This is a genomic window from Pseudoxanthomonas sp. JC1303 (genome assembly GCF_058448525.1).
In genome coordinates this window covers 3118318-3173979 of the sequence record NZ_CP185958.1, presented here as the reverse complement: position 1 = coordinate 3173979, position 55662 = coordinate 3118318, and the positions used below count along the sequence as shown (strand labels likewise).

General features: G+C 67.3%; 54 protein-coding genes, 10 tRNA genes and 1 other RNA gene (2 of these 65 cut by a window edge). 24 read left to right on the top strand and 41 right to left on the bottom strand.

From position 1 onward, the window contains the following. The 11 genes from tmk to ACORQU_RS14190 form a co-directional block, all read right to left on the bottom strand. A protein-coding gene (gene tmk, locus ACORQU_RS14240; protein WP_491641752.1) for a dTMP kinase crosses the window boundary here: on the bottom strand, positions 1 to 500 show its 5' portion. The gene continues 145 nt to the left of window position 1, outside the view; the window shows 500 of its 645 coding nt (coding positions 1-500); it begins with the start codon at positions 498 to 500; its stop codon lies beyond the left edge, outside the window. Then, positions 497 to 1630, bottom strand: coding sequence for an endolytic transglycosylase MltG (mltG, locus tag ACORQU_RS14235; RefSeq protein ID WP_491641751.1), 1134 nt, complete (start codon positions 1628 to 1630; stop codon positions 497 to 499). The genes tmk and mltG overlap by 4 nt, the downstream gene beginning before the upstream one ends. Before the next feature lie 55 nt (positions 1631 to 1685). Further along, a complete protein-coding gene (locus tag ACORQU_RS14230; protein ID WP_491641750.1) occupies positions 1686 to 3056 on the bottom strand; it encodes an aminodeoxychorismate synthase component I in 1371 nt (456 codons plus the stop codon). A gap of 81 nt (positions 3057 to 3137) precedes the next feature. Then, on the bottom strand, positions 3138 to 4376 hold the full coding sequence (gene fabF / locus ACORQU_RS14225) for a beta-ketoacyl-ACP synthase II (RefSeq protein WP_491641749.1): 1239 nt from the start codon (positions 4374 to 4376) through the stop codon (positions 3138 to 3140). Between the two features lie 129 nt (positions 4377 to 4505). Then, positions 4506 to 4745, bottom strand: coding sequence for an acyl carrier protein (gene acpP, locus ACORQU_RS14220; RefSeq protein ID WP_014161144.1), 240 nt, complete (start codon positions 4743 to 4745; stop codon positions 4506 to 4508). A 113-nt stretch (positions 4746 to 4858) separates the two neighbouring features. Then, complete coding sequence (fabG, locus tag ACORQU_RS14215) at positions 4859 to 5608, bottom strand: 3-oxoacyl-ACP reductase FabG (protein ID WP_491641747.1); 750 nt, start codon at positions 5606 to 5608, stop codon at positions 4859 to 4861. Further along, on the bottom strand, positions 5605 to 6552 hold the full coding sequence (gene fabD / locus ACORQU_RS14210) for an ACP S-malonyltransferase (RefSeq protein WP_491641746.1): 948 nt from the start codon (positions 6550 to 6552) through the stop codon (positions 5605 to 5607). Before fabD ends, fabG begins: the two co-directional genes overlap by 4 nt. 100 nt (positions 6553 to 6652) lie before the next feature. Further along, positions 6653 to 7444 (bottom strand): BUD32 family EKC/KEOPS complex subunit, encoded by a 792-nt coding sequence (locus tag ACORQU_RS14205; RefSeq protein WP_491641744.1) that lies wholly within the window; start codon positions 7442 to 7444, stop codon positions 6653 to 6655. Positions 7445 to 7749: 305 nt separating this feature from the next. Then, positions 7750 to 8745 carry a beta-ketoacyl-ACP synthase III gene (locus ACORQU_RS14200; protein WP_491641743.1) on the bottom strand — a complete coding sequence of 332 codons (996 nt, stop codon included), beginning with the start codon at positions 8743 to 8745 and terminating at the stop codon, positions 7750 to 7752. Positions 8746 to 8823: 78 nt separating this feature from the next. Further along, the gene (gene rpmF, locus ACORQU_RS14195) at positions 8824 to 9018 is read right to left on the bottom strand and encodes a 50S ribosomal protein L32 (protein WP_130520075.1); all 195 of its coding nucleotides are present in this window, start codon (positions 9016 to 9018) and stop codon (positions 8824 to 8826) included. Between the two features lie 45 nt (positions 9019 to 9063). Beyond that, positions 9064 to 9570, bottom strand: a complete 507-nt coding sequence (locus ACORQU_RS14190; RefSeq protein ID WP_271648727.1) for a YceD family protein — start codon at positions 9568 to 9570, stop codon at positions 9064 to 9066. A 113-nt stretch (positions 9571 to 9683) separates the two neighbouring features. On the opposite strand from ACORQU_RS14190, the gene ACORQU_RS14185 reads away from it, so the two are divergent. Next, positions 9684 to 10256: a Maf family protein gene (locus ACORQU_RS14185; protein ID WP_491641742.1), complete on the top strand. Its 573-nt coding sequence runs from the start codon at positions 9684 to 9686 to the stop codon at positions 10254 to 10256. Positions 10257 to 10777: 521 nt separating this feature from the next. On the opposite strand, the gene ACORQU_RS14180 is transcribed toward ACORQU_RS14185, so the two are convergent. Next, complete coding sequence (locus tag ACORQU_RS14180) at positions 10778 to 11758, bottom strand: glycosyltransferase (protein ID WP_491641740.1); 981 nt, start codon at positions 11756 to 11758, stop codon at positions 10778 to 10780. 50 nt (positions 11759 to 11808) lie between these two features. After that, positions 11809 to 13677, bottom strand: coding sequence for an ArnT family glycosyltransferase (locus tag ACORQU_RS14175; RefSeq protein ID WP_491641739.1), 1869 nt, complete (start codon positions 13675 to 13677; stop codon positions 11809 to 11811). Between the two features lie 46 nt (positions 13678 to 13723). Between ACORQU_RS14175 and ACORQU_RS14170 the strand changes: the two genes are divergently transcribed. From ACORQU_RS14170 to ACORQU_RS14155, 4 genes are read left to right on the top strand one after another with little or no spacing between them, the layout of a single operon-like run. Further along, on the top strand, positions 13724 to 14677 hold the full coding sequence (locus tag ACORQU_RS14170; protein WP_491641738.1) for an AAA family ATPase: 954 nt from the start codon (positions 13724 to 13726) through the stop codon (positions 14675 to 14677). 12 nt (positions 14678 to 14689) lie between these two features. Further along, positions 14690 to 15640 (top strand): DUF58 domain-containing protein, encoded by a 951-nt coding sequence (locus tag ACORQU_RS14165; RefSeq protein ID WP_271648728.1) that lies wholly within the window; start codon positions 14690 to 14692, stop codon positions 15638 to 15640. A 3-nt stretch (positions 15641 to 15643) separates the two neighbouring features. Further along, positions 15644 to 17614, top strand: coding sequence for a transglutaminase TgpA family protein (locus tag ACORQU_RS14160; RefSeq protein WP_491641737.1), 1971 nt, complete (start codon positions 15644 to 15646; stop codon positions 17612 to 17614). A gap of 17 nt (positions 17615 to 17631) precedes the next feature. Next, positions 17632 to 18168 (top strand): Slp family lipoprotein, encoded by a 537-nt coding sequence (locus ACORQU_RS14155; RefSeq protein ID WP_271646621.1) that lies wholly within the window; start codon positions 17632 to 17634, stop codon positions 18166 to 18168. 72 nt (positions 18169 to 18240) lie between these two features. Here the strand turns inward: ACORQU_RS14155 and ACORQU_RS14150 are convergent, their stop codons facing one another. The 4 genes from ACORQU_RS14150 to dnaX all read right to left on the bottom strand — a co-directional run bounded on the left by ACORQU_RS14150 (position 18241) and on the right by dnaX (position 21497). Next, on the bottom strand, positions 18241 to 18597 hold the full coding sequence (locus ACORQU_RS14150; protein WP_491641736.1) for a histidine triad nucleotide-binding protein: 357 nt from the start codon (positions 18595 to 18597) through the stop codon (positions 18241 to 18243). Between the two features lie 58 nt (positions 18598 to 18655). Then, a complete protein-coding gene (recR, locus tag ACORQU_RS14145; protein ID WP_491641735.1) occupies positions 18656 to 19252 on the bottom strand; it encodes a recombination mediator RecR in 597 nt (198 codons plus the stop codon). Positions 19253 to 19313: 61 nt separating this feature from the next. Continuing rightward, a complete protein-coding gene (locus tag ACORQU_RS14140) occupies positions 19314 to 19634 on the bottom strand; it encodes a YbaB/EbfC family nucleoid-associated protein (protein ID WP_271646626.1) in 321 nt (106 codons plus the stop codon). Between the two features lie 6 nt (positions 19635 to 19640). After that, the gene (gene dnaX, locus ACORQU_RS14135; RefSeq protein ID WP_491641734.1) at positions 19641 to 21497 is read right to left on the bottom strand and encodes a DNA polymerase III subunit gamma/tau; all 1857 of its coding nucleotides are present in this window, start codon (positions 21495 to 21497) and stop codon (positions 19641 to 19643) included. Between the two features lie 142 nt (positions 21498 to 21639). Between dnaX and ACORQU_RS14130 the strand changes: the two genes are divergently transcribed. After that, positions 21640 to 21732 (top strand) — tRNA-Ser (locus ACORQU_RS14130). A gap of 76 nt (positions 21733 to 21808) precedes the next feature. Beyond that, positions 21809 to 21905: signal recognition particle sRNA small type (gene ffs / locus ACORQU_RS14125), an RNA gene on the top strand. A 303-nt stretch (positions 21906 to 22208) separates the two neighbouring features. Here the strand turns inward: ffs and ACORQU_RS14120 are convergent. Genes ACORQU_RS14120 through ACORQU_RS14095 form a run of 6 tightly spaced genes read right to left on the bottom strand, consistent with a single transcriptional unit; the run spans position 22209 to position 25921 of the window. Continuing rightward, the gene (locus ACORQU_RS14120) at positions 22209 to 22643 is read right to left on the bottom strand and encodes a molybdenum cofactor biosynthesis protein MoaE (protein WP_491641733.1); all 435 of its coding nucleotides are present in this window, start codon (positions 22641 to 22643) and stop codon (positions 22209 to 22211) included. Positions 22644 to 22645: 2 nt separating this feature from the next. Continuing rightward, positions 22646 to 22888, bottom strand: a complete 243-nt coding sequence (locus tag ACORQU_RS14115) for a MoaD/ThiS family protein (protein ID WP_491641732.1) — start codon at positions 22886 to 22888, stop codon at positions 22646 to 22648. Next, positions 22885 to 23388, bottom strand: a complete 504-nt coding sequence (moaC, locus tag ACORQU_RS14110) for a cyclic pyranopterin monophosphate synthase MoaC (RefSeq protein ID WP_491641731.1) — start codon at positions 23386 to 23388, stop codon at positions 22885 to 22887. The genes ACORQU_RS14115 and moaC overlap by 4 nt, the downstream gene beginning before the upstream one ends. Further along, positions 23389 to 24414 carry a GTP 3',8-cyclase MoaA gene (gene moaA, locus ACORQU_RS14105; RefSeq protein WP_491641730.1) on the bottom strand — a complete coding sequence of 342 codons (1026 nt, stop codon included), beginning with the start codon at positions 24412 to 24414 and terminating at the stop codon, positions 23389 to 23391. A 1-nt stretch (position 24415) separates the two neighbouring features. Beyond that, positions 24416 to 25171 carry an MBL fold metallo-hydrolase gene (locus ACORQU_RS14100; protein ID WP_491641729.1) on the bottom strand — a complete coding sequence of 252 codons (756 nt, stop codon included), beginning with the start codon at positions 25169 to 25171 and terminating at the stop codon, positions 24416 to 24418. Further along, complete coding sequence (locus ACORQU_RS14095; RefSeq protein WP_491641728.1) at positions 25172 to 25921, bottom strand: 3-deoxy-D-manno-octulosonic acid kinase; 750 nt, start codon at positions 25919 to 25921, stop codon at positions 25172 to 25174. It lies immediately after the preceding gene. Positions 25922 to 25939: 18 nt separating this feature from the next. Between ACORQU_RS14095 and ACORQU_RS14090 the strand changes: the two genes are divergently transcribed. Further along, a complete protein-coding gene (locus tag ACORQU_RS14090) occupies positions 25940 to 26983 on the top strand; it encodes a glycosyltransferase family 9 protein (RefSeq protein WP_491641727.1) in 1044 nt (347 codons plus the stop codon). A 55-nt stretch (positions 26984 to 27038) separates the two neighbouring features. On the opposite strand, the gene ACORQU_RS14085 is transcribed toward ACORQU_RS14090, so the two are convergent. Further along, on the bottom strand, positions 27039 to 27449 hold the full coding sequence (locus ACORQU_RS14085; RefSeq protein ID WP_271646637.1) for a DUF6165 family protein: 411 nt from the start codon (positions 27447 to 27449) through the stop codon (positions 27039 to 27041). 114 nt (positions 27450 to 27563) lie between these two features. Beyond that, a tRNA-Ser gene (locus ACORQU_RS14080) sits at positions 27564 to 27653 on the bottom strand. Positions 27654 to 27913: 260 nt separating this feature from the next. Here ACORQU_RS14080 and ACORQU_RS14075 point away from each other — a divergent pair. After that, positions 27914 to 28618 (top strand): PP2C family protein-serine/threonine phosphatase, encoded by a 705-nt coding sequence (locus ACORQU_RS14075; protein WP_271646638.1) that lies wholly within the window; start codon positions 27914 to 27916, stop codon positions 28616 to 28618. 204 nt (positions 28619 to 28822) lie between these two features. On the opposite strand, the gene dnaQ is transcribed toward ACORQU_RS14075, so the two are convergent. The 4 genes from dnaQ to ACORQU_RS14055 all read right to left on the bottom strand — a co-directional run bounded on the left by dnaQ (position 28823) and on the right by ACORQU_RS14055 (position 31273). Then, positions 28823 to 29569: a DNA polymerase III subunit epsilon gene (gene dnaQ / locus ACORQU_RS14070; RefSeq protein WP_491641726.1), complete on the bottom strand. Its 747-nt coding sequence runs from the start codon at positions 29567 to 29569 to the stop codon at positions 28823 to 28825. A 3-nt stretch (positions 29570 to 29572) separates the two neighbouring features. Then, positions 29573 to 30124 carry a GNAT family N-acetyltransferase gene (locus ACORQU_RS14065; protein WP_491641725.1) on the bottom strand — a complete coding sequence of 184 codons (552 nt, stop codon included), beginning with the start codon at positions 30122 to 30124 and terminating at the stop codon, positions 29573 to 29575. After that, positions 30121 to 30570 carry a ribonuclease HI gene (rnhA, locus tag ACORQU_RS14060; RefSeq protein ID WP_491641724.1) on the bottom strand — a complete coding sequence of 150 codons (450 nt, stop codon included), beginning with the start codon at positions 30568 to 30570 and terminating at the stop codon, positions 30121 to 30123. Before rnhA ends, ACORQU_RS14065 begins: the two co-directional genes overlap by 4 nt. Before the next feature lie 61 nt (positions 30571 to 30631). Then, on the bottom strand, positions 30632 to 31273 hold the full coding sequence (locus tag ACORQU_RS14055) for a class I SAM-dependent methyltransferase (RefSeq protein ID WP_491641723.1): 642 nt from the start codon (positions 31271 to 31273) through the stop codon (positions 30632 to 30634). Positions 31274 to 31319: 46 nt separating this feature from the next. Here ACORQU_RS14055 and gloB point away from each other — a divergent pair, with 46 nt between their 5' ends. Both gloB and ACORQU_RS14045 read left to right on the top strand, forming a co-directional pair. Next, positions 31320 to 32096: a hydroxyacylglutathione hydrolase gene (gene gloB / locus ACORQU_RS14050; protein ID WP_491641722.1), complete on the top strand. Its 777-nt coding sequence runs from the start codon at positions 31320 to 31322 to the stop codon at positions 32094 to 32096. Then, positions 32093 to 33262: a lytic transglycosylase domain-containing protein gene (locus tag ACORQU_RS14045; RefSeq protein ID WP_491641721.1), complete on the top strand. Its 1170-nt coding sequence runs from the start codon at positions 32093 to 32095 to the stop codon at positions 33260 to 33262. Before gloB ends, ACORQU_RS14045 begins: the two co-directional genes overlap by 4 nt. A gap of 108 nt (positions 33263 to 33370) precedes the next feature. Here the strand turns inward: ACORQU_RS14045 and ACORQU_RS14040 are convergent, their stop codons facing one another. The 9 genes from ACORQU_RS14040 to tig form a co-directional block, all read right to left on the bottom strand. Continuing rightward, a complete protein-coding gene (locus ACORQU_RS14040; RefSeq protein ID WP_491641720.1) occupies positions 33371 to 35341 on the bottom strand; it encodes a SurA N-terminal domain-containing protein in 1971 nt (656 codons plus the stop codon). 121 nt (positions 35342 to 35462) lie between these two features. Further along, positions 35463 to 35539: transfer RNA gene (locus tag ACORQU_RS14035), tRNA-Asp, on the bottom strand. Between the two features lie 84 nt (positions 35540 to 35623). Beyond that, a tRNA-Asp gene (locus ACORQU_RS14030) sits at positions 35624 to 35700 on the bottom strand. A 27-nt stretch (positions 35701 to 35727) separates the two neighbouring features. Then, positions 35728 to 35802, bottom strand: a tRNA-Val gene (locus ACORQU_RS14025). A gap of 11 nt (positions 35803 to 35813) precedes the next feature. Next, positions 35814 to 36164: an HU family DNA-binding protein gene (locus ACORQU_RS14020; RefSeq protein ID WP_491645136.1), complete on the bottom strand. Its 351-nt coding sequence runs from the start codon at positions 36162 to 36164 to the stop codon at positions 35814 to 35816. A gap of 133 nt (positions 36165 to 36297) precedes the next feature. After that, positions 36298 to 38742, bottom strand: a complete 2445-nt coding sequence (lon, locus tag ACORQU_RS14015) for an endopeptidase La (protein ID WP_491641719.1) — start codon at positions 38740 to 38742, stop codon at positions 36298 to 36300. A gap of 144 nt (positions 38743 to 38886) precedes the next feature. After that, complete coding sequence (gene clpX / locus ACORQU_RS14010; protein ID WP_271646650.1) at positions 38887 to 40173, bottom strand: ATP-dependent Clp protease ATP-binding subunit ClpX; 1287 nt, start codon at positions 40171 to 40173, stop codon at positions 38887 to 38889. A 243-nt stretch (positions 40174 to 40416) separates the two neighbouring features. Then, positions 40417 to 41043, bottom strand: a complete 627-nt coding sequence (gene clpP, locus ACORQU_RS14005) for an ATP-dependent Clp endopeptidase proteolytic subunit ClpP (RefSeq protein ID WP_271646651.1) — start codon at positions 41041 to 41043, stop codon at positions 40417 to 40419. Between the two features lie 121 nt (positions 41044 to 41164). After that, positions 41165 to 42457: a trigger factor gene (tig, locus tag ACORQU_RS14000; RefSeq protein WP_491641718.1), complete on the bottom strand. Its 1293-nt coding sequence runs from the start codon at positions 42455 to 42457 to the stop codon at positions 41165 to 41167. Positions 42458 to 42706: 249 nt separating this feature from the next. Between tig and ACORQU_RS13995 the strand changes: the two genes are divergently transcribed. The 7 genes from ACORQU_RS13995 to ACORQU_RS13965 all read left to right on the top strand — a co-directional run bounded on the left by ACORQU_RS13995 (position 42707) and on the right by ACORQU_RS13965 (position 44698). Further along, a tRNA-Pro gene (locus tag ACORQU_RS13995) sits at positions 42707 to 42783 on the top strand. A gap of 47 nt (positions 42784 to 42830) precedes the next feature. Then, positions 42831 to 42907, top strand: a tRNA-Arg gene (locus ACORQU_RS13990). A gap of 37 nt (positions 42908 to 42944) precedes the next feature. Beyond that, positions 42945 to 43021, top strand: a tRNA-His gene (locus ACORQU_RS13985). Between the two features lie 74 nt (positions 43022 to 43095). After that, positions 43096 to 43171 (top strand) — tRNA-Lys (locus ACORQU_RS13980). A gap of 191 nt (positions 43172 to 43362) precedes the next feature. Continuing rightward, positions 43363 to 43680: a carboxypeptidase-like regulatory domain-containing protein gene (locus tag ACORQU_RS13975; protein WP_491641717.1), complete on the top strand. Its 318-nt coding sequence runs from the start codon at positions 43363 to 43365 to the stop codon at positions 43678 to 43680. 124 nt (positions 43681 to 43804) lie between these two features. Next, positions 43805 to 43890 (top strand) — tRNA-Leu (locus tag ACORQU_RS13970). A gap of 34 nt (positions 43891 to 43924) precedes the next feature. After that, on the top strand, positions 43925 to 44698 hold the full coding sequence (locus ACORQU_RS13965; protein WP_271648471.1) for a Bax inhibitor-1/YccA family protein: 774 nt from the start codon (positions 43925 to 43927) through the stop codon (positions 44696 to 44698). Between the two features lie 159 nt (positions 44699 to 44857). On the opposite strand, the gene ACORQU_RS13960 is transcribed toward ACORQU_RS13965, so the two are convergent. From ACORQU_RS13960 to grxC, 3 genes are all read right to left on the bottom strand, one after another. Next, on the bottom strand, positions 44858 to 45865 hold the full coding sequence (locus ACORQU_RS13960) for an isocitrate dehydrogenase (RefSeq protein ID WP_491641716.1): 1008 nt from the start codon (positions 45863 to 45865) through the stop codon (positions 44858 to 44860). 238 nt (positions 45866 to 46103) lie between these two features. Then, entirely contained in the window at positions 46104 to 46490 is a 387-nt protein-coding gene (locus ACORQU_RS13955) for a carboxymuconolactone decarboxylase family protein (protein WP_491641715.1), read from the bottom strand. Between the two features lie 25 nt (positions 46491 to 46515). Beyond that, on the bottom strand, positions 46516 to 46779 hold the full coding sequence (grxC, locus tag ACORQU_RS13950; RefSeq protein ID WP_271646657.1) for a glutaredoxin 3: 264 nt from the start codon (positions 46777 to 46779) through the stop codon (positions 46516 to 46518). A gap of 167 nt (positions 46780 to 46946) precedes the next feature. Between grxC and ACORQU_RS13945 the strand changes: the two genes are divergently transcribed. The 6 genes from ACORQU_RS13945 to ACORQU_RS13920 all read left to right on the top strand — a co-directional run. Then, the gene (locus ACORQU_RS13945; RefSeq protein ID WP_491641713.1) at positions 46947 to 48590 is read left to right on the top strand and encodes a M48 family metalloprotease; all 1644 of its coding nucleotides are present in this window, start codon (positions 46947 to 46949) and stop codon (positions 48588 to 48590) included. Positions 48591 to 48683: 93 nt separating this feature from the next. Continuing rightward, positions 48684 to 49373: a phosphate regulon transcriptional regulator PhoB gene (gene phoB / locus ACORQU_RS13940; RefSeq protein WP_271646660.1), complete on the top strand. Its 690-nt coding sequence runs from the start codon at positions 48684 to 48686 to the stop codon at positions 49371 to 49373. Positions 49374 to 49501: 128 nt separating this feature from the next. Beyond that, a complete protein-coding gene (gene phoR / locus ACORQU_RS13935; RefSeq protein WP_491641712.1) occupies positions 49502 to 50836 on the top strand; it encodes a phosphate regulon sensor histidine kinase PhoR in 1335 nt (444 codons plus the stop codon). Then, complete coding sequence (gene ppk1 / locus ACORQU_RS13930; RefSeq protein ID WP_491641711.1) at positions 50833 to 52914, top strand: polyphosphate kinase 1; 2082 nt, start codon at positions 50833 to 50835, stop codon at positions 52912 to 52914. Before phoR ends, ppk1 begins: the two co-directional genes overlap by 4 nt. A 71-nt stretch (positions 52915 to 52985) precedes the next feature. Next, complete coding sequence (ppx, locus tag ACORQU_RS13925) at positions 52986 to 54518, top strand: exopolyphosphatase (RefSeq protein ID WP_491641710.1); 1533 nt, start codon at positions 52986 to 52988, stop codon at positions 54516 to 54518. Between the two features lie 171 nt (positions 54519 to 54689). Further along, positions 54690 to 55662, top strand: partial view of a sensor domain-containing phosphodiesterase gene (locus ACORQU_RS13920; protein ID WP_491641709.1) — the 5' portion only. Its footprint extends 281 nt past the window's final position; the window shows 973 of its 1254 coding nt (coding positions 1-973); it begins with the start codon at positions 54690 to 54692; its stop codon lies beyond the right edge, outside the window.

Sequence of the window (55662 nt, the reverse complement as noted above, 5' to 3'; positions counted from 1 at the left end):
AAATCGTCCTGTTCGCTTTCGATGCGATCCGGCCACAGGTCGCGGCCCGCGGTGCGGGCGCGCCCTTCGCGCACGTCCAGATCCAGCAGCAGGGTCAGCGCCGGCGCCGCATGCACCACACGCCGTTCGAGCTCTTCCACCAGGCTGCGGTCCAGGCCGCGCCCGTGGACCTGATAGGCGTAGCTGGAGTCGGTGAAGCGATCGCTGACCACGAACGCCCCGCGAGCCAGGGCCGGTGCGATCACCCGCTGCACGTGCTGGGCGCGCGCGGCGAACATCAGCAGCAGTTCGGCTTCAGGCGCCAGCGCCTCCACGCCAGGTTCGAGCAGGATGCCGCGCATGCGCTCGGCCAGCGGCGTGCCCCCCGGCTCACGGGTCAGGACAACCTCGTGCCCGGCCGCCTGCAAGGTGTCTCGAATGGCGCCCAGGGCGCTGGTCTTGCCCGCGCCCTCCCCGCCTTCCAGGCTCAGGAAGTGCGGATGTTCGACCGGCAGGCTCATCGCCTGCTCGCCTTGTCGTCCTGGCCCGTCGGCGTCTGCGCCGCCTGGCCTGCGGCGGCCTCCTCCTCGGGCAGCGGCGGACGACGCATGCGATTGAGGTAGGCGCGCACGGCGGCGTTGTGCTCGGCCAGGGTGGCCGAGAACACATGCCGCCCACTGCCGTCCCCGAGGGCGACGAAGTACAGCGCATCGCCCGGCGCCGGGTGCATGGCCGCATCAAGCGCCGCGCGACCGGGCATCGCGATGGGCGTGGGGGTCAGCCCCGTGCGCGTATAGGTGTTGTAGGGCGTGTCGGTGGTCAGGTCGCGCCGGCGGATGTTGCCATCATAGGCGCTGCCCAGGCCGTAGATCACGCTGGGGTCGGTCTGCAGCTTCATGCCCAGCGCCAGGCGCCGGGCGAACACGCCGGCGATCTCGGGCCGCTCCTCGGCGATGCCGGTTTCCTTCTCAATGATCGAGGCCAGGGTCAGCGCCTGGTAGGGCGTGGTCAACGGCAGGTCGTCCGCGCGCGTGGCCCAGACCTTGGCCAGGGCCTTGTCCATGTCGTCGTAGGCGCGCCGCAGCACGTCCAGGTCCGTGTCACCGCGCGAGTACACGTAGGTTTCCGGCAGGAAGCGTCCCTCCGGATGCTCGCCGGGATGACCCAGCTTGGCCATCAGTGCGGCATCGTCGAGCTGGGTGGCCTCATGCACCAACGGCGTGGCCGCCTCCAACGCCGCGCGCAGCTGGCGCATGTTCCAGCCTTCGACGATGGTGAAGCGGTACTGGATGATGCGACCGGCGCGCATGTTCTGCAGCAGCGAGCGCGGGGTGGTCACGCCGGGCTCCAGCGCGTACTCGCCCACCTTGAGCTTGCCCGCCGCGTCGAGCTGGCGAGCCAGCAGCTGCCACTCCAGATCACGGCCGGCCGTGACGCCTTCGCCGCGCAGGCGAGTGAGGACATTGTGGAACGAGTCCCCCCTGCGCACCTGCACGGACTGCTCCGGATGCAAGCCTGGCAGCGGTTGCGACTGGAACGCTTGGTAGCGCTGCCAGCCCCACAGTGCGGCGGCCGCAACGGCAAGCCCGAGGAGCACGACGATGAGGACGATGGCGCGGCAACCGCGCCTGCAACCTGATGCCACGGTCATGAAGCCGGCCAAGGGAAGGCCGCGCAGGATACCAGCCGCACGCGAAGCAGGCCGTTCAGACCGCCGGCGCCGCCCCGAGCGCGAGCAGCATGCCGCGGGCCTTGGCCCGGGTCTCGGCCAGCTCGGCCTGCGGATCGGAGTCGATGACGATCCCCGCGCCGGTGCGGAAGCGCAACGTGGTGCGCTCGGCCTCGTCCACCATCTGCGCGCTGCGGATCAGGATGTTGAGGTCCAGGTCGCCATCGCGTCCCAGCCAGCCGAACGCGCCGGTGTAGGCGCCGCGCGACACCTGCTCCAGTTCGGCGATGATCTGCATGCAGCGCACCTTGGGACAGCCGGTGATGGTGCCGCCGGGAAAGGTCGCGGCGATCACCTGCCCTGGCGTGACCTCGGCGCGCAGCTGGCCGCGCACATTGCTGACGATGTGGTGCACGTGCGCATAGCTCTCCACCGTCATCAGCTCGTCGACCTCGACGCTGCCCGGCGTGCACACGCGGCCCAGGTCATTGCGCTCCAGGTCGATCAGCATCACGTGCTCGGCGCGCTCCTTGGGATGGCCGACCAGCTCGCGGATGCGGGCGGCATCATCGTCCCCGGCGAAGCGCGGCCGCGTGCCGGCGATCGGCCGGGTCTCGACCACGCCGCCGCGCACCGACACCAACCGCTCCGGCGAGGCGCTGACCACTGCGTGGCCGTCGTGCTGGAACAGCCCGGCGAACGGGGCCGGATTGCACTGCCGCAGGCGCGCATACAGCGCCGCTGGCTCCAGCCTCGGGGCAAACGTGGCCTGCCAGCCACGCGAGAGGTTCACCTGGAACACATCGCCCGCCGCCAGGTAGTCGAGGATGCGCCGCACCCCCTCGATGAAGTGCTCGGGCGCGTCCTCGATCAGCGCCTCCGGCACGTGCCAGGCCGGCGCCTGGAGGGCAAGCGCCAGGGCCAGATCCGTTTCGATGGCCTGCAGCAGCGTCTCGCAGCCCGGCTCGGCCACCGCCACGCACTCCCCGGTGGCGCGATCGCGCAGCACCGCGGCCGGACAACGCCGTGCCAACGCGACCGGCCGTTCGCCCGGGCCCTGGGGCAGCGTCAGCACCGGCTCGACCTGGCCAGCCAGCTCGTAATCCAGCATCAGCGCCCAGCCGCCAAGGAAGGGCCAACGCGGTTCCTCGCGCAGCGTGCGCAATGGCTGCCAGGCGGCATCGAGCAGCGAGAGGAAATCCCCCTCCAGCCGCTCCCCGGCCAGGGTGCGGGTCAGCCCATCCGCATCCAGGCGCAGGCCTTCGCCATTGCCCATCAGCAGCAGGTCCCAGCGACCGTGCGCGGTGCCCGACGCCACCGACTCCATCAACAGCGGGTAACGCGCCGGCGCCACGCGCTGCAGCGACAGCAGGTCCACCTCGTTGGGCAGCGCACGGCTCAGAAGCATGACGGTCTCATGTGTTTCAAAACGCACATCGGGAGCGGCGCCATGCCGCTCCCGATGTCTTCAACGTCGCCGACGCCGCGCTCAGACGCGCTTGAACACCAGCGTGCCGTTGGTGCCACCGAAGCCGAAGCCGTTGGACATGACCACGTCGACCTGCTGCTCGCGCGCCACGTTGGGCACATAGTCCAGATCGCAGCCTTCCCCCGGATTGTCCAGGTTGATGGTCGGCGGAATCACACCCTCGTGCAGCGCCATCACCGAGAAGATGGCCTCCACGCCACCGGCCGCGCCGAGCAGGTGCCCGGTCATGGACTTGGTGGAGCTGACCATCATCTTGTAGGCGTGATCGCCCATGGCGCGCTTCATCGCCAGGGTTTCGGCCACATCGCCCAGCGGCGTGGAGGTGCCGTGCGCATTGAGATATTGAACCTGCTCCGGATTCACGCCGGCGTCCTTCATCGCCATGCTCATGCAGCGCGCCGGACCGTCGCCGTTCTCGCTGGGCGCGGTCATGTGCCAGGCGTCCTGGCTGGCGCCGAAACCGGCCAGCTCGCAGTAGATGCGCGCGCCGCGGGCCTTGGCGTGTTCGTACTCTTCGATCACCAGGATGCCGGCGCCATCGCCCATGACGAAACCGTCGCGCTCGGCGTCCCACGGGCGCGAGGCCCGGGTCGGGTCGTCATTGCGGGTGGACATGGCCTTCATCGAGCAGAAGCCCGCCATCGAGGTCGGCGAGGAACCGCGCTCGGCACCGCCGCAGACCATTACATCGGCATCGCCGTACTGGATGGTGCGCATGGCCATGCCGATGGAGTGGTTGGCGGTGGCGCACGCGGACACGGCCGAGAAGCCAGGCCCCTTGAGGCCCTTCATGATGCTCAGGTGGCCGGGCAGCATGTTGATGATGGTGCTGGGGATGTAGAACGGCGAAACCTTGCGCACGCCGCCGTCGAGCAATTTCTCGGTCTGTTGCTCGATGCCCAGGATGCCGCCGATGCCCGAACCGATCATCGCGCCCACGCGCTCGGCGTTGGCCTCGGTGACTTCCAGGCCCGAATCGTCCAAGGCCATCAGCGAGGCCGCGACACCGTAATGGATGAAGGCATCCATCTTCTTGGCGTCCTTGGGGTGGATGAACTGGCTCAGGTCCAGCTCACGCACTTCACCGCAGATCCGGGTGGGATAGGTCGAGGCATCGAACGAGGTCAGCGGGCCGATGCCCGAACGACCGTTCTTGATGCCATCCCAACTGCTGGCCAGGTCATTGCCCAGGGGCGAGACCATGCCCATGCCGGTGACCACGACACGACGTCGGCTCATAACGTTCTACTCCGCAATGCTGCAGGCCGGCCAATGCCGGCGTTGACGGGGATGCTGCGGCGCGCCTGCGCCGGATGCGCGCGGGGCCGCAATCGCGGCCCCGGCGTCACTCACTTGCATCAGGGCGTATCAGGCCTTGACGTGCGCCTTGACGTAATCAATGGCCTGCTGGACGGAGGTGATCTTCTCGGCCTCTTCGTCCGGAATTTCGCACTCGAATTCTTCTTCAAGCGCCATGACCAGCTCGACGGTGTCCAGCGAGTCGGCGCCCAGATCGTCCACGAACGATGCGCTGGTGGTGACTTCTTCTTCTTTGACGCCAAGCTGTTCGACAACAATCTTCTTGACGCGTTCTTCAATGCTGCTCATGGATTCGCTCCAACCGGAGATGGGTAAACACGGGATAGTGTAAGGGAAAGCGGGGCCTGCTGGCACGGCGCCGCAAGCCCCTTCGAATCAGCCACTTAGGACCGAATTTTATGTCACGGCATGTACATGCCGCCGTTGACGTGCAAGGTCTCGCCAGTGATGTACTTGGCGGCCGGGCCCGCCAGGAAGGCCACCGCGTTGGCGATGTCGGCCGGCTCACCCAACTGGCCCAGCGCGATCTGGCCCAGCAATGCCTGCCTGGTCTCTTCGGGCAGCGCCTTGGTCATGTCGGTATCGATGAAGCCCGGAGCGACCACGTTGACGGTGACGCCGCGCGAACCGATTTCCTTGGCCAGCGACTTGGAGAAGGCAATGATGCCAGCCTTGGCCGCCGAGTAGTTGGTCTGGCCCGGGTTGCCGGTCACACCGACGACCGAGGCGATATTGATGATGCGACCCTTGCGCGCCTTCATCATGCCGCGCATCACCGCCTTGGACGTGCGGAAGACGCTGGACAGGTTGGTGTCCAGGATCGCATCCCAGTCCTCTTCCTTCATCCGCATCAGCAGGTTGTCGCGGGTGATCCCAGCGTTGTTGACCAGGATCGAGATCGGACCGAATTCCTTCGCGGTCGCGTCGATCAGCGCATCAACGGCAGCGGCGTCGGTGACGTCCAGCGTGCGGCCATGGCCGCCGATGGGCTCCATGCGCTGGGCGATGGCCTGCGCACCGTTGTCGCTGGTCGCCGTGCCGATGACGGTGGCGCCCTGCGCGGCGAGGGTGTCGGCAATGGCCGCGCCGATGCCGCGGCTGGCGCCGGTGACCAGAGCGATTTCACCGGACAGGGGAAGTGCTGCATTCATGCGGTTTTCCAGGTTTCCAGCGCCGAGGCGAACTCGGCGGGCGTGGACAGCGTACGCGCGTCGACCGACTTGTCGATGCGCTTGATCAGGCCGGCCAGCACCTTGCCGGGACCACATTCGGCGATACGCGTGGCACCGCCAGCGGACAGTGCCTGCACGCAGTCGGTCCAACGCACCGGCAGGTAGAGCTGGCGCACCAGGGCATCGGCAATCGCGTCGATCGAATCGTGCACCTTGGCGTCGACGTTCTGCACCACAGGCAACGCCGGCAGGTGCCAGGACAGCCCCTTGATGGTGTCGGCCAGGCGATTGGCGGCCTCGCGCATTAGCGGGGTATGCGAAGGCACGCTGACCGCCAGCTTCACGGTCTTGCGCACGCCGCGCGCGTTGAGTTCGGCGATGGCGGCATCGACTGCCTCAGCGTCGCCGCCGATCACGATCTGGCCTGGGGAGTTGTAGTTCGCCGGGACGACAACCTTGGTGCCTGACACCTGCTCGCAGACCTCCAACACCATCGCGTCCTCGGCGCCGAGCACGGCGGCCATCGCACCGACGCCGGCCGGAGCGGCTTCCTGCATCAACTGCCCGCGGATGCGCACCAGATGCGCGCCATCCTTCAACGACAGCGCACCGGCCGCGACCAGCGCGGTGTATTCGCCCAGGCTGTGCCCGGCCAGCTGTGCTGGCGTCGGGCCGCCCTGCTTGCGCCACAGGCGCCAGACGGCGACGCCCGCCGCCAGCAGCGCCGGCTGGGTGTATTCGGTGCGATTGAGCATCTCTTCGGGGCCGCCCTGCGACAGGGCCCACAGGTCCGCGCCAGCGCCGTCGGAGGCTTCGTTGAAGGTATCGCGCACCTGAGGGTGCAACTCGGCCAATTCGGCGAGCATGCCGATGGATTGCGATCCCTGGCCCGGGAAAACGAAGGCAAGTGTGGTGTCTGTCACGCGCAAAGACGCCCTGCTGCAAAAAACGAGGGGCGATGATACGGGTGAAAGGGGTAAGGCGTCTGTACTGCGGCGTATGCCGCCCCTTCACACCGTGGCATCAACCCACCAACAGGCGCAGCACATCCAGGTCGCCATCGCTGAACCAGTCGAAGGCCAGGGTCGCGATCACCAGCACACCCAGGGTGCTGGCGCCATGCAACACCAGCACGGCGTGGGCGAGACGACGCGCCTTGCGTCCCAGGCGATTGCAGACCGCGGCCAGGCGCTGGAGCCGCGTGGTGACCTGATGGGTCTGCGCTTGCACGTCACGACCGCCGCGGGTCATGGCCTCACGCATCAGCCCCTCCAGCACGGCGGGCCGACGCTCGTAGTAGCGGGCCACGCCATAGCCGAACATCAGCCAGTCACGCGCCTGAGCCTGGGCCAGACTCATGACTTCCAGCGGATCTTCCTCGAAATCAATGAAGCCGATCTGCTCGCCATCGAAGGTCATGTTGCGTGGCAATGGCTGGCCGAAGTACGCGCCTTCTGCATGCGCCTTGGCGATCGCAGCGAGCGCCAATCGCGTCAATCGGTCGCGCTGCGCATCGTCCTGCGCATCGCGCAGCCAAGCCGCCAGCGAGCGGCCATTGTCGGTGAGCACCAACGAAGTGCGCCCCCGCCCGATCACCTCGGGCACGTGCACATGCTGTGCCGCCAGCTCGTTCAGGCGACGCGCTTCGACATCCAGGGCGGCGGTGCCGACGCGATGCGGCGGCGGTCGCAGCGGCGCCATGCCGAGCTTGCTGGCCAACAGATCCAGGGCGCCGAGCGACAGCATGCGACTGCCGCCATTGCCATAACGTTTCAGCCAGGCCTGACGGCCGTCGATCAGAATGGGTTCAACCATGGGGGCACTCCGTCACAGCATGACAACCCTGTCATGTCGGAAAGATGTTAACCCTCGAGGGTTAACGCCATCGGAACGCACAGCACCGCGCAGGCGTCGCGAACGCGCACGGCCCAGCGCAAGGCGCGCGCAAGCGCACCCGGCATGGCCGGGGGCATTGAGAGGGGAACAGTGCGGCAGGGCGGTGGGCCAGGCTCAATAAAGCATCGATCCGCGCACGAGTGACCCGTGCGCCTTCACCAAGGCACACCACGAAGAGCAAGAAGGAACAAGGAACGCCCCGCGCCGCGGCGCGGTCCCGCCGCTCAGAAGCGCAACAGCACCGAACCCCAGGTGAAGCCGCCGCCGAACGCCTCCAGCAGCACCAGCTGACCGCGCTGGATGCGTCCATCACGCACCGCTTCGTCCAGGGCCAGCGGGACCGAGGCCGACGAGGTGTTGCCGTGCCGGTCCACCGTGACCACGACTTGGTCCATGGACATGTCCAGCCGTTTGGCAGTGGCTTCGATGATGCGCAGGTTGGCCTGATGCGGCACCAGCCAGTGCAGGTCGTGCTTGTCCAACTGGTTGGCGGCCAGGGCCTGGTCGACGACCGCGTCGAGCGCCTTGACGGCGTACTTGAACACGTCGTTGCCCTTCATCAGGATCCGCGATCCGGCATTGGGCGCGTCCGGCTGGAAGCCAGCGGAAATGCCGACCGGATTCCACAGCAGTTCCTTCTTGCTGCCATCGGCATGCAGGTGGGTGCTGAGGATGCCGGTCTCGGTATCTGCCTTGAGCACGACCGCGCCCGCGCCGTCGCCGAACAACACGCAGGTGGTGCGGTCGGTCCAGTCGGTAATACGGGTCAGGGTCTCCGCGCCCAGCACCAGCACGGTCTTCGCGTCCCCGGTCCGGATGAACTTGTCCGCGACCGTCAACGCGTAGATGAAGCCCGAGCAGGCCGCGTTGACGTCCATCGCCATGCAGCCTTCCGCCCCCAGCTTGGACTGGATCAGGCAGGCGGTCGACGGAAAAATGATGTCCGGCGTCGTGGTGCCCACGACGATCAGGTCCAGCTCGTCAGCGGTCACACCCGCAGCTTCCATCGCCAGCAACGCCGCCTGGTGCCCCAGGGTGCCGCTGGTCTCGCCTTCGCCGGCGATGTGGCGCTCACGAATACCGGTGCGGGTGCGGATCCACTCGTCGCTGGTGTCGACGATCTTGGACAGATCGTCGTTGGTCATCACTTTTTTCGGCAGGCAGCTTCCGGTGCCTGCGATACGCGAGTAGATACGACCGTTCGTCACCGGCTGGCTCATCGTGATTCCCGTTGCGCGACCCGCGAAAACGGGCCAGAAAAATGAGAGGTCAGGCACGCATCAAGCGCGCCGCCAGGCTCATTCTTCGTCGACAACCGCCGACTTGGTCGCGATGACCTTCTTGCCGCGGTAGTAGCCGTCAGCGGTCACGTGATGGCGGATGTGGGTCTCGCCCGTGGTCGGGTCGGTGGCCAGCTGCTTGGCGGTGAGGGCATCGTGCGCACGGCGCTGGCCGCGGCGGGACGGGGTGACGCGGGATTTCTGAACAGCCATGGTCTTGCTCCAAACAAGTCTCGTATTCCAACCGCCAAAGCGCGGTCAGTTCTTCTTGAGCGATGCCAGCGCCGCGAACGGGCTGGCCTTCGCCAGTTCTTCCTGCTGCGGGGAGACATCAAGCTCCACCGCGGGCAACTCCGGATTCATCGGGACTGCCGGAACGGCCAGCACCAGCTCATCCTCCACCAGATCCAAGGTCCGCAGCATGCCGTCCTCGGGCACCAGCAGGGCCTCGAACTCGGCCGGCAGCGCGGCCTCGTCGGCCTCGTCCCGGATCAAGCCAAGCCGCTGGACCATCGAAACGGGGAGCAGGAACCGCTCCAGGCTGCGCTGGCATTCCAGCGGCAGCGCCGTCTCGATCCTCAACTCCACGTAAGGCACCTGCAGCGCGTCGCGATCAAACTGAAGCGCAAACGCCACCTCGCCCTCGGCATCGGTCAACAGCCCGTCCAGCCGGCGTAGTGCCGCCAGGGGCACCTTGCCTTCGAAACTGCGTCGCGCCGCAACCATGCGCCAAGCATCCAGGATTTCGGGCACGTGCGCGGACATAAGCCGCAAAATGTTAGAGATCTGCTGGCAGCGTGTCAAATCCAGGCGACTGACATTGTCGCATCCCGGTGCCGGTCGCACACTGCCCGGCCCGCACGACCGCCACCCGCCTCATGCCCCACCTGATCCTGGCCTCCACCTCGACCTACCGTGCCGAGCTGCTGCAGCGACTGCGCGTCCCGTTCCAGGCCAGACGCCCCCTGGTCGACGAAACGCCCCTGCCGGGCGAGCCTCCGCAGAGCCTGGCCGTGCGTCTGGCGCGCACCAAGGCCCAGACCGTCGCGGAACAATGTCAGGGAGCCTGGGTGATCGGCTCGGACCAGACCGCCGACTTGGACGGCGCCCCTGTCGGCAAACCAGGCGGGCGGGCAGCGGCGCTGGCGCAATTGGAGGCCATGTCCGGACGTGCGGTGGAATTCCACACCAGCGTGTGCCTGACCGACGGCACCCGATGGCAGGAAGCCACCGATGTGACCCGCGTCGTCCTGCGTTCGCTCCCGGCGGAGCAGATCGCGCGCTACGTCGATGCGGAAACGCCTTACGACTGCGCGGGCAGCTTCAAATGCGAGGGCCTGGGCATCAGCCTGTTCGAGGCGATCGAAACCCGTGATCCCACCGCCCTGGTCGGGCTCCCGCTGATCGCCACCGCGCGGCTGCTGCGCGATGCCGGCTTCCGCATCCCCTAACCACCCGCTGCCGGCGTCACTCGACATCCACCGCTCGGGAAACCATGCTCGATCGATCCAAGCCGCCACGACCACGCAGGAGTCTCGATCGAGCGCAAGCCCATTGTCCGAAAGGTCCGTAGCGGCGTGCATAGCCATTTCTGCGTCTCGCCGCATGGCGGGCGTTGTGGGTCACCACCTCCAGCCGGCACGTCCCAGCCGGATTCTCCGACCCCATCAGGCTTGTCGGCCACCGGTGCAGCAAGCGACACCCCAGCACACCCTCCAGTCCCATGCGCTCAGCCCCACGATTCAGCTGATCGGCGTGCAGACGCGAGCCGATTACTCGCAACAGCCAACACACGTAGAGGTGCGGGCGGCCACGCAGGGCTGACAGCGCTAAGCGCTACGGAGCAATGGATCGTGATCTATCAGCACGGGCTCCCCCCGACCGCACTCCAGCCCGTTTCAATCAAGGCCTGGCACTTGATTGCTGCCCCTGCGACACCGACCGTCCGTAACGCGTCGCCCTTCCCTGCTGCTTACGTAACCGCGCTACGCGGCTTTTCCATGGGAACACTCAGGTAGGCCAGATGCTTGGCCTCGATGCGCCCTCGCGTCACCGTATCAAGGATGAGACCGCAGGCCAGGAGCAAAAAGCCTAGCAACATCAGTGCCACAGACAGGATCGCCGTCGGGAAACGCGGGACAAGGCCCGTTTCTAGATAGGTGAACAGCAACGGCAAGGCGATCAGGATTGAAGTGAGCGCACACCCGAGGAAACCGATCGAAAAGAACAGCAGGGGACGCTCGGCCTTGAACAGGCGGACGATGGTCGCCAGGATCCGCGCGCCATCGCGCCAAGTGTTGAGTTTGCTCACCGAACCCTCCGGACGGGCACCGTAGCGGGTAAGTACTTCGGCCACCGGCATGCGCAACTGTAGGGCGTGCACGGCGAGTTCGGTTTCGGTCTCGAACCCGGCCGCATGCGCCCCGAACGACTTGACGTAGCGTCGCGAGAACACGCGGTACCCCGACAGCAGGTCTGCGAAGCTGCGTCCGAACAGCTGCCCCACGCAGCCGGTCAGCAAGCGGTTGCCGGTGCGGTGACCAGCACGGTAGGCCTCTTGCACTTGGCTCTGTCTCGCTCCCACCACCATGTCCAGCCCGTCGCGCAACAAGGTGTCGACCAGCATCGGCGCGGCGGCTGGATCGTACGTGCCGTCACCGTCGACCAGGACATAGACGTCGGCCTCGACATCGGCGAACAGCCGCCGCACCACGTTGCCCTTCCCCTGCAGGTGCACGGCACGCATCTGAGCGCCCGCAGCGCGGGCCACCTCGGCAGTCCCGTCACTGGAATTATTGTCGAAGACATGAAGCTGCGCGCCGGGAAGCGCCGCAGCGAACCCGCGCACGACCTCACCGACCGTTCCCGCTTCGTCGTGGCAGGGGATCAGGACTGCAATGCGCAGGCCGTGCGGGCGCATCGCCGCGCTGACCTCCATGGTCGAGACTTCCATCTGGTGCGGGATGACTGTGTGGCAGCGGGACGCAAGCTAACCCGCCGCGGCTACTTGATGTCAACCGGCTGTTCCGACCAGTCCTCGACGCTGTCGTCCTGGCCATGCAGGCGCAGCCCCATCCAATGCCGACCGGGGCGCAGCCCGCTGACATCGACCTGCGCGCGGAATCCCACGTCGGGATGATGCGGATCGGTCGAGATCTTCCAGTACACCGCCACCCCCGGATCGGGCAGACCATAGCGCGCCTGTGCCACCACCTTGCCGTCGATGAGGACCTCCACGCCCTTCAGCCCGACGCCGTCCTTGAACGCCCAGCCTTGCACCGTGAATGCGCCCGACACGCTTGCACCGCTGACCGGATGATCGATCCAGGCCATCGCGGGCGTCGTGCATACCGGCCCGCGCCCTTCCTGGTCGCGTCGCGAGTGCGCCGCATCGCGTTTGGGCAGATAGAACAACAGAAAGCGCTGGCGCCCATGATCGACATTGATCACGCGCGGAGGCGGCAACGGCCCCACCCGCTCGCATAGCGCGTGGTAACGCGCCAGCAGAAGCTTGTATTGCACTTCGCTGGCACCAACCACCAGCAGTTGCGCAGTGGGGCTGCTGCCATCGCGATGCAGGTTCCACAGGCGCAACTGCGGGGCACGCCCATGCTTGACGTTGAGCGGATGGTCCAGCACCGGGATCGCATCGTCGCCCAGCGCGAACCCGAGTTCCGCGCCCAGTTTGAAGTTGTCGGCCAGCATGCCCGTCTGCCCGGGATGGCGGGCCAGCTCCTCGCGCACCGCCACGGCCAGCTGGTCCCAGCCGGCAAAGTTGTAGGGATAGAACTTGTTGGCCGCCAGGTCTTCCCGCCAGCGCGGCACCGAAGCCACCAGGTAATAGCCCAGCACCACCGCCAGGCCGGCCCCGCACAGCGCCCAGGTCGCCTGGCGTAGCCGGCGCGGCCATTCCTGCAGCAAGGTGGGCACCGCCAGCAGCAGCGGCAGATATCCAGGCAGCGTCCAGTGGAAACTGACGCGCTCGACATCGGCAAAGAACCCCAGCGCGAAGAAGCCAAGGGTCGACACGCCACCGAGCAGGCCAAAGTAACGCCATTGCGACGGCATCTGCCCGTGGTCGGCGAACGCGCGACGCAGCACCTGGAGCAGCGCAAAGAACAGCAGCGGCGTCACCAATGCGGCCTGTACCACCACGAACAGCACGCCAGTCGCCTGGAACGTCCAGGGATGTCGGTCCACCAGTTGGAAGCGCAGGCCCGCATCGGCATTCTCGATGTTCCAGGCGATCAGCGGCATCCAGGCGGCCACACCCATCGCCAGCGCCACCCAGACGCGCACGTCCAGCAGCACGCGCCGGCCGCGTGGCATCAGCAGCAAGGCAATGAAACCCACACCGACCACACCGGCGAAGCGGTAATGGCTCAACGCCCCGATCACCAGACCCAGGGCCAATTCCGCTGCCGCGGCCGCCTCCACCTCGCGCAGCAGGCGGGCTCCGGCATCCAGGCACAGCACGGTGGCAAAGGCCATCGGCACATCGGGCACCGCCATGATGCCCAGGCTGCCCGACAGCGGCATCAGCAGGACCAGCGCGCCGGCACGCCAGCCCGCCGCGCGTCCGAACCAGCGCCCGCCAATACCCGCCAGCAGCCACGGCAAAAGAGCGGCCAGCAGCAGGAAGGGCATGCGGATGGCCAACACATGCTGGCCTCCGATTGCCGTTCCCAGGCGCACCATCCAAGCGGTCAGGCCCGGCAGGTCGGAATAGGCCGCCGCCAGGTGCCGACCCTCCTGCCAGTAGAAGGCCTCGTCGACGAACAACGGCAGGCGCGCCGCGATCAGGATCTTGATCACGGTCAGGCACAGCCACAGCGTCAGGAACGTGCGCTGCGCGCGCGCTTCGTCATTCATGGAGCCAGTACACTCAAATCGCAGACAACGTGAGGTGGGAGATACGATGCAGGACAGCCCGGCAACGCACCCGATGCTACCCGATGCCCTGGTGCAGGCCCTGCAGCAGGCACAGGCGCAAGTGAATGGACTGGTGTTGGGCAAGCGCCTGCAGGTGCGCCTGGCGTTCGTCGCCCTGCTGGCCGATGGCCATCTGCTCATCGAGGATCTGCCCGGATTGGGCAAGACGACGCTGGCCCATGCCATGGCCGCCACGCTCGGCCTCGGGTTCCAGCGCGTGCAGTTCACCTCCGACCTGTTGCCCGGCGATGTGCTGGGCGTGTCGATCTATGACGCGCAGACGCGTCAGTTCCAGTTCCATCCCGGCCCGGTGTTCACCAACATCCTGCTGGCCGACGAGATCAATCGCGCGCCCCCGCGCACCCAGAGCGCCCTGCTCGAGGCGATGGCCGAACACCAGGTCACATTGGATGGCACCACGCACACGTTGGACGAACCCTTTTTCGTGATCGCCACGCAGAACCCGATGGACCTGTCGGGCACCTACCCACTGCCCGATTCGCAACTGGACCGCTTCCTGCTGCGCATGGGGCTGGGTTATCCCGATGCCAAGGACGAGCGCGCCCTGCTCGCCGGCAGCGACCGGCGCGAGCTCATCGCCAGCACGCGCCCGCTGCTGGGCGTGGAGCAGGTGCTCGCCCTGCGCCAAGCCGTCGGCGGCGTTCATGCTAGCGAGACGCTGATCGACTACGTCCAGGCCCTGCTCTCCCGCAGCCGGCGCCAGCCAGGGGTGCGCGTGGGACTGTCGCCGCGCGCGGGGCTGGCCCTGCTGCGCGGCGCGCGTGCGCATGCGCTGCTGCTCGGCCGTGACCACGTGTTGCCCGAGGACGTGCAGACGCTGTTCCCGGCGGTGGCCGCACACAGGCTCGTCCCCGATACCGAGGGCAGTTCTTCCACCGAGTTGTCCCACGCCATCCTCCACGCGGTGTCGGTGGACTGATCAGTGAGTGCGATCCGCACGACCGGGCTGCGCCAGCGACTGGCCTTGCTGGCGCGGCCGCGCCAGGCCGAGACCTTGCCGGTCACGCTGGATCGACGCCGGGTCTATGTGCTGCCGACTCCGTTTGGTCTGTTCGCCGGCCTGCTGGTGGCCACGATGCTGCTCGGCGCGTTGAACTACAACAACAACCCCGCTCTGCTGCTCGCCCTGCTGCTGGCGGCCACGCTGATGGCCAGCCTTTTGGCAGCGCACCTGCAGCTTTCGGGGCTGCGCGTGGAGGCGGTGCGGGCCGAGCCGGTCCACGCCGGCGCCCCCCTGCTGGTTCAAGTCGCCCTTTCCGAAGCGGACCGCCGCGCCCGCGTCGGGCTGCGGCTGGGGTCCGGGGGCGAAGAGGTGCTGGTCCCCAGCCTGCTGGACAGTACGGTGGTGGCCGGCCTCGCCCACCCCACCGAGGTGCGCGGCTGGCTACACCTGCCGCGCCTGCGGGCGTCCACCACCCAGCCATTGGGCGTGGCACGGGCCTGGTCCTGGATCTGGCCGGCGACCCCGCTGCTGGTCTATCCGGCGGTCGAGGCCGATGGCCCGCCGTTGCCCGCCCCGGCCGGCGCGGCGCGGCGCACCCGCGTGCAGGCCGCGGGTGAGGAACTCCACCACCTGCGCGCCTATCGCCCCGGCGATGCACCGCGCACCATCGCGTGGAAGCCTTCCGCGCGACGCGACACGCTCCTGGTCCGTGAGTACGAGCATCCGGTCGGGGTGGAGGTCTCGCTGGACTGGGCGTCCCTGGCCGCCCTGCCCTACGAGGCAAGGATTCGCCGGCTCGCGCACTGGGTCGAACTGGCGGAACGTCAGGCCTGCCGCTATCGCCTGCGCCTGCCGGGGCAGGCACCGCTCGGCCCCGCCCTGGGTGCCGAGCATCGCCATCAGTGCCTGCGGGCCCTGGCCCTGATGCCGGCCGGCTGACACGTGCTCGCCCGCCGCTCCACTTCACCCCGTCTGGATCCGCGCAGCCGCCTGTGGGCGCTGGCCTCAGCGGGATTTGGCCTTCTGCCCCTGCTCTTGCAGCTGCCGGGCAGCACCGCCATCGCCGTGGGGAGCGTCGGCCTGCTCAGCGCAGGCATCGCCTGGCGCCGGCCGATCCCATTGCTGCTGCGCCTGGTCCTGGCGCTGACGGCACTGGGCGCGGTGCTGTGGTCGGCCGGGCCGCACTTCGGACGCGATACCGGGTGTGCCTTGCTTGCGGCGATGCTGGCGATCAAACCCACCGAAACCACCAGTCTGCGCGATGGGCGCAGCCTGGTCGGCTTCGCGTTGTTCGCGCCCTTCGCCGCTTTCCTGCTCGACCAAGGCCCGATGACGATGGCGCTGGGCCTGGCCTCGGTGCTGTGCGCGCTGGTGGCCATGCAACGCCTGGCAGCCCTGGAGTCGGGGCTGACAGTGTTGGGCGCGAGCACCCTTCATCGCGCCCGCCCCTGGCAGATCGGACGCTTGGTCCTGATGGGCGTTCCGCTGGTGCTGCTGACGTTCTGGCTGTTCCCGCGCCTGTCCAACCCGCTGTGGGGCCTGCCCGAACGCGCGGTCGGCCGCCCCGGCCTGGCCGACACGATGAAGCCCGGCGAATGGATCGACCTGCTCGCCGATGACACCCCAGCGGCGCGGGTGCGCTTCTTCGGCCCCACGCCCCCGTCTTCGCAGATGTACTGGCGCGGGCCAGTGCTGACCGATTTCGATGGACGGACTTGGCAGGCCTCGGGCCCATCGCGCAATCGCGCGCCCGTGGAGGTCACCCGTCGCGGGCCGCGATACGACTACCAGCTCGACTACGAACCCACGGACCGGCGCCAGCTGGTCGCCCTGGACCTGCCGCTTTCGGCCCCCGATGGCGCGCGCCTGGCGGGCGATTACGAACTGATCTCCGCACGCCCGCTGTCCGGTCTCACCCGCTGGCGGCTGCAATCCTCGGCGCCGGCACGGTTTGCCGCCGATGCCGGTCCCGCGGAGCTGCGGCAGGCCTTGCGGCTGCCGCCGGGCTTCAATCCACGCACCGTCGCGCTGGGGCGCCAGTGGCGTGACGCGGCGGGCCGCGACGATGCGGCGATCGTGCGCCGGGCGATGGACTGGATCCGGCAGGACTTCGCCTACACGCTCGACATTCCCTTGCCCGGGCGCGACATGGCCGACGAATTCCTGTTCCAGACCCGGCAGGGCTTCTGCGAGCAGTTCAGTTCGTCGTTCGTGATCCTGATGCGCGCGGCGGGCGTTCCGGCGCGCGTGGTCACTGGTTATGTCGGCGGCGTGCGCAACTCCTTGGGCGGCGGCTACTGGATCATCCGTCGCCAGGACGCCCATGCCTGGGCCGAAGTCTGGCTGCCCGGGCGTGGCTGGGTGCGCGTGGATCCCACCGCCGCGGTGGCACCCGAGCGCATCTACGACACGATCGACGACCGGGCCCAGGCCGGCGACGGTGACGCTGGCGGCTTTGCCGGCCTGAGCCGCTTTTCCGAGGTCAGCGACTGGCTGCGCCGCAACTGGAACGACCTGGTCCTGAGCTTCGATGCGCAGCGCCAGCGCGACCTGCTGCGGCCGTTGGGTTTCGGGCGACTGGACGAGGGCAAGCTCGGCCTGCTGTTCGCCCTTGCCGGCGGCGGCACCTTGCTAGGCATGGCCTGGCTGCTGGCACGTGGCGAACGCGAGCGCGACCCGCTGCTGCGTCAGTGGCATCGCCTGGGCCGCCGCTACCGGCGCTACGGCCTGGAACCCCTGGCATCCGAGCCGGCGATGGCCTGGGCGCGGCGCGTTGCAGATGCGCGACGTGACCGGCCTGACACAAACGAGAACCTCATCTCACTCAGCCGGCGTTTCGCGGAATCGCGTTACGCTCTGAGTCATGCGGACGTCCGGGCGCTGATACGCGATCTGCGCCGGCACCGTCCGTGAACCACAGCGAGGTCTGTATGAATACGACTGCTTCCGTCCGCTTGCTGGCTGCTGGAGCCCTGGCGATTTTTCTCGGTGCCTGTGCCACCGTTCCCAAGCCGCTGCAGGGCGAATTCCCCGGCGTCACTCCCCGCGACACCGTCGCCGGCGCGCAGGCCGGGGCCCAGGTCCGCTGGGGCGGTCGCATCGTGGAGACCAGGCCGCGCGCGGACAGCACCTGCTTTGAAATGATCTCCGCCCCCCTGGGTGCCACGGGTCGTCCCTTGAGCAGCTCCCCGGATGCCACCGATGGTCGCTTCATCGCGTGCCGCGCCGGCTTCTATGACCCGGCGATCTTCGCCAAGGGCCGCGAAGTGACCTTCATCGGCCGCGTGGACGGGTTCGAGAACACCCGCATCGGCGAGTACGACTATCGCCTGCCGCGCGTGACCGCCGACGTGGTCTACCTGTGGCCGGAAGTGAAAGAGGTGCAGGTGCGCCCGTATCCGGGCCCGTACTACGACCCGTTCTGGGGTCCGGGCTGGGGCTGGGGCCCACGTTGGGGCTGGTGGTAAGCCCAGCGGCATCGACCTGAAAGCGAAGGGCCGGCATTGCCGGCCCTTCTGCCGTATGCGGGAAGCGGCGACTCAGCCACCAGGTGCGCCGAAGCGCCCCAGCGTGGCGCCTGCCAGCAGGTGCAGGTGGATGTGGTAGACGGTCTGCCCGGCGTCCTCGCGGCAGTTCATCACCACCCGATAGCCGTTCTCGGCAAAGCCTTCGGTTCGCGCGTATTCGGCGGCGGCCAGCACCAGCCGGCCCACCAGCGCGGCCTGGTCGGTCTTGAGATCGTCCAGCGTCGGCACGTGGACGGTCTTGGGAATGAACAGCACGTGCACCGGCGCCTGCGGTGCGATGTCCTTGAAGCCCAGCACCTCGTCGTCCTCGTAGACGATGGTCGCCGGGATCTCGCGCCGGATGATCTTGCCGAAGAGGGTGTCGTTCATGGCCTGCCGTCTTGCTGCGAAAGCCCAAGCTTAGCCGCCCCCGGCCGGACGCACACGTTCAGAGGACTTCGCTGCGCGAGCCGAAGGCGTGCGACAGCGTGCCGCGGTCGACGTATTCCAGCTCGCCTCCCAACGGCACGCCGTGGGCCAGCCGCATCGGCTTGACTCCCGCCTGCCGCGCCAACTGCGCCAGGTAGTGCGAGGTCGCCTCGCCTTCCACGGTGGGATTGGTGGCGATGATCAGCTCGGTGACCTCGCCCTCGCCCAGCCGGCTCGCGAGCTGCTCCAGGCCCAACTCGCGTGGACCGATGCCATCGAGCGGCGACAGCCGTCCCTGCAGGATGAAGTACAGGCCGCGATAGCCGGTGGCCTGCTCGATCGCCAGGCGGTCGGCGGGCGTCTCCACCGCGCACAGCTGATGCCGGTCGCGGCTGGCGCTGGCGCAGATCGCGCACAGCGCGCCTTCGGTGAAGTCCCGGCACTGCGCGCAATGGCCGATGTGCTCCATCGCCTGGCCCAGCACGCTCGCCAGGCGCCGGCCGCCGGCGCGATCACGCTCCAGCAGCTGGTAGGCCATGCGCTGGGCACTCTTGTTGCCCACGCCGGGCAGCACCCGCAACGCGTCGATCAGTTGTTCCAGCAGGGAGGCGCTCATGCGGGCGTGGCGTACTGCGCGGACCCGCGGACACTGCCGGGGCCTGCGCGGAGCGGCGACTTCAGAACGGCAGCTTCATGCCCGGCGGCAGCTGCATGCCGGCCGTGGCCGACCCCATCCGGTTCTTGGACTCGGCGTCGATCTTGTTGGACGCATCGTTGAAGGCGGCGGCCACCAGATCCTCCAGCATCTCCGCGTCGGAGAGCAGCGAAGGATCGATGCGCACCTTGCGGCACTCCTTGGCGCCGGTGAGGGTCACGCTGACCATGTTGCCGCCGGCGTTGCCGGTGACTTCCAGCTTGGCCAGTTCTTCCTGCGCCTTCTGCAGGTTTTCCTGCATCTTCTGCGCCTGCTGCATGAGTTGGGCAATGTTTCCGCGCATGTGTGCTTACTCGTCGAAAGGTCGGATGGAATCGGGCACCACCCGCGCGCCCTGCTGCTGGATCAGGCGCTGGACGTCGGGATGGTTCATGAACTGCTCCTCGGCCGAGGAGCGACGCTCGTCCTGACGGCGCGCATCGCGCTGGGCCAGGGTCTCGCCGTGGTCGGCGGTTTCGAACACGATCTTCGGGGCCTGGCCCAATGCCGCGCCCAGCGCCTCGGACAGGTCGCCGACCGAACGTTCGGTCCGCAGGTATTCGAACCCCGGTGCGAGCGACAGACGCAGCACCGCGTCCCCGTAGCCACCGAAGGCCGCATTGGCCGCCAGCTGCTTGGAGGGGCCGCTCAACTGCGCCGAGGCCACCAGCGCCAGCCACTGGTCGGCATCGGCGATGTCGGTGGCGGCGTTGGTCACGGTCGAGGGCACGACCGGCATGACCGGCGCTGGCGCCGGGGCGACAGCTTCGTGGCGGCGGACGTCGATCGCAGCGGCCGGCGCCGCGGGCGCGGCGACTTTCACCGCCTGCTCGGGGACCTCCCAGGGCGGGACGTCATCGGCGGCGACCGCAGCTTGCGGCTGGGTCGGCTCCGGCGCACGCGCCGCCACCGCGGGAGGCGCTGGAGGCGCTGCTGGAGGCGCAACCTCGGCCTCGCGCTCGGGCAGGCGTGGTGCGGTCGCCGCCTCCGGAGCCACCGGCGCGGCGGCAGCCGCGACCTGGCCAGTGGCGGAAGGCGTCGGCGCGGGACGGGCCGTCGCCGCCGTGGCGGGGGCGACATCGCCCGCACCGGCCGGGCGGAAGGCCAGCATCCGCAGCAGGCTCATCTCGAAGCCCGCCCGCGGGCTCGGCGCCAGATACAGGTCGCGCCGGCCATTGAGCGCCATCTGGTACCACAGCTGCACGACCTCAGGACGCAGGCGTTCGGCGAAGGCGGCTGCATCCACGCCCTCGGCCTCAAGGGTCACGCCCGGCACCAATTGCCGCACCTGGACACGGTGCAGGGCCTCGGCAAAGGCCTCCAGCACGCCACTCCAGTCCGGGGAGAAATCGGCCAGCGTGGCGATCGTGGACATCAGGCGCGCGCCGTCGCCCGCGGACAGCGCATCCAGCAGCGCGCCGACCTGGGTGCGGTCGACCGTGCCCAGCATGGCGCGCACGCCGGCGTCGGCCAGCTCGCCTCCGGTATAGGCAATGGCCTGATCCAGCAGCGACAGGCCATCGCGCAGCGAACCGTCCGCAGCCTTGGCGATCTGGTGCACCGCGCCCTGCTCGCAAGGGATCTGCTCGGCGCCCAGGATCTTGGTGATCTGCCCGCCGATCTGTTCCTCGTCCAGGCGCTTGAGGTTGAACTGCAGGCAGCGGCTGAGCACGGTGACCGGCAACTTCTGCGGGTCGGTCGTGGCCAGCAGGAACTTCACGTGCTCCGGCGGCTCCTCCAGCGTCTTGAGCAGCGCGTTGAACGCCGCCTTGGACAACATGTGGACCTCGTCGATCAGGTAGACCTTGAACTTGCCGCGCGAGGGCATGTACTGGGCGTTCTCGATCACCTCGCGCACGTCGTCCACGCCGGTGTTGGACGCCGCGTCGATCTCCAGCAGGTCGATGTAGCGCCCGGCGTCGATGTCCAGGCAGGCGGCGCACTCACCGCACGGATCGGCGCTGGTGCCGCGCTCACAGTTCAGCGACTTGGCGAAGATGCGCGCAATGGTGGTCTTGCCCACCCCACGGGTGCCGGTAAACAGGAACGCGTGATGGATGCGGCCGGTGTCCAGAGCATTGGACAGGGCGCGGACCACGTGCTCCTGCCCGACCAGTTCGGCAAAACGCTTGGGGCGCCACTTGCGGGCCAGGACGAGGTAGGACATGGCCGCTATTGTGCCATGCGCCTGTCGCACGCCCTGCGCGTTGGGGCCGCTTGAACGCCGCTCGCATCTGGCGCTCGCATTAAATCCATCCGACAGCTAGAATCTGCGCCCCTGAGCGCGGCCACGGCCATGTTCAGGTCCCGGAGAGGTGTCCGAGTGGTTGAAGGAGCACGCCTGGAAAGTGTGTAAGCGTCTAAACCGCGCTTCGGGGGTTCGAATCCCCCTCTCTCCGCCAGATTCAGGTCATCGCCCATGCGATGACGCAACACACCCGGGCCGCGCCTCGTGCGCGGCCCGCGTCCATGGTGGCCCCGTCGGCCCCTCGCGACGCTAGGTCGAAAATCCCGCCAGGGCCGGAAGGCAGCAACGGTATCGACTGACGCGGGCGCCGAGGTCAGCCGGCGGGGCCGCCACCTTTTTGGGGTACGCCATGCGTTCGCATTTCGTCTGCATGCGGTCGCCCGTAGCGCGGAGCTCGCTCCGCTGGGCTTTCCCGACGACCTGAGCGGAGCGCCGCCGAGCAAGCTCGGCGCTACAAGCGCATGATGGCCATGCGGCGAGGCCTCTACCTTTCGAGGGGATGCCGCGCGCCCGAGTCGCGCTTTCCGTGCTCTTGCTCGTAGCGCGGAACTTGCTCGACTTCCGCTGGGCCCTTGCGGCGACCTGATAGAAGAGCAGCCGAGCAAGCTCGGCGCTACAAGAACCCGAGGGTCAGGCGGCGCCGTCCGGCACTGCGGGATGCAGCCACGCATCCACGCCACTGGCGTAGCGCTCCCGCTTCCAGATCGGGACCCGCGCCTTGGTTTCGTCGATGATCCAGCGACAGGCCGCGAACGCGCCTTCGCGATGTCCTGCCGACACGCCGACCCACACGGCCATTTCGCCGATGGCCAGCTCGCCGATGCGATGCACGCAGCGTGCGTCGACGATGTCGAACTTCGCCAGCGCCTCGTCGAGGATCTTCTCGCCCTCGGTCGTGGCCAGCTCCACATAGGACTGGTAATGCAGGCCGGAGACGGGCTGGCCCTCGTTATGGTCCCGCACCCAGCCTTCGAAGCTGGCGAACGCGCCGGCGCACGCATCCAGCAGCTGCGCACGCAGCGGGGCTGGCTCGATCTGCTGGTCGGTGATGGCGAAGCGGGACATCGTCAGCCTCCACTGACCGGCGGGATGAAGGCGACCTGCGCGCCTTCGGCGGGCGCATCGTCCCAGCGGGCGAACGCGCCGTCCAGGGCCACGCGCAGGTGCGCGGTGTCCCAGGCAAAGCCATGGCGTCGCTTCACCTCGGCATACAGCCCCGCCAGGTCGGTGGCAGCTGTCTGCACCGATTCGCGCTCCACGCCCGCCGCCTGGCGCAGGCTGGCGAAATACAGCACGTCCAGCGTCGTCATGCCTGGACTCCGAAATCGCGCTTGCCGCCGTGTTTGCCCAGCAGCTGGGCCGGGCCCAGCACGATGGCGTGAGACAGCGCCTTGCACATGTCGTAGACCGTCAGGGCCGCCACGGTCGCGCCGGTCATGGCTTCCATCTCCACGCCGGTGCGATGGGTGGTGCGCACAGTGCATTCGATCCGCAAGACGTCCGCTCCACTCCAGTCGATGGACAGCTTGCAGCCGTCGATCGGCAAGGGGTGGCAGAAGGGGATCAGCTCGTGGGTGCGCTTGACCGCCATGGTGCCTGCGATCACCGCCGTGTCGACGATCCCGCCCTTGGCACTGCGCAAGGCATCGCGGCGCAACTGCTCAGCCACGTCCGGAGGAAACACGACCTGGCATTCAGCCGTGGCCTGGCGCGCGGTGACGGCCTTGGCCGAGACATCGACCATGGCCGGCTGGCCGGTGGCATCCAGATGGGTGAGGCCATCGGCCACACGCGGTGCTTCACTACTCACTCAACCCCCGATCAGAAACATTTCCACGCGCTTGCGCCGCGGCTGCGCGGCCTGGCCGCGGATCTCGCTGTAGCGGTCGGCGCGCCGGGACCACAAGCCCGCGACATGCTCGGCCAGCCCATCTTCTCCCTGCGCCAGCGCGGGACGCAGGTCGGTGCTGGCGCCGGAGAACAGGCAGGTATAGAGCTGCCCATCGGCCGAGACGCGTGCGCGATGGCAGTCACCGCAGAACGGCGCGGTCACGGAGGACACGAAACCGATCTCGCCGCCACCGTCGTCGAAGGCATGGCGCTCGGCCACTTCGCCGCGATAGTGCGCGTCGAGCGGGTGCAGCGGCCAGCGCGCATGGACGCGATCGCGCAGTTCGGCCGAAGGCACGACCTGGCCCGCACGCCAGTCGTTGCAGGTGCCCACGTCCATGAACTCGATGAAGCGCAGCACGTGGCCGCTGCCCCGGAAGTAATCGACCAGGGGCAGCACCTGGTCCTCGTTGACGCCGCGTTGCACCACGCAATTGAGCTTCAGGCTGGAAAAACCCGCCGCCACAGCCGCTTCGATCCCTTCCAGCACCGCCCCGATCTGCCCACGGCCGCCGGACATCTGCGCGAACCGTGCCGGCTCCAGCGCGTCCAGGCTTACGGTGATGCGGCGCAGGCCGGCCTCGTGCAGCGCGCGTGCATGCCGCGCCAGCAGCGAGCCGTTGGTGGTCAGGGCCAGGTCTTCGATGCCCGGCACCTGCGCCAGGCGGGCGATGAGCGCGGGCAGGTCCTTGCGCAGCAGGGGCTCGCCACCGGTGATGCGCAGCTTGTTGACGCCCACCTTGGCAAAGCCGCGCACCAGCGTTTCGATCTCATTGAAACTCATGCGCGTGGCACTGTCGAACCCGTAGTCATCCGGCACCCGCTCGGCCGGCATGCAGTAGCCACAGCGGAAGTTGCAGGCCTCGATGACCGACAGCCGCAGGTCGCGCAGCGGCCGGCCGCGCTGGTCCAGCGGCAGTTCGAGCGGGCGCAGGCGGGCGTTCATGTCAGATCGAGATGCGGGCGGTCCTTGGATCTCGCAAGGCTAGCACCTGCCCCGGCAACGCCACGTGGTGACCACGTCCGGCCAGCGCCTGCGCATCGGCGGCACTGGCGTGGTGGTACAGCACGCATCTCGCCAACAGGCTCGGCGGATATTCACGCTCCAGGTCATCGATGCCGCTGTGCGAGGGATTGCCGTGCAGGGCGCAGTCATGGGCGATGAGCTCATCGGCATCGGCATAACGGGCGAGGACTTCCGGGATGGGGCGCGTATCCCCGGTCCAGACCACCGAGCCCGGCAGGCGCAGGCCGAAAGCCGTCTGCGGCCAGTGATGACGCACCGGGAACACCTCCAGCCGCACCCCGTCATGCCAGAACGCCTCCCCCACCGGCACCAGCCGAAAGGCATCCCAGAAGTTCGCCCCTCCCTCGGCCAGGACATTCGGATATTCCGCCACGCGCTGGTGGAGCAGCGGCACGATCGGCGCCGGGACGTAGAGCAGCACGTGGCCGCGCCGCTGCGGATTGAAATAGGCGCTGCCAAACAGCCGCTCGAAGCCTCCCACGTGATCCAGGTGGGTGTGGGTGACGAATACCGCCGAAGGCGCATGGCCGTAGTGGCCGATGAAGGCCTCCAGGCCCTCGCTGCCGCAGTCGATCGTCAGCCACGGGGCGCCGTCGCGTTCCAGGGTCGCCATCGCAGACCCCAGTTCCACCGCCGACGCATTGCCGACGCCCTGGAACCGCAGTGTCCAGGCCATCTAGAAACCCTGCTCCCAGGCACGGTCGTAGGCCCGGCGCAGGCGGGCGAAGTCGTAGCCCGCCTCCTCCGCGCTGCGCTCGCCGCGCAGCTTGATCAGGGACCGGCGCAGTCGCGACAGGTTGGCCTCGCGCCAGCGCGTGGCGGGAATGCGCAGCACGCCACGGTCGAAGTCGATCAACCAGCCCCGCCCCTGCGGATCGAACAGGATGTTGTGCGCATTGAGGTCGGCATGGTCCAGCCCGGCGCGATGAAAGCGCGCGATCAGCCGCCCGGCCTCCTCGAGCGGGGCGTCGCTGCCCGCCACCTGGAACCGGTCGGCCAGCGAGCGCACTTCCGGCAGGCGCTCCATCAGCAGCGCGGCACGATAGGTCATGCCATCGCGCAAGTAGCTGGCCACGTAGGGCCGCGGCACCGGCAAGCCCTTGGCATGCAGCTCGCGGGTCAGGCGGAACTCGGCGAAACTGCGGGTGCGATTGGCGCCCCGCCACAGGTAGCGGTCCGTACTGAGGCTGGCGGCCATGCCCCCGCGCAGATAGAGACGCAGCAGGCTCGGTCCGAAGGGCGCGTCGATGAACCAGGCGCCGCCGCGCCCACCACTTTCCACCGGGCGTGCCCGCTCACCCCAGTAGGCTGGGTCCAACCATTGGGCGTCGGCTTGCCGCAGCCGCTGGCGGTCGAACAGAATTGCCCCGTAGCCGCGCTCTTCGCGGTACGGCACCAGAACTTCCGTCGCGTCAAAAGCGGCCATCGCGCGAGTCTATCAACATTGTCCAACGCTCCTGAGTCCTTGTGCCTGCTGCGCCTGTCCGCGCTGGGCGATGTCACCCATGTCGTGCCGCTGGTGCGGACCCTGCAGCGCGCCTGGCCGCAGCTCGAACTGGACTGGATCATCGACGGCGGTGGCCGCAAGCTGCTCGAAGGGCTGCCAGACGTGCGCTTCCACGTGTACGACAAGAAGACCGGGCTGGCCGGCATGCGCGCGCTGCGCGGCAGCTTGCCCGGACGCTTCGACGCCCTGCTGCAGATGCAGGTCGCCTTCCGGGCCAACGTGTTGTCGGCCTTCGTGCCGGCGCGTCGGCGCATCGGCTACGACCGCGGCCGTTCCAAGGACCTGCATGGACTTTTCATCAACGAGCGCATCGCCGACCGCCCCGGCATCCATGTGCTCGATGCCATCGGCAGTTTCTGCGAACCGCTGGGCCTGAAGCAGGACGCGGTGACCTGGGACCTGCCGGTGCCGGACGAGGCCTGGGACTGGGCGGCGGCCCAGTGGCCACAGGACGACCAGCCCGTGCTGATGATCTCGCCCTGCTCCAGCCACGTCCGGCGCAACTGGTATGCCGACCGCTATGCCGCGCTGGCCGACCACGCCATCGCCCAGGGCTGGCGCGTGGTGCTGTGCGGTGGCCGCAGCGCCCTGGAGGGCGAGACGGCCGACGCCATCGCCGCGCAGATGCGCGGCCCGGTGCTGGACCTGGTGGGCAAGGACACCCTCAAGCAGCTGCCCGCATTGCTGGCCCGCGCCAATCTGGTGGTCACCCCCGACTCCGGGCCGATGCACATCGCCAATGCCATGGGGACCAAGGTGCTGGGGCTGCACGCGGCCAGCAACCCGCGCCGCAGCGGCCCGTATTCGGACGTGCGCTATTGCGTGGACCGCTACGACGACGCAGCGCGCAAGTTCCTGGGCAAACCGGCCAGCGCGCTCAAGTGGGGGACCAAGATCGAATTCGACGAGGTGATGCAGCTGGTCACGACCGAGGACGCGATCGCCGCCTTCGAGCGCTATCGCGCCGACGCGCAGCGCTGAGACCAGGAACAACGCCGGGCGCCGCTGTCCCGCTCAACAGCGACTGGCTTGGTGCCTAGGGTGCGGCAGCGCCGGAGGCATAATCCTCGTAGGACTTCTCCTCCACGTAGGCCGAACCCAGCGCCACGTTGATGTCCTTCTTGATCCGCGCGCGAGTGTCATTCTCGAAGTACACGCTGCGCGCCAGGCGGATGAACTCCTCGTCGAAGGCCTGGGCCTTCTCCTTGACGCGGATGTCGTCCTCGATCACCCACAGGCGCTCGTTGACGGCCTTCAGGTCGGCACGCAGCTTGGCCACGTCCTGGACGGCGGCCGGATGGGCCATCCATGTCTTCTCCAGGGCGGACAGCTCCTTGCGCACGTTAGCCAGCTTGTCCGGGTCGCGCATGCGCTCGGACTTGATCTGCAGGATGGAGATCTTGTCGAGCAGCTCGCCGTAGGAAACGGGGGTCAGGATCTCGGACATGGGCGCACCGCAAACGGAAAGAGAAGTGGCAAGTCTAACGGCCACCGCCGCGCACGCACGGCCCGGGCAGACGCTGAAAAGCAGAACGGCCCCGTGGGGCCGTTCTGTGGAACATGGCGGAGAGGGTGGGATTCGAACCCACGGTACGCTTGCACGTACGCCTGATTTCGAGTCAGGTACATTCGACCACTCTGCCACCTCTCCGGGTGGTGCACCGCCGCCTTGGCGCCGGTCCCGGCGGTCGTTCCGGGGTTGCGCATGATACGGGGCCGCTCTCCTGCGGACAAGCACCGCGCCGCCGGGCCTGCTCCGCTCACCCGGGCAGCCGGTCCCGATCGGGCCGGGCATCGCGTCACGCGCGCCTGCCACGCTCGTTCGAAAGCCCCCGCTGTGCTTGTGGCCTGTCCTGTTCGCCGCGATCATGTCGTTCTGGTTTGTGACAGACAGGGCGACAAAAGGTCCTCATGATCGAGTTCGGACACCTCAGCCATGTCGGCCTGCGGCGCGCCCTCAACGAAGACACCTATTACGGCGACACCGAGCTGGGGCTCTGGCTGGTCGCCGACGGAATGGGCGGGCACGCCTGCGGCGAGGTGGCCAGCGCCCTGGCCCGCGAAACCATCGTGCGCGAGATTCGCCAAGGCAAGTCGCTCGGGCAGGCCATCCGCGTGGCCGATGAGGAAATCATCCGGACCTCGCGGCGCCGCAACGACTCCCTGCCCATGGGCACCACCGTGGTCGCTGCGCGGGTCCATGGCAACCGCTTCGAGGTGGCCTGGGTCGGCGACAGCCGCGCCTACCTGTGGCGCGATGGTCAGTTGGCCCAGCTCAGCCAGGACCACAGCTACGTGCAGGAGCTGATTGCCCAGGGCGCCCTGACCAGCGAGCAGGCGCGCTCCCACCCGCACCGCAACGTGGTCACCCAGGCCCTGGGCGTCACCGATCCGGCCCAGCTCAACGTGGAAACCCTCACCGGCGAGCTGCGCCCAGGCATGCAGCTGCTGCTGTGCAGCGACGGCCTGACCGAGGAGGTGGACGACCGCGGCATCGCCGACACCCTGCGCCAGGACGACTGCAGTGCGCAGGAGTGCGTCGATACGCTGATTGCGGCCGCGCTCGATGGCGGCGGCTCGGACAACGTCACCGCCATCCTGGTGCGCTGCAGCTGAGCCGGACTCCGCGACATGCCTGACGCATGGCCCCTTGAGTCAGGGGGCGGCCGCAAAGCGGCGGGGGTCTGGATGCCGGTGAGACGGGGCCCGGGTTCTGGCAAAGCCAAATCGCGGGGCGCCCGCGCGAATGCGCTGGCGCGTTAGCGGACAACGTCACCGCGATCCTGGTCCGCTGCAGCTGAGCCCAGCGGGCCTGGAGGATCAGGCCGGCTGCAACGTCTGCGCCACTGCGGGGGCTTCCACCATGTCCCACAGGCAGGTGCCGCCCCCCTTGGACCGCAGCTTCTCGAGCCGGGCGGCGTGGGCTTCAAGTTCGGCCGGTGTGGGCATGACCCGGGCGCGCAGGCCGACATTGCTGGCATCGAAGGCATGGCGCACCGGCTCGGCACGCGCCTGTCCGTCCTGCGGCAGGCCGAAGCCGATCTCCTCCTGCCCAGACGTCAGCGCGATATAGACATCGGCCAGGATCTGGGCGTCGAGCAGGCCGCCATGCAGGTGCCGGTGGGTGTTGTCCACGCCCAGCCGCTTGCATAGCGCGTCCAGCGAATTGCGCTGCCCCGGGAACTGCTCGCGCGCCATGGCCAGGGTATCGATGACCGTGCAGTGATCGGTCATGCGGCCATGCTGCGGGCCGGCCAGCGCCAGCTCGTTGTCCAGGAAGCCCACGTCGAAGGCCGCGTTGTGGATGATCACTTCCGCGCCGCGGATGTAGTCCAGGAACTCCTCGACCACTTCGGTGAAGTCCGGCTTGTCGGCCAGGAACTCCAGGGTCAGTCCCGTGACCTCCTGCGCACCGGGCTCGAACGCGCAGTCCGGCTTGAGGTACTTGTGGAAATTGCGACCGCTGGGCCGGCGCTCGATCAGCTCCACGCAGCCGATTTCCACGACCCGGTTGCCCTTCTTCCATTCCAGGCCGGTGGTCTCGGTATCCAGGATGATCTGGCGCATGGGCTAGCGCTCCTCGTGCAGCGTGATGGAAAACTGCCGCAGGACGTGGTCCACGCCCGGCAGCTGCGTCATTGTCTCAAAGGTGAAGCCCAGCCGGTCCAGGACCGCCAGCGAGGCGGTATTGCCTGGCGACACCAGCGCCAGCACGCGCGGCAGCCGCAGCACCTGGCGCGCATGGTCCAGCACCGCGCGCCCGGCTTCTGTCGCGTAGCCCTGCCCGCGCGCTCCGGGCAGAAAGGCGTAACCCAGGTCCGGCGCCGGTAAGCCCTCGCGCGTGACCAGGCCGATCTGGCCGATATCGCGATCGCTGGCGGCCTCGACCACCCGGCACAGGCCCAGTCCGTTGCTGGCGCGATAGGCCATGGGACCAAGCTGCAAGGCACGATGGGCGGCGTCCAGGTCGCGCACGCCGCTGTCACGCACGTGGGCGATGAACGCCGGATCGTTCATCACCGCCAGCATCAGCGCGGCATCACGGGCGCTGCCGCTCGGGTAGTGCAGCGCCAGGCGCGCAGTCCGCAGCGCCAGGGTGTCCTCGTCGCCGGACGCGCTCACGCGGCAGCGCCATCGCGCACAGCGATGGCGGCATCGCGTGCCAGCACGTCGACACGCTCGTTGTCGGCATTGCCCGAGTGACCCTTCACCCAGCGCCAGTCGATCTGGTGGCGCTGGGTGGCGGCCTGCAGACGTTCCCAAAGCTCGCGATTCTTGACCGCGCCGCCGCCGGCCGTCTTCCAGTTCTTGCGGATCCAGCCGGGCATCCATTCGGTGATGCCCTGGCGCACGTATTGGGAGTCGGTGATCAAGGTCACCTGACAGGGCTCGGTCAGGGCTTCCAGCGCCATGATCGCCGCCATCAGCTCCATGCGGTTGTTGGTCGTGTGCGCCTCGCCACCGGAGAGCTCGCGCTCGATCTTGCCGTAGCGCAGCAGCGCGCCCCAGCCGCCGGGCCCCGGATTGCCGAGGCAGGAGCCGTCGGAGTTGATGGTGATCTGCTTCATGCGTGTTCCGATGCGGAGCGCCAGGCGCTGTTTGAAAAAAAGGGAGCCAGTTGCGCCCGGCTCATGCCGGCACCGCGCCCCCCTGCCAGCGCGGCGGGCGGCTCGGCCTGAGGATCAGGTCCGGACCGCGCTTGTCGGCCTGCAGCAGGCAGATCGCACGCATCATGGACGGCGCGCTCCCGCTCCCGCTGCCGCGCCAGGCGGGCCCCAGCCACTGCGGCGGGTGCTGGCTGCAATCCAGCCCGGCGTCCTCCAGGTTGCGCCGCCAGCGCCCGGGGCCACGGATCGACAGGCCCGTGCGGCGCCAGCGCAGCCGGTAGGGACTGACCGGGTTGAGTGCGAACATCCACAGGCGGCCGCCAGGCTCGAGCACGCGGGCGCATTCGGCCAACACCCCGCGAACCCCATTTTCGGGCACATGCTGCAGCACCACCGCGCTGAAGCTATCCGAGGCCAGCGGGAGCGAAGGTCCACATCGCAGCGGGCCGTCGAACCCACCGGGCCTGGCCCGCAGCGTCACATCGGCGGCCACCACCGAGACGCCGGCGCCGCCGCCCGGATGCAACCACAGCGTCGGCGCGGCCGCCTTGGCGGCCAGGATCGCGGCGATCCGCTGCTGTTCGGCCGCCAGCAGGCGTTGGCCATCGGCGGTCCCGAACCATGCCAGGGGCTCGGGTTGACGTTGGGAGGCGGCGGCAGGCATGGTCGGGGATTGTAGAGGACGCTCCCGCGTCTGCCGACCGAAGCCCATGCCTGCACTCACCGCGCTCACCGCCTTTTCCGACAACTACATCTGGGTTCTGGAGGGAGAGGAAGGCGACGCGGTCATCGTGGACCCGGGTGAGGCCGCGCCGGTGCTGGCCGCCGCCCAGCAGGGCCTGCGGCCGGCCGCCATCCTGGTGACCCACCACCATGACGATCACTGCGGTGGTGTCGGCGCGCTGCTGGCCCAGTGGCCTGATCTGCCGGTGATTGCCGCAGACGATGAACGCATCACCACTGCGACCCATCGGGTGGGCGACGGGGAAATCGTCACGGCGGCCGGGATGGCATTTCGCGCCATCTTCGTTCCCGGGCACACGCGGAGCCACGTGGCCTTCCACCGCCAGGAGACAGGTGGCGAACTGTTTTCGGGTGACACCTTGTTCAGCCTCGGCTGCGGGCGGCTGTTCGAGGGGACGCCGGCGCAGATGCTGGCGTCACTGGATGCCCTGGCCGCGCTGCCGGATGACACCCCCGTGTGCTGCGGGCACGAATACACCCAGTCGAACGCAGCCTTCGCCTTGGCGGTCGAGCCCGGTAACGCCGCCCTGCACGCCCGCGCACGCGAGGTCGATGCACTGCGTGCGCAGGGGCGGCCCACACTTCCGGTGACTCTGGCCACCGAGCGCGCGACCAACCCGTTCCTGCGGGTGGATGTTCCCGAGGTCAGGCACGCGGTCGACGCATGGCTGGGCCAGGCTGCGGACAGCCGCGTGGAGACCTTTGCCGGCCTGCGCCGATGGAAGGACGGCTTTCGCGCATGAGGCGTGCGGTGCTCGCCCTCTGCCTGCTGGCGGCGGCTGGTGGCAGCTGCGCCGCGTGGGCGCAATCGACCGATCACCCTACCCCGTCGGGTAATGCGCCGGCCGACACGCTGGACGGCACGCTGATCTACCAGCAGTTCCGGGACGGCCTGGCCGAGCCGGACTGCACGCCCCAGGCCAGTGATGCCCAGTGGCAACGGCATTTCAGCCGTGCCCCGGCACGACTGGCCGACGAAAGCGACGATATCCTGCCGTTGTTCGGTTACGTGGTCGGCGCGATGCGCGATGCGGACCTGCCGACCGAGTTCGCCCTGATCCCGTTCGTGGAAAGCGGCTATCACCCTGGTGCCAGCAGCGGCAACGGCCCGTCGGGTCTGTGGCAGTTCGTCTCGCTGACCGCGCGCAACCATGGCGTGCGCGTGCGCAAGGGGTATGACGGGAGACTGTCTCCGGTGGATTCGACCCAGGCGGCGGTGCGCTATCTCAAGACCCTGCACGGGATGTTCGGGGGCAACTGGCGCCTGGCCGTGATGGCCTACAACGCGGGCGAGAATCGGGTCCTGCAATCTCTGCGCAAGGCCGGGGTGAACGCCAGCACGGCACGCCCAGCCAAGCTGCCCGGCCTGTCCCGGGTCACCTACACCTACGTGCAGAAGCTGCATGCCCTGGCCTGCAGCCTGGAGCAGGCCGGCACGGACCCCGCGTGGGTCGCGTCCCTGCACCGACCGGTGCCGCGCCTGCAGCCGCTGCAGCTTCCCTCCGATTTCGGCACGCTGGCCCATTGGGCACAACGCGAAGGTCATGACGCCGGTCAGCTGGCCGGCCTGAACCCGGCACTGTCGCGGCTGCACGGTTTCACCGGTGAGTCGCTATGGGTGCTGGCCCCAGCCGCGGACGGCGTCGCGCCCACGATCACGGCCAGCGACCTGGTGGGCGCCGAATCCGACGCCGGCCTGCAAGCCGACCAGCAGGCCCCTTTCCTCGCACGCCGTGCGCAGGCCCCGACCGCGACGCGCTCGCACACCGTGGCACGTGGCGATTCGGTGTGGTCCATCGCCCATCGCTACGGCCTGCGTCCCCAGCAGTTGCTCCAGTGGAACGGACTCAACGCCAAGTCGGTCATCAAGCCGGGCATGGTCCTGCAGCTGGCGGCGCCGTCGCCCTGATCGCAAGGCGTCGGGCCTGCCTCCACGGTGCCGGCCATCCGAGCCCTTGAACAAAAAAAGGCCGCGCTGGAAAGCGCGGCCTTTTCTCATGGCGCATGGACCACCGCCTCAGAGCCGGTCTTCGTGAACCTCGACCTTGAAACGCTTGCGTGCATCCTTCACGTAATCCACCACTTCGGCGCCTGCGAAGGCCTGTGCCACCTGCTGGCGGAACTGGTCGCGCTGCGCCTCGGGCAACTTGGAGGGGTCGCCGGGGGTGACCTTGTCCACGGTGAACATCACGTAGCGGCCATCCTCCATCTTCGTCTTGCCGGCCGACACCTTGCCATCGGCCGGTGCCGGGAGGGCAAAGACGGCCTCGTTACCGGCCCGCGAGGGAATCGGCGCACCACGCGGCAGGCCCGGGATCTGACCGGACTGGTAGTTGGCCTCGTCGGCGATGGCCTTGAGCGATTCACCCTTCTTGATCTTGGCCAGCACCGCATCGGCCTGCTTCTCCGCGGCCTTGGCGGCACGATCCGCACGCACCGCCGCAACCACCTGATCGTGGACCTGCTCAAGCGGACGATCCTGCGCCGCGCTGTGCCCGGTCACGCGCACCACCACGCTGTGCTGGTCATCCAGCTTGATCAGCTGGCTGGCGGTGCCATCGGCGATCATCTGCTCATTGAAGACTTGGCGCAGCACCAGCGGATTGGCCAGCACGCCGGGCGCATCGGCCGCACTGAACGGCCCGGCCTTCTGCACCTGCAGGTCGGCCGCCTTGGCCGCCGGGGCCAGCGTGTCGGGGTTGTCCAGTGTCGCGGTCACCAGCTTGCCGGCCACCTCGTTGTACTGCCGCGCCAATGCTTCGGTCTTGGCCTCGTTGGCCAACTGATCGCGCACCTCCTCGAACGGCTTGCCGGCCTCGCCCTTGATCTCCCGCAGCTTGATGACGTGGTAGCCGAAGTCGGTCTTGATCGGCCCGACCACCTCACCCGGCTTGGCGATGGAAAACAGCGCGTCCTCAAACGGCCCGACCATCATCCCGCGGCTCACCCAGCCCAGGTCGCCGCCGTTCTCCGCAGAACCGGTGTCCTGCGAATTGGCCTTGGCCAGCGCGGCGAAATCCGCACCCGGCGCCTTGGCTTCCTGGGCGAGCTTGGCGGCCTTTTCCTCAGCGGCCTTCTGCGTGGCCGCATCGGCCCCGGCCGGCACCGAAATCAGGATGTGCGAGGCCAGACGCTGCTCGGAAGAGAAGCGGGTCTTCTCGGCCTCGTAGCGCTTGCGCAACTCGGCCTCGTCCACCGGGGCCGGCGGCGGCAGCTTGCTTGCATCGACTTCGACGTACTCGACGCTGGCCTGCTCGGGCTTGCGGAAATCACCTCGGTGGCTGGTGTACCACTGCTTGGCCTGCTCCTCGCTCACCGGCGCGTTATCCGGCTCCGGTGCGGGCAGCGTGGCCAGGGTCACATCGCGCGTTTCGCCCAGCAGGCCAAACAGCTGCTCGACCTCCTTGTCGGTCACGAAGGCGGACTGCGCCAAGGCCTGCGGCACCAGCGCGATGGCCATGTCCTGACGCACCTGCTGCTGGTAGGTCGTGGGCGTCAGGCCCTGCTGCGCCAGCAGCGATTTATAGGTTGCGCCGTTGAACTTGCCATCGATCTGGAAGTTCGGATCGGTGGCGATCGCCTCGCGCAGCGCCTGGTCGCTCACCGACACACCGGCGCGCATCGCGGCCATTTCGACCACTTTGCGGTCCACCAGGTCGTCGAGCACCTTGCGCTTGTTGTCGGCCGAATCGAACTCGCGTGCATCGAAGGCTTCGCCCAGTTGCGCCTGCTGGCGCTGACGCGCATTGCGCAGCGCCATCTGGTAGTCCTGCGCACTGACCTGTTCGTGCTGCCACGCCATCGAAACCGGCCACCACGCTGGCGCGGATGTCCACCAGGTCGGCGGCGCCTTGACGGTGGCCACCGCGTTATCCGCGCCCCCGCCCATGTACTGGTTCACGCCCACGAAAGCGAACGGGACGATCAACAGGCCCATCACCACGGTGGCGATCCAGCCCGAAGTCTTTTCGCGAAGTGTCTGCAGCATCGAGTCGTTACGTCTGGTTCGGCAAGCCGCGCAGTTTAGCGTGGTTCCACGCCCAGTTCGACGTTACGGCGAGGCAAAAGAAAACGCCCGCCGGCTGAGCCGACGGGCGTTTTGGAACAACTGGCGGAGCGGACGGGACTCGAACCCGCGACCTCCGGCGTGACAGGCCAGCATTCTAACCAGCTGAACTACCGCTCCGCACTTTGAAACACGTTGCAAACCTTGTGCTTTCTCTTTTAGGGAAAGCAAAGCCCCCAATCGCTCGGGGGCTTTTGGAACATCTGGCGGAGCGGACGGGACTCGAACCCGCGACCTCCGGCGTGACAGGCCAGCATTCTAACCAGCTGAACTACCGCTCCGCACTAAACCTCATTGCCGTGGTGCTTTGGTGGGTGCTGAGGGTTTCGAACCCCCGACCCTCTCCGTGTAAAGGAGACGCTCTACCGCTGAGCTAAGCACCCTAGCGAGCTGACTAGTTTACTGCGTCCTTCAGGGCTTTACCAGCCTTGAATGCAGGATTCTTCGAAGCGGCGATCTCGATGTTCTCACCGGTCTTCGGGTTGCGGCCCGTACGAGCGGCGCGGCCACGCACCTGGAAGGTGCCGAAGCCCACGATGGTGACCGAGTCACCGCCCTTCAGGGCGTCGGTGATGCTGGCCACGACGGCGTCGACGGCGCGGGTGGAATCAGCCTTGCTCAGCTCACAACGGCTGGCAACGGCCTCGATCAATTCGGCTTTGTTCATTGGATAACTCCCTTTGCGGCATACAACCGCTGAATGAGTGACCGGCCCGGGGCTTGCGCCACTGCGGGCCGGTTGGATCCCGCGTCGAGTGCCAACTCAAGGGCGCTCGCGGGGTGCGGCTTTTATACCAGCCGCCCCCCGCTATCGCAACCAAAAAACCCAATAACGGCGCGGGTTTCAGCGGGTTTTGGGGTTCATGAACCGCAGCAGGTCAATGCTTGACATCACGTGCCGGAGTGGGCTTGGGTGGCTGCGGCACATCGACCTGCTTGCCGCCATCGCTGCCACCGACCGGCGCCACCGGTCGCTCCAGGGCCAGGTCGAGCACCTCATCGATCCACTTCACCGGCACGATCTTCATGCCCTTGGTCACCGCCTCGGGAATGTCCGCCAGATCCTTGCGGTTCTCCTCGGGGATGATCACGGTGGTGATGCCACCGCGCATGGCCGCCAGCAACTTCTCCTTGAGTCCGCCGATGGCCGAGACACGGCCGCGCAGCGTGATCTCGCCGGTCATCGCCACTTCGGCCTTGACCGGGTTGCGGGTCAAGGTGGACACCAGCGCGGTCACCATCGCGATGCCGGCGCTGGGGCCGTCCTTCGGCGTGGCGCCATCGGGCACGTGCAGGTGCACGTCCTGCTTCTGTAGGAAATCGGTGTCGATCCCCAGGCTCTCGGCACGGGCGCGCACCACCGACAACGCGGCCGATGCCGACTCCTTCATCACATCGCCCAACTGACCGGTCAGGGTCATGCCGCCCTTGCCGGGCACCAGGGTGACCTCGATCTGCAGCAGGTCGCCACCGACTTCCGTCCATGCCAGGCCTGTGACCAGGCCGATCTCATTGGCTTCTTCGGCACGACCGAAGTCGAAGCGACGCACGCCCTGGTACTTCTCGAGGTTCTTCTCGTCGACCACGACGCGGGCGACGGCCTTCTTGCCCTTCTTCTTCTCCGGCTGCGGGCCAGCCAGCGCGATCTCCTTGACCACCTTGCGGCAGATCTTGGCGATCTCGCGCTCCAGGTTGCGCACGCCCGATTCGCGCGTGTAGTAACGCACGATGTCGCGCACCGCGCTTTCCTCGATCTTCAGCTCATCGGCCTTCAGCCCGTTGGCCTTCAGCTGCTTGGGCACCAGGTAGCGCTGGGCGATGTTGAGCTTCTCCTCCTCGGTGTAACCGGGGATGCGAATGACCTCCATGCGGTCCAGCAGCGGCCCGGGAATGTTCAGCGAGTTGGAGGTCGCCACGAACATCACGTCGGACAGATCCATGTCCACTTCGAGGTAGTGGTCATTGAAGGTGTGGTTCTGCTCGGGATCGAGCACCTCCAGCAGCGCCGAAGACGGGTCCCCGCGGAAATCCATCGACATCTTGTCGATCTCGTCCAGCACGAAGAGCGGGTTCTTGGTCCCGGTCTTGTTGAGGTTCTGCACGATGCGGCCCGGCATCGAGCCGACGTAGGTACGACGGTGGCCACGGATCTCGGCCTCGTCGCGCACGCCACCCAGGGCCATGCGCACGAACTTGCGATTGGTCGCCTTGGCAATCGATTGTCCCAGCGAGGTCTTGCCCACGCCCGGCGGTCCGACCAGGCACAGGATCGGCCCCTTCATCTGCTTCACGCGCGACTGCACCGCCAGATATTCAAGGATGCGCTCCTTGACCTTCTCCAGGCCGTAGTGATCGGCGTCCAGCGTCTCCTGGGCCACCTTGAGGTCCTTGCGGACCTTGCTGCGCTTCTTCCACGGCACGCCAAGCAGCCAGTCCAGGTAGTTGCGCACCACCGCGGCCTCTGCCGACATCGGCGACATCTGCTTGAGCTTGTTGAGCTCGGCGCGCGCCTTGGTTTCCACCGGCTTGGGCATGCCCGCCTCGGCGATCTTGCGGGCCAGGTCCTCCAGTTCGTTGGGCGCATCGTCCAGCTCGCCCAACTCCTTCTGGATCGCCTTCATCTGCTCGTTGAGGTAGTACTCGCGCTGGGATTTTTCCATCTGCGACTTGACCCGGCCGCGGATGCGCTTCTCCAGCTGCTGCACATCGATCTCGCCATCGACAAAGCCCACCAGCAGCTCCAGCCGCTCGCCGACCGGGATGGTTTCCAGCAGCTTCTGCTTGTCGCTGAGCCGAACGCCCAGGTGCGCGGCGATGGTATCGGCCAGACGACCGGGCTCGTCGATGCCGGCCAGCGTCTGCAACAGCTCCGGCGGCAGCTTGCGGTTGGTCTTGACGTACTGCTCGAACAGGCTCATCAAGGAGCGGGCGACGGCCTCGACCTCGCGCGACTCGGTGTTCTCGTCGACCTCGATTTCCTCGCCCTGGCCGTAGAGGGAGCTGTCGCGATCGACGATCTCGCTGACCGCCACGCGCGACACGCCTTCCACCAGCACCTTGATGGTCCCGTCCGGCAGCTTCAGCAGCTGCAGGACCTGCGCCAGGGTGCCGATCTGATAAAGGTCATTGGCGGCCGGGTCGTCGGTCTCGGCCGATTTCTGGGCGAGCAGCAGGATGCGCTTGTCGGCGGCCATCGCCTGTTCCAGTGCGCGCATCGACTTGTCACGCCCGACAAACAGCGGGATGACCATGTGGGGGAACACCACCACATCGCGCAGCGGCAGCACGGGCAGGTCCAGGATCTGGGGTTCGGAACGGGCCATGGGGGCTCCAAAGAAGTGCGGGAGGGCGGTCCTGGACAACAGCGAAACGGTGTCGCAAAAACGCCGATGGCCCCGTTATGGGGCCATCGGCAGGGGGATGCAAGCGGGAATCTGAATCCCCTTTTCCATCAATCCCTTAGCACATCACTCGGCCGAGGCCACCTTGGCCTGCGCCGGCGGGTTCTGGTAGATCAGATACGGCTCTGACTTGTGCTCGATGACCGACTCGTCCACGACCACCTTGCCCACGTTTTCCAGCGACGGCAGGTCGTACATGGTGTCCAGCAACACCGACTCGACGATGGTGCGCAGGCCACGGGCGCCGGTCTTGCGCTTGAGCGCCTTGCGGGCGATCGCGGACAAGGCGTCGGGACGGAACTCCAGTTCCACGCCCTCCATGTCGAACAGGCGCTTGAACTGCTTGGTGATGGCGTTCTTGGGCTCGGTCAGGATCTTGATCAGCGCCGCTTCGTCCAGTTCCTCCAGCGTGGCGACCACGGGCAGGCGGCCGACGAACTCGGGAATCAGGCCAAACTTGATCAGGTCTTCCGGCTCGACCTCGGACAGGACCTTGCCGATTTCCGGCTTCTTCTCCGAGGACTTCACCTTGGCGCCGAAGCCGATGCCGCTGGCCTCGGTGGAGCGCGACTGGATGATCTTGTCCAGCCCGGCGAAGGCACCACCACAGATGAACAGGATGTTCTTGGTGTCCACCTGCAGGAATTCCTGCTGCGGATGCTTGCGGCCGCCCTGCGGCGGGACGCTGGCCACAGTGCCCTCGATCAGCTTCAGCAGGGCCTGCTGCACACCCTCACCGGACACATCACGGGTGATCGACGGGTTCTCGCTCTTGCGCGAGATCTTGTCGATTTCGTCGATGTAAACGATGCCCTGCTGCGCCTTGTCGACATCGTAGTCGCACTTCTGCAGCAGCTTCTGGATGATGTTCTCCACGTCCTCGCCGACGTAGCCGGCCTCGGTCAGCGTGGTGGCATCGGCGATGGTGAACGGCACGTTGAGCAGGCGCGCCAGCGTCTCGGCCAGCAGCGTCTTGCCCGAACCGGTCGGCCCGGCCAGCAGGATGTTGGACTTGGCCAACTCCACATCGTCGCTCTTCTGCCGGCTTTCGATGCGCTTGTAATGGTTGTAGACGGCCACCGCGAGCGTGCGCTTGGCGCGTTGCTGGCCGATCACGTACTGGTCGAGGACCTCGAGGATCTCGCGCGGCTTGGGCAGCGAGCTGCGCGCCGACTGGGCCTTCTCCTCCAGCTCCTCGCGGATGATGTCGTTGCACAGCTCCACGCACTCATCACAGATGAACACGCTGGGGCCCGCGATCAGTTTGCGGACTTCGTGCTGGCTTTTGCCGCAGAACGAGCAGTACAGGATCTTGGTGCTGTCGCTGGAACGGCCTTGACGGTCTTCGCTCATGCTTGGTTTACCCACTCACTACGGCCCCCGCGGGGGCATTCGATTTCGAGAATAGCACCGGTTTGGCGCAGGTGCCGCGCCGGGGCTGCCGGGAACAAAGGAGAACTGCGGAACGCAGAAATCCAGATGCAATTCCCGGGCCGCGGCGCGCCGTGGGGGCCGGATACCCCGCAAACGCAACGCGCCGGGGATGATCGCCCGGCGCGCGCTGGCCTCGTGTGCCGCGAGGCGGAACAGCCCCGATCAGGCGGACTGGATCGATTCGTCAGGACGGCGCTCCAGCACCTCGTCCACCAGCCCGTACGCCTTGGAGTCGGCCGCGCTCTTGAAGTTGTCGCGCTCGGTGTCCCGGGCGATGGTCTCCAGCGACTGGCCGGTGTGCTTGGCCAGGATCTCGTTCAGACGGTGCCGCAGGGTCAGGATTTCGCGGGCATGGATGTCGATGTCCGTGGCCTGGCCCTGGAAGCCGCCCAGCGGCTGATGGATCATCACGCGCGAGTTCGGCAGCGCGTACCGCTTGCCGGCCGCGCCGGCCGCCAGCAGCAGCGCGCCCATCGAGGCGGCCTGGCCGACGCAGATGGTGCTCACGTCCGGCTTGATGTACTGCATGGTGTCGTAGATGGCCATGCCGGCGGTGACCACGCCACCGGGCGAGTTGATGTAGAAGCTGATGTCCTTCTCGGGGTTTTCCGCCTCGAGGAACAGCATCTGCGCCACGATCACGTTGGCCACGTGGTCATCCACGGGCCCGACCAGGAAGATCACGCGTTCCTTGAGCAGGCGGGAATAGATGTCGTAGGCGCGCTCGCCGCGGCTGGTCTGCTCGACCACCATCGGCACAAGGTTCAGGGCTTTGGTCAGGTTATCCATGGGGTGAGGCACCTTCTTGTTGTTGGATCCGCACGGGTCGTGCGTGGAAATTGCCGGATCCCGCCTCAACTGTCGGTCCTGCCGCCCATGGCGGCCGGACCGACGGCGAAACCAAGCGCCGTTACTGCCGGATGGCGTCCTGGAAGGACAGCGCCTGCTCGGTGTGCTGGGCGCGCTCGGCGATCCAGTCGATCACCTGCTCTTCCATCACCCGGGCCTGCAGCCCGGACATCATCTGGGGATCGTTGCGGTACAACTCAATGACCTGCTCGGGCTCCTCGTAGGTGGAGGCGATCAGGCGCATGGTTTCCTGGACGCGCTTGGGATCCAGGCGCAGCTCGTTGCGACGGGCGACCTCGCCCACCAGCAGGCCGACCAGGACGCGCTTGCGGGCGGCATCCATGAAACCCTGGTGCGCACCTTCCGGCGGCTGCACGTTCTGGCCCTGGCGACGGGCCTGCTCGACCTGCTGGGCCAGCATGGCGCGGGCTTCGTTCTCGACCAGGCGCTCGGGCATCTCGACCGAGGCGTAGGCCGCGATCAGCTGCTCGCCGACTTCGCGGCGCAGGCGATTGGCCAGCGCGCCCTTTAGCTCGCGCTCCAGGTTGGTGCGGATGTCGGCCCGGAACTGCTCTTCATTGCCACCCTTCACGCCGAAGCTCTTGATGAACTCCTTGTCCACCGGCGGCAGCACCGATTCGGACACGTCGGTGACCTTCAGGTGCACCTGCACGCTCTTGCCGGCCAGCTGCGGCACCCGCCAGTCGGCGGGAAACTGGACAGTGATTTCCTTTTCTTCGCCCTTGGCCATGCCGACCAGCGCCTGCTCGATGTCGGCGAACATCACGCCCGAACCGATCAGCGTGGCCCCGGTCTCGGCACCTTCGGCCGGCAGGCGCTCGTCGCCGGCCTGCGACCAGGTTTCCAGCGCGACGCGATCACCCTCGGCCGCGCCGCGTTCGACCGGCTGGAAGGTGCGGCGCTGCAGGCGCAGGTTCTCGATCATCTGATCGATATCGGCGTCGGTCACCTCGGCGGTGTGGCGCACCACGCTCAGCTTGGCCACGTCGATCTCACCGAAGTCCGGCACCACCTCGAAGGTCGCCACCCACTCCAGCTCACCCTCGCCTGCCGGCTCCAGGCGCGGACTTCCGGCCAGCTGCAGGGCCTGCTCGCGCACGGCCGAGTCGAAGGTCTCGCGCAGCAGGCCGTCGAGCGCCTCGGCGCGCACTTGCTTGCCGAAACGCTGCTCGATCACCTTGGCCGGCACCTTGCCAGGACGGAAGCCCTTCAGGCGCACGGTCTGGCTCAGCTCGCGCAGGCGGCCACCGATATGGGTGTCCAGGCGCTCGGCCGGCAGAGTGAAACTCATGCGGCGCCCAAGGCTGCCGGTCGATTCGACGGAAACGGTCATGTCACTGGCTCCTGCAACCGTGGCCTCGCAGGACCACGGGTTATCGTTGAGAAAGGGATGGCGGCGGGCTCGGCCGTTTGAAGCGGTCAGCGCCCTTGCCGAACGCGCTAGTTTCGCCGATCGGGCGCGGTTTGACCACCGAGGGTGCGGTTTTCGTTGACAGGCACCCTCCGCGTCCAGACAATACGCGTCCTTTCCGGCGCTGATCGCCGGCAAGGCACCGGCAAGTCGCCGGCCCACTGAAGTTTCCGGGGTATAGCGCAGTCTGGTAGCGCGCCTGCTTTGGGAGCAGGATGTCGGGGGTTCGAATCCCTCTACCCCGACCATCCTCAGCAAGGGCCAGCAAGATGGGCCCGGATGCATTTCCAGCCGGGCGCCCGTAGCTCAACTGGATAGAGCACCGGCCTTCTAAGCCGGCGGTTACAGGTTCGATTCCTGTCGGGCGCGCCAATGCATCGGCGCACAGGGCTGGATGCGGTTTTCAGTGGTGGCTGTAGCTCAGTTGGTTAGAGTACTGGATTGTGATTCCAGATGTCGGGGGTTCGAGTCCCCTCAGCCACCCCACTTTCCGCACCATTTCGCTCCGAAAGGGTGTTGCAGAACCGGAATCATCGCGTATACTGCGCGACCAGTTTTCGGGGCCGTTAGCTCAGTTGGTAGAGCAGTTGACTCTTAATCAATAGGTCCAAGGTTCGAATCCTTGACGGCCCACCAAACAAGACAGCCATCCGGTGCAAACCGGGTGGCTGTTTTCTTATGCGCTGAATCTGCAAGGAAATCCGACGACCCTGCGCGTCACGGGACAGGGCGAGGACGCGCACCTCGTGCGCGAGCGCCAACGGACGTGTAAACCTTCCGCACCTTCGGCACATCCAAAAAGCTCCTTCCCTTCCCGAGATGACGCCATGCCGCCTCGCCTTTCGCTCGTCCTTGGCGCTGCACTGTTGGCCGCGAGCTTTCACGGCCATGCCAGCCAGGACACCGGCACGATCCGCGGCCAGGCCGCACCCGACGAGCAGATCATCATCGTCAGCGAATCGACCAACGCCATCGTCGGCGTCGTCGCCGACCATGAGGGCCGCTTCGAGGCGCACGACCTCGCCCCAGGGCAATACCGCGTTGCGCGCGGAAGTGCCCTCTCACAGCCTCGCGGCGCACCGGTCCTGGCCGGGCGCGTGACGACGGTGACACTGCCGGCAAAGGCCGACGACCCGGGACGCTGAGCGCCCGGAGACAGCACAGAACGCCTGCCCGCTCCCCTGTGCGATCCGCGTGGCGATCGCTTGCCGGCGATCAGAATCGTCAGCGCGCGCCGTGACGGCGGAGAGGTAGAATGCGCACAACCTTGCGAAAGTGGCGGAATTGGTAGACGCACTGGATTTAGGTTCCAGCGGGTAACCCCCGTGGGGGTTCGAGTCCCCCCTTTCGCACCATCAACAAAGGAATGGCAGCCCAGGAGGCGCAATGATCCGCAGTGGCAATCCCGCCCTGAAACAGTCCACCTTCCTCGATCTTGGATCGGGCCGGGTCGTGACCCGAGATGGCGGCGTGATGACGCTCAACGGCACGGTCAACAAGACCGGCTTCCTGTTGCTCCTCAGCCTGCTGACCGCTGCGTTCGCATGGCATCAGTCGACCATCGCCCTTCCCAACGGCGAAATGGCCCCGGCGGCCGGCGCAGGCATCTACATGATTGGCGGCGCGATCGGCGGCCTCATCCTTGCGCTGATCACCACCTTCAAGAAGACCTGGTCACCGGTGACCGCGCCGCTGTATGCGCTGGTCGAGGGCTTCTTCCTCGGCTCGATCTCGGCGATGTACGAAATGCGCTTCCACGGCATCGTCTTCCAGGCGGTGCTGTTGACCTTCGGCACGCTGTTCGCGCTGTTGATGGCCTACCGCAGCGGCCTGATCAAGCCGACCGAGAACTTCAAGCTGGGCGTGGTCGCGGCCACCGGCGGCATCGCGCTGGTGTACCTGGTGTCGATGGTGATGCAGATGTTCGGCATGAACGTCTCCTACATCCATGGCTCGGGCGTGATCGGGATTGGCTTCAGCCTGGTCGTGGTGGTGGTCGCCGCCCTCAACCTGGTGCTGGACTTTGATTTCATCGAGTCCGGCGTCGACGCCGGCGCGCCGAAGTACATGGAGTGGTACGGCGCCTTCGGACTGATGGTCACCCTGGTCTGGCTGTACGTGGAGTTCCTGCGTCTGCTGTCCAAGCTGCAGTCCCGCAACTGACCGGCGCGTACGCGGTGTAGAGCGGAGCTCGCTTCGCTGGGCTTTCCCGACGACCTGAGCGGAGAGCCGCCGAGCAAGCTCGGCGCTACGCAAGAGCCAGCACTCCCATCAAAAAAGGGCGCCGACGGCGCCCTTTTTTGTGGACTGATGTTCGCGCCGTTACAGGCGGCTGGCGATCGCTTTGGCGAAGCCCATGGTGTTGCCGGTGCCGCCCAGATCCGGGGTGACCGAATCCTTGGCTTCCAGCGTGGCCACGATGGCGTTGCGCAGGCGCGTTGCGTTGTCCGGCTGGCCGATGTGGTCAAGCATCTGCGCGGCGGCGAGCAGCAGCGCGCAGGGATTGGCCTTGCCCTGGCCGGCGATGTCCGGCGCCGAGCCGTGCACGGCCTCGAAGATCGCCGCATTGGTGCCGATGTTGGCGCCCGGCGCCAGGCCCAGGCCGCCAACCAGACCGGCGCACAGGTCCGAGAGGATGTCGCCGAACAGGTTGGTGGTCACGATGATGTCGAACTGCTCCGGACGCATCACCAACTGCATGCAGGTGTTGTCCACGATCATCTCGTTGCACTCGATGTCCGGATAGTCCTTGGCCACTTCGCGCCCGACCTTCAGGAACAGGCCCGAGGTCGACTTGATGATGTTGGCCTTGTGCACCAGGGTCACCTTCTTGCGGCCGGCGGCGCGGGCCAGGTCGAAGGCGTAGCGCACGATGCGCTCGGAGCCCTTGCGGGTCACGCGGGTCATTGAGATCGCGGTCTCGCCGTCAGCCGAGACTTCCTGGCCCTCGCTCAGGTAGGCACCCTCGGTGTTCTCGCGCACCGTGATCAGATCCACACCCGCGCCGAAGCGCGACTTGGTGTTGGGGAAGGAAATCGCCGGACGCACGTTGGCGTACAGGTCGAAATGCCGGCGCATGGTCACGTTGATCGAGGTGAAGCCCTCGCCCACCGGCGTGGTCAGCGGGCTCTTCAGCGCGACCTTGTTCTTCTCGATCGAGGCCAGGGTCTGCGCGGGCAGCAGGTCGCCATGCTTTTCCAGGGCGACCAGGCCGGCGTCGGCGTCTTCGTAGGTCAGGCCCGCCTTGAGTGCGTCGAGCACGTACAGGGTGGCGTCCATGATTTCCGGGCCGATACCGTCGCCGCGGATGACCGTGATGGTTTGCGTCATGAGGAGTTCCAGACTGGGGCGCAAGCCGGTGTGGCATGCGCGGGAAAGAGATTCAGTCCCCTCAGTATGCCCGACCTGAAGTGATCGTCCCAAAACCGGAACGCAGCGGAAAACCATAAAGATCCGCTAAAAAGCGGACAAGAAACCCAAATTTCGGAAAAAATTCACATAAAACGCGAGTACGCGAATTCAGGTATGCATCATCCATACATACCTGAAAACGCCCGGTTTGCGCGAATCAATCGTGCGCGTGCGCTTGCGGCGCGGCCGCTCCGCCTTCGAGCTGGTCCAGGAAATCCACTGCGCGACGCAGGTGCGGAATCACGATGGACCCGCCGACGACCAGCCCCACGGAGAAGGTCTCGAAGAACTCCTCGCGGGTCACACCGGCGTCCTTGCACTGGGCCACGTGGTAGCTGATGCAGTCGTCACAGCGCAGGACCATCGAGGCCACCAGACCCAGGAGTTCCTTGGTCTTCACGTCCAGCGCGCCCGCCTGATAGGTCTGCGTATCCAGCGCGAAGAAGCGACGGACGACCTGATTGGGCTCGGCCAGGATGCGCTGGTTCATGCGCTGCCGAAATTCGGTGAAGGCCTGGACGCGATCGGTTTCGTTCTCTGACATGGTGCAACTCCAATCGGTGATCGACTCAGGCGCCGGCCAGCAGCGGTTCCAGCCCACCGGCGCGGTGCAGCGCCATCATGTCGTCGTAGCCGCCGACGTGGGTTTCGCCAATGAAGATCTGCGGCACGCTGGTGCGGCGGGTCTTGGCCATCATCTTCTCCCGCTCGGCCGGGTCGGTATCGATGCGCACTTCGGTCCAGGTCTGGCCCTTGGACTTGAGGAAGTTCTTGGCCGCCACGCAGTACGGACAGATGGCGGTGGAGTAGATGGTGATCTCGGGTGTGCTCATGGGGAATTCTCCGCCCGGTTGATGGTCAGACAGGCATCATGGTGGCATGGAGGCGGGAAACCAGAGACAGACATGCAACGCAGCGGATTAACCACTGATTCACGCGTCGGGCACCCAGGGCCCGCATCCTGCGCCACTGCGCTTATCGCTACTCACCGAGCCTGCCTGTGCGCCTGACCCTGCTGGCCACCGCCCTCACCCTGCTGGTCGCCGCGCCGATCAGCCGCGCCCAGACCGAGCGGCTGCCCGACATCGGCTCGTCCGCCGGCGAGCTGCTCACGCCGACCCGGCAGCGCGAGTACGGCGCGATGACGCTGCGCGAGCTGCGCAACTACGGCTACCTGCTGGACGATCCGCTGATCGACGACTGGCTCGACAAGGTCGGCCAGAAGCTCGCCACCAACAGCGACCGCCCGCAGCAGCCGTTCACCTTTTTCATGCTGCGCGACCGTCAGATCAACGCCTTCGCCACCCTCGGCGGCTATATCGCAGTCAACTCGGGACTGGTGTTGACTGCAACGCGCGAGGACGAGGTCGCTGCGGTGCTCTCGCACGAGATCGCCCATGTCACCCAGCAACACGTTCTGCGCGGCGTCGAACGCGCGCAGCGCGATCAGATTCCCATCCTGCTGGGCATGCTGGGGGCGATCGTCGCGGCCCAGGCAGCGGGAGGAAACTCCAGCGGAGATGCCTCCCAGGCCGCCATCTTCAGCGGCCTGGGGCTGATGCAGCAGCGCCAGATCGATTACACGCGCTCCAACGAATCCGAAGCCGACCGTCTGGGCATCCGCACCCTGGCCCGCGCCGGTTACGACCCGGAGGCGATGGCCGACTTCTTTGCCCGCATGCAGCAGGTCATGCGCGCCAACCGGGGGGGCGAACGCGAGCAAGTGCCCGATTACCTGCAGACCCATCCGGTGACGACCACCCGCATCAGCGAAGCCCACGACCGCGCCGAACGCATCGAGCGCGAGCAGAACGTGGTCACCACCGTGACCACCCCCGGCGGCAAGATCACTGAATCCAGCCCGCGCGAAGGCAACTACGCGGCAGGTATGCCCAGCACCAATCCCCTGCTGCCGTTCCAGGTCTCGCTGCCTGAGAGCAGTTTTCAGGCGGGTGCGACCGGGCTGTTCGCCTGGGCGCACGAGCGCCTGCGTGTCCTCAGCGCCAACACCCCGGGCGATGCGGTGCGCGAATACGAAGGCATCCGCCGCAGTACCGGCGAGCTGACCGCCCCGCAGCAATATGGCCTGGCCCTGGCCGAGCTGCGCAGCAACGACACACTGAGCGCCGTCACGCATTTCGCCGCGTTGCTCAAGGCCGATCCGGACAACGTATGGCTGGGCCTGGCGCTGGCCGAGGCACAGGCGCGCAACGGAGACATGGCGGCGGCCAAACAGCGCTTCGAGGCGCTGCGCAAGCACCGCCCGGACAGCCGGCCGATCGCCCTGACCTACGCGCAGGCGCTCAATGCGCAGGGCACCGCGGCTGGCGGCAAGCAGGCGCAGGCGATCCTGCAGCCGCTGCTGGGGAGCGCGGACGACGATCCGATCTTCCAGCAGGCCTACGCCCGCGCCTGCGAACTGGCCGGCGACAGCGCCAAGGCCGGAGAGGCGTACGCCCAGGTCGCCTACCTGAACGGGCGCCCGGAGCAGGCCCTGACCCAGCTGCAGAACCTCAAGCGACGCGAAACACTCGATTATTACGACCGCGCCCGGGTCGACGCGCGCATCGCCGCGATCACGCCCGAGGTCCTTGAACTGCGCGATGCCGGCATCCGCGATCCGGACCTGGATCGCAATCGCTGATCCGGCCACGGCGCCCGGGCCGGCCCCACTGTCACAATCGAGTCATAAAATTGTCGTCTACTGGTGCCGATCCCACCGGCTTGGCGAAATTCCGTGCAGAAACGCATCCTGATCGTCGACGACGAACCGGCCATCCGCGACATGGTCGCCTTTGCCCTGCGCAAGGGTGAATTCGAACCGGTCCACGCCGGCGACGCCCGCGAGGCGCAGGGCGCCATCGCCGACAAGGTCCCCGATCTGATTCTGCTGGACTGGATGCTCCCGGGCACCAGCGGCCTGGACCTGGCCCGGCGCTGGCGCAAGGACGCCCTGACCCGCGAGATCCCCATCATCATGCTCACCGCGCGCGGCGAGGAGAACGACCGCGTGGGCGGGCTGGAAGCCGGCGTGGACGATTACGTGGTCAAGCCGTTCTCCTCGCGCGAGCTGCTGGCGCGCATCCGCGCGGTGATGCGCCGCACCCGCGAGGACGAGGAAGACGGCAGCATTTCGGTGGGCACCCTGCGCATCGACGGCGCCGCCCATCGCGTGTTCGCCGAGGACACGCCGGTGCCGATCGGCCCCACCGAGTACCGCCTGCTGCACTTCTTCATGACCCATCCCGAGCGCGTCTACAGCCGGACCCAGCTGCTGGATCACGTCTGGGGCGGCAGCGTGTACGTGGAGGAGCGCACCGTGGACGTGCATATCCGCCGCCTGCGCAAGACCCTCGAACCGCATGGCGCGGACAACATGGTCCAGACCGTGCGTGGCTCCGGTTACCGGTTCTCGGTCTCCACCTGAGCAGCGCCCCACCCGCGGCCGGGCAACACGCGACAGTCACATGCCTGTCGCCAGGCGGTCGCCGCGCCGCCGCATGCCTGCCACGACCGACGCATTACGCTCGGCAACAGCTCTGACACAATCGCCTCATGCCTCTGCACCTGCGCTCGGCCTGGAACCGCACCCTGTTCCGCCTCGCCACCCTCCTGCTCATCGCCGCAGTCGTCGGCTGGCTCGTCGGTGCGTTCTGGCCTGTCCTGGCGCTGGGCGCGCTGGGCGTGGTTGCCTGGCAGTTCTGGCACCTGCGCGTGGTCCTGCGCCGCCTGACGGCCCGCGAACGCCTGAAGCCACCGCGTGGCGATGGCGTCTGGAACGAACTGGACCGCCTGCTGCACCGCGGCCAGGCCGACATGCGCACCCGCAAGCGCCGTCTGCTGTCCATGCTGCGCGCCTACCGCGCCGCGGCGGCCGCCCTGCCCGACGCGGTGGTGGTCATCGACCGCGACACCCAGCGCGTGCTGTGGTTCAACAAGGCCGCGACCGCGCTGCTGGGGCTACGTCATCCGGTCGACTTGGGCGCGCCGGTCGGCGAGCGCCTGCAACCGTTGCCCATGTCGCACTGGCTCAGTGGCGGGCGCAACGCCGAGCCGATGCTCGACGCGGTCTCGCCGGCCAATGCCGCGCTGCGCCTGAACATCCGCCTGATCCCCTATTCGGACCAGTACTGGCTGCTGGTGGCACGCGACGTCAGCAAGCTGCTGCGCCTGGAAGAAATGCGCCGGGATTTCGTGGCCAATGTCTCCCATGAACTGCGCACCCCACTGACCGTGGTCCATGGCTACCTGGACATGCTCGACACCGACGAGGTGCCGGAGTGGAAGCCGATCCTGGAAGAGATGCAGAAGCAGTCCAACCGCATGACCCAATTGGTGGAAGACCTGCTCACCCTTTCGCGCCTCGAGGTGCAGGACAGCCTGCCACACGAGAACATCGGCATGGCCTCGATGATGTCCACCCTGCGCCGCGAGGCCGAAGCCCTCAGCCAGCGCCGGCAGACCATCGTGATGGAAGACTGCGGCGACATCGACCTGTGGGGATCAAACAAGGAGCTGCACAGCGCCTTCTCCAACCTGGTCAGCAACGCGGTGCGCTACACCCCGGTGGGCGGTACCATCACCATCGCCCTGGCCCGCGAGGGTCAAGGCGCGGTGCTGAGCGTGCGCGATACCGGCTACGGCATCCCCGAATCGCACCTGCCGCGCATCACCGAGCGCTTCTACCGGGTCTCCACCAGCCGCTCGCGCGAAAGCGGTGGCACCGGGCTTGGGCTCTCCATCGTCAAGCATGTGCTGAACCTGCATCAGGCCCGGCTGGAGATCGACAGCGCGGTCGGCCAGGGCAGTACTTTCTCGGTCCATTTCGGTCCCGAGCGCGTGCATCCCCGCGAGGGGGCCTTCCCGCTTCAAGAGAGTCAGACCGCATGAATGCCGCCACCGAACTGCCCGTCGAGACCGCCGATCCGCTGCGCGACAGTGCCCTGTACTTCAATCGCGAGCTGTCGCAGCTGGACTTCAACTTCCGCGTCCTGGCCCAGGCACAGGATCCATCGGTGCCGCTGCTCGAGCGGCTGCGCTTCCTGTGCATCAGCTGCACCAACCTGGACGAGTTCTTCGAGATCCGCGCGGCCACCGTGCGGCACGCGCAGGATTTCGGGCTGCCGGCCGGACCGGATGGGCTGAGCCCGGCCACGGTCCTGACGCGCATCCACGACCGCGCCGCGCAGCTCGTCGACGCCCAGTACACCTGCTGGAACCAGGTCCTGCGCCCGGCCCTGGACCAGGCCGGCGTGCGCGTGCTGAGCCAATTGGTGTGGAACGCCCGGCAGAAACGCTGGCTGCGCGCCTACTTCCGCAACGAGATCATGCCGGTGCTCTCGCCCCTGGGCCTGGATCCGTCACATCCGTTCCCGAAGATCCTCAACAAGTCGCTCAACATCGTGGTGGTGCTCAAGGGCAAGGACGCCTTCGGTCGTGCCGGGCACCTGGCGATCGTGCGTGCGCCGCGTTCGCTGTCGCGCATCATCCAGCTGCCGCAGCGCATCTCCGGCGGCGAGCACGACTTCGTGCTGCTCTCCAGCGTGCTGTCTGCCTTCGTGGACGACCTGTTCCCCGGCATGGAGGTCAAGGGCGCCTATCAGTTCCGGGTGACCCGCAACTCAGAGCTGGTGGTCGACGAGGAGGAAGTGGAGAACCTGGCCCTGGCCCTGCGAGACGAGCTGGCCGGGCGCGGCTACCGGCCCGCGGTGCGCCTGGAGATTGCCCACGACTGCCCCAAGGCCATCGTCGGCACGCTGCTGGAGAACTTCGGCCTGACCGAAAACGCGGTGTATCGCATCAATGGCGCGGTCAATCTCAACCGGGTCAGCCAGGTCTATGATCTGGTCCAGCGCCCCGAGTTGAAGTATCCGGCCTTCACCCCGCGCACGCTGCGCGACGGCGATGCCATGTTCGAGACCGTCGCCGACGGCGACGTGCTGCTCAGCCACCCCTTCGATGCCTTCACCCCGGTGCTGGAGCTGCTCAAGCAGGCCGCCACCGATCCCAACGTGCTGGCCATCAAGCAGACGCTCTATCGCACCGGCAAAGACTCGGCCATCGTCGATGCCCTGGTGATCGCCGCGCGCAACGGCAAGGACGTCACGGTGGTGGTCGAACTGCGCGCGCGTTTCGACGAGGAGGCCAACCTCGGCCTGGCCGACAAGCTGCAGGAAGCCGGCGTGCAGGTGGTCTATGGCGTGGTCGGCTTCAAGACCCACGCCAAGATGCTGCTCATCGTCCGCCGCGAGGGCAAGAAGCTGCGCCGCTACGTGCACCTGGGCACCGGCAACTATCACGCCGGCACCGCGCGCGCCTACACCGATCTGGGCCTGATCACAGCCAACCCGGACATCGGCAACGACGTGCACCTGCTGTTCCAGCAACTCTCCGGACTGGCGCCCACGACCAAGCTCAAGTGCCTGTTGCAGTCGCCTTTCACCCTGCATCCGGGGGTGATCAAGAAGATCGAGCGCGAGGCGCGCCTGGCCCGTGAGGGTCGGCCGGCGCGCATCATCATCAAGGTCAACGCCATCAACGAGGTCCGGGTGATCCGGGCCCTGTACGCGGCCTCGCAGGAGGGCGTCCAGATCGACCTGATCGTGCGCGGCGCCTGCACGGTGCGCCCGGGCGTGCCGGGGATCTCGGAGAACATCCGCGTGCGCTCGATCGTGGGACGCTTCCTGGAGCACAGCCGCGTGTACTGGTTCGGCAACGACGGCGACCCGGAGCTGTACTGTGCCAGCGCCGACTGGCTGGAGCGCAACCTGTTGCACCGGGTGGAAACCTGCTTCCCGATCCTGGACGCGCGCCTGGCCGCGCGGGTGTTCCGCGATCATCTGCAGAACTATCTGGACGACAACTGCAACGCCTGGGAACTGGACGCGGACGGGGAATACCACAAGTGTTCGCCGGCGCAGGACCAAGCGCCGCACTCGGCCCAGGGCACGCTGCTGGCCAAGGTCTGACCCTGCGTCATCGCCCGCCACGCGGCGGGCACCATGAAAGGTGAATGTGGCTTCGGCTACCATTGCGCGCCATGCCATTCACCCTCCCCCAGACCTTCTCCCAGCCGCTGCAGGACAACGACCAGTTGGCAGCCGTGGACCTGGGCTCCAACAGCTTCCACATGATCGTGGCCCGCTACACCCAGGGCCAGCTGCGCGTGATCGACCGCCTGCGCGAGACCGTGCGCATGGCCGACGGCCTGGATCACCGCGGCGGCCTGTCGGCCGAGGCCCACGCCCGGGCCATGGAATGCCTGTCGCGCTTCGGCCAGCGGATCCGCGATTTGCCCGACGCCCGCGTCCGTGCCCTGGCGACCAACACCGTGCGCAGGCTGGCGCTGCCGCAGGAGTTCCTGGTCCCGGCCGAAGCCGCGCTGGGTCACGCCATCGAGGTCGTCTCCGGCCGCGAGGAAGCACGCCTGATCTATCTGGGCGTTTGCAATGCACAACCCCCGAAGGCCGGCAGCAAGCGCCTGGTCATCGACATCGGCGGCGGCTCGACCGAATTCATCATCGGCTCGGGCATGCAAACCCTGGAGCGCGAGAGCATCCAGGTCGGCTGCATCGCCAGCACCCGGCGGTTCTTTCCCGGCGGCAAGCTGACCAAGAAGCGCTGGAATACGGCCCTGACGGAAATCACCGCCGAGCTGCAGCAGTTCGCTCCGCTTTACCGGAGCTTGGGCTGGCAGGAAGCGCTTGGCTCGTCGGGTACCGCCAAGGCCATCGGCGACATCTGCGCGGCGATGAAGCTGACCAAGGGCGCGATCACCGCCGAAGCCCTGCCCCAGGTGCGCGAGCGCCTCCTGCAGGCGGAAAAGATCGAGAACATCGACCTGCCCAGTCTGAGCAAGGATCGCCAGCCGATCATTGCCGGCGGGGTGCTGGTCATGGAGGCCGCCTTCCAGGCGCTGGGCATCGAACGCGTCCTTGTGAGCAAAGCCGCCATGCGCGAAGGCATCCTCTACGACATGCTGGGCCGCCGCGGCGACAACGATCCACGCGAACAGTCGGTGGCCAGCATGATGCACCGCTACGGCGTGGACGAGGCCCAGGCCAGCCGCGTGGCCGCCACGGCCGCGCGCCTGTTCGCGCAGGTCGCGCCGGCCTGGCAACTGGAACCGGACGACGGGCGCCTGCTCTCGTGGACCGCGCGACTGCACGAGATCGGCCTGGCCATCGCCCACAGTCAGTACCACATCCACGGTGCCTATCTGCTGGAGCACTCGGACATCGCCGGCTTCTCTCGCCAGGAGCAGCTGATGCTCTCGGCGCTGGTGCGCACGCATCGTCGCGGCATTCCAAAATCCGCCTTCGACGCACTGCCGGACCGCCGCATTCCCGCAGCTCGGCACATTGCCGTCCTGCTGCGCCTGGCCGTGCTGCTGCACCGCGCCCATGACCAGGACGAGATTCCCGTGCTGGATCTGGAGGCCACGGCCGATGACCTACGCCTGACCCTGGACAAGGCGTGGATCGATGCCCGGCCGCTGCTGCGCGCCGACCTGATCGGCGAGGCCGACGCGCTGCCTGACCTGGGTGTCACCTTCAAGCCCTTCGTGACCTGAACCGCCCTCAGGGACCCTGCCGCCTCCCCCTGTCCCTGTAGAGCACGGCTTACCAACTGCCCCAAGACTTGCATGGCCCCATGGCGCCAGTGTTAACGTCCTAGGAAAGGAAAGCGTGCGAATGGCCGATGCCGGTCACGCGCCCCGCCGCCAAGCCGCACAGGGAATTGCATGGCCCGCCAGAATGCCGATGCACTCATCCAGCAAGTCATGGCGCAGGTTGCGAGCGCCTCGAGCTCGGTCGACCGCAACGTCGAGCAGATCCTGCGCGCAGTACGCGACCACCTGCGCATGGACGTGGCCTTTGTCTCCGAGTTCGGCACCCGCGACCGCGTCTTCCGCTACGTGATCAACGAGAGCGGCCGCCTCCAGCTGCATGCCGGTGACACCATGGCGATGGAGTCGGGCTACTGCCGGGGCGTGGTGGAAGGGCGCATCCCGCAGCTGATTCCGGATACTGCGCAGGTTCCGGCGGCCGCCTGCCTGCCCGAGACCAGCGCGATCCCGATTGGCGCCCACTTGAGCGTCCCCATCGTGCTGGGCGACGGTCGGGTCTATGGGACCTTCTGCTGTTTCAGCTTCGAGCCGGACCTGAGCCTGGATGAGCGCGACCTACACATGATGCGTGCGTTCGCCCAATTGCTGGCCTTCCAGGTCGAGGGCGACCTGGCTGCCGTGCGTGACCATGGCGCCAAGGTCGAGCGGATCAGCGCGGTCCTGGAAATGGGGCAGCCGCGCATCGTCTATCAGCCCATCTACCGGTTGTCCGATCACACCATCGTTGGCGTGGAGTGCCTGTCCCGCTTCGACATGGAGCCGCGCCGTCCGCCGGACAAATGGTTCGACGAAGCCAACGAAATCGGCCTGGGCGTGCGCCTGGAGCTCAACGCGATGCTGACCGCGCTCGATGGGCTGCGTGCGGTGCCGGGTGGCTTCTATGTGGCGCTCAATGTCTCGCCGCAGACGCTCGTCAGCGGCGATGTGCTGGAGTACCTGGACGTGATCCAGCCCGGCCGCATCGTCATGGAGATCACCGAGCACGCCCTGGTCGACGATTACCACCCCCTGCAGGCCACGGTGCAGAAGCTGCGCCAGGCTGGGGTGCGCTTCGCGGTCGACGATGCCGGTGCCGGCTACGCCAACA

Bases quoted from the DNA above. Each gene is read 5' to 3' on its own strand.
- mltG (WP_491641751.1), bottom strand. From the start codon at position 1,630: ATGACCGTGGCATCAGGTTGCAGGCGCGGTTGCCGCGCCATCGTCCTC.
- ACORQU_RS14230 (WP_491641750.1), bottom strand. From the start codon at position 3,056: ATGCTTCTGAGCCGTGCGCTGCCCAACGAGGTGGACCTGCTGTCGCTG.
- fabF (WP_491641749.1), bottom strand. From the start codon at position 4,376: ATGAGCCGACGTCGTGTCGTGGTCACCGGCATGGGCATGGTCTCGCCC.
- acpP (WP_014161144.1), bottom strand. From the start codon at position 4,745: ATGAGCAGCATTGAAGAACGCGTCAAGAAGATTGTTGTCGAACAGCTT.
- fabG (WP_491641747.1), bottom strand. From the start codon at position 5,608: ATGAATGCAGCACTTCCCCTGTCCGGTGAAATCGCTCTGGTCACCGGC.
- ACORQU_RS14205 (WP_491641744.1), bottom strand. From the start codon at position 7,444: ATGGTTGAACCCATTCTGATCGACGGCCGTCAGGCCTGGCTGAAACGT.
- ACORQU_RS14200 (WP_491641743.1), bottom strand. From the start codon at position 8,745: ATGAGCCAGCCGGTGACGAACGGTCGTATCTACTCGCGTATCGCAGGC.
- rpmF (WP_130520075.1), bottom strand. From the start codon at position 9,018: ATGGCTGTTCAGAAATCCCGCGTCACCCCGTCCCGCCGCGGCCAGCGC.
- ACORQU_RS14190 (WP_271648727.1), bottom strand. From the start codon at position 9,570: ATGTCCGCGCACGTGCCCGAAATCCTGGATGCTTGGCGCATGGTTGCG.
- ACORQU_RS14185 (WP_491641742.1), top strand. From the start codon at position 9,684: ATGCCCCACCTGATCCTGGCCTCCACCTCGACCTACCGTGCCGAGCTG.
- ACORQU_RS14180 (WP_491641740.1), bottom strand. From the start codon at position 11,758: ATGGAAGTCTCGACCATGGAGGTCAGCGCGGCGATGCGCCCGCACGGC.
- ACORQU_RS14175 (WP_491641739.1), bottom strand. From the start codon at position 13,677: ATGAATGACGAAGCGCGCGCGCAGCGCACGTTCCTGACGCTGTGGCTG.
- ACORQU_RS14170 (WP_491641738.1), top strand. From the start codon at position 13,724: ATGCAGGACAGCCCGGCAACGCACCCGATGCTACCCGATGCCCTGGTG.
- ACORQU_RS14155 (WP_271646621.1), top strand. From the start codon at position 17,632: ATGAATACGACTGCTTCCGTCCGCTTGCTGGCTGCTGGAGCCCTGGCG.
- ACORQU_RS14150 (WP_491641736.1), bottom strand. From the start codon at position 18,597: ATGAACGACACCCTCTTCGGCAAGATCATCCGGCGCGAGATCCCGGCG.
- recR (WP_491641735.1), bottom strand. From the start codon at position 19,252: ATGAGCGCCTCCCTGCTGGAACAACTGATCGACGCGTTGCGGGTGCTG.
- ACORQU_RS14140 (WP_271646626.1), bottom strand. From the start codon at position 19,634: ATGCGCGGAAACATTGCCCAACTCATGCAGCAGGCGCAGAAGATGCAG.
- dnaX (WP_491641734.1), bottom strand. From the start codon at position 21,497: ATGTCCTACCTCGTCCTGGCCCGCAAGTGGCGCCCCAAGCGTTTTGCC.
- ACORQU_RS14120 (WP_491641733.1), bottom strand. From the start codon at position 22,643: ATGTCCCGCTTCGCCATCACCGACCAGCAGATCGAGCCAGCCCCGCTG.
- ACORQU_RS14115 (WP_491641732.1), bottom strand. From the start codon at position 22,888: ATGACGACGCTGGACGTGCTGTATTTCGCCAGCCTGCGCCAGGCGGCG.
- moaA (WP_491641730.1), bottom strand. From the start codon at position 24,414: ATGAACGCCCGCCTGCGCCCGCTCGAACTGCCGCTGGACCAGCGCGGC.
- ACORQU_RS14100 (WP_491641729.1), bottom strand. From the start codon at position 25,171: ATGGCCTGGACACTGCGGTTCCAGGGCGTCGGCAATGCGTCGGCGGTG.
- ACORQU_RS14095 (WP_491641728.1), bottom strand. From the start codon at position 25,921: ATGGCCGCTTTTGACGCGACGGAAGTTCTGGTGCCGTACCGCGAAGAG.
- ACORQU_RS14085 (WP_271646637.1), bottom strand. From the start codon at position 27,449: ATGTCCGAGATCCTGACCCCCGTTTCCTACGGCGAGCTGCTCGACAAG.
- ACORQU_RS14075 (WP_271646638.1), top strand. From the start codon at position 27,914: ATGATCGAGTTCGGACACCTCAGCCATGTCGGCCTGCGGCGCGCCCTC.
- dnaQ (WP_491641726.1), bottom strand. From the start codon at position 29,569: ATGCGCCAGATCATCCTGGATACCGAGACCACCGGCCTGGAATGGAAG.
- rnhA (WP_491641724.1), bottom strand. From the start codon at position 30,570: ATGAAGCAGATCACCATCAACTCCGACGGCTCCTGCCTCGGCAATCCG.
- ACORQU_RS14055 (WP_491641723.1), bottom strand. From the start codon at position 31,273: ATGCCTGCCGCCGCCTCCCAACGTCAACCCGAGCCCCTGGCATGGTTC.
- gloB (WP_491641722.1), top strand. From the start codon at position 31,320: ATGCCTGCACTCACCGCGCTCACCGCCTTTTCCGACAACTACATCTGG.
- ACORQU_RS14045 (WP_491641721.1), top strand. From the start codon at position 32,093: ATGAGGCGTGCGGTGCTCGCCCTCTGCCTGCTGGCGGCGGCTGGTGGC.
- ACORQU_RS14040 (WP_491641720.1), bottom strand. From the start codon at position 35,341: ATGCTGCAGACACTTCGCGAAAAGACTTCGGGCTGGATCGCCACCGTG.
- lon (WP_491641719.1), bottom strand. From the start codon at position 38,742: ATGGCCCGTTCCGAACCCCAGATCCTGGACCTGCCCGTGCTGCCGCTG.
- clpX (WP_271646650.1), bottom strand. From the start codon at position 40,173: ATGAGCGAAGACCGTCAAGGCCGTTCCAGCGACAGCACCAAGATCCTG.
- clpP (WP_271646651.1), bottom strand. From the start codon at position 41,043: ATGGATAACCTGACCAAAGCCCTGAACCTTGTGCCGATGGTGGTCGAG.
- tig (WP_491641718.1), bottom strand. From the start codon at position 42,457: ATGACCGTTTCCGTCGAATCGACCGGCAGCCTTGGGCGCCGCATGAGT.
- ACORQU_RS13975 (WP_491641717.1), top strand. From the start codon at position 43,363: ATGCCGCCTCGCCTTTCGCTCGTCCTTGGCGCTGCACTGTTGGCCGCG.
- ACORQU_RS13960 (WP_491641716.1), bottom strand. From the start codon at position 45,865: ATGACGCAAACCATCACGGTCATCCGCGGCGACGGTATCGGCCCGGAA.
- ACORQU_RS13955 (WP_491641715.1), bottom strand. From the start codon at position 46,490: ATGTCAGAGAACGAAACCGATCGCGTCCAGGCCTTCACCGAATTTCGG.
- grxC (WP_271646657.1), bottom strand. From the start codon at position 46,779: ATGAGCACACCCGAGATCACCATCTACTCCACCGCCATCTGTCCGTAC.
- phoR (WP_491641712.1), top strand. From the start codon at position 49,502: ATGCCTCTGCACCTGCGCTCGGCCTGGAACCGCACCCTGTTCCGCCTC.
- ppk1 (WP_491641711.1), top strand. From the start codon at position 50,833: ATGAATGCCGCCACCGAACTGCCCGTCGAGACCGCCGATCCGCTGCGC.
- ppx (WP_491641710.1), top strand. From the start codon at position 52,986: ATGCCATTCACCCTCCCCCAGACCTTCTCCCAGCCGCTGCAGGACAAC.